We start from the raw sequence: 57,671 nt of genomic DNA on the forward strand, positions 1-57,671 counted from the left end.
ATTAAAGGTGATAACATCTTTAAACGACAAGCCTTCTTCTTTGTGTAAGCGTACCAGTTCGGCATAAACACGGATGGGGGTAACACCTGTTGCCAGGCCAAGCACTGCCTGCTCGCCTTTTGCCTGCTTATCGCGGATAAGTTTAGCTATCCTGCCTGCTACGGCAATGGATGCCTCCTGCTGGTTGCCATAAACGCTTACCGGCAGCTTCTCGTACCGGGTCTCTTCCAATAAATTTAATCGGGCCATGGGATTGGGTTGAATTTGGTTGAAAACAAATATATCAGATATTTATTGACCGCACCCATTATTTTAACTTTTGTAAACGACCAACAAATAGTAATTTAACCGCATGTTACCGTTAAACCAAAACTTGCAAAAGCTTTTTGATATCGCCCAAAAACCTGTTAAAACCGTTATCGGCTTAATGTCGGGCACGTCATTAGATGGGTTGGATATTGCCTTATGCAGCTTTAGCGGCCATGGCCTGCAAACCCAATACAAATTACTGCAATTTATCACCATCCCATATCCCGAAAGCTTTAAAAGCGAAGTACAGCAGGTGTTTGCCAAAAAAACGGTCGACCTGGAAAAACTCACTTTACTAAATGCTTACATTGGCAGTTACCATGGCGAATTGGTACTGCAAGCCCTTTCAAAGTGGGATATCGCCCCCGATACAGTTGATTTTATAGCCAGCCACGGTCAAACAATTTACCATGCGCCAAAAAGGTTACACCAACAGGCCAACTATCCTAACGCCACACTGCAAATTGGCGACGGAGATCACCTGGCGGTAAAAACCGGGATATTGACCATAAGCGATTTCAGGCAAAAACATATTGCCGCCGGTGGCGAAGGCGCACCTCTGGCCTTATATGGCGATGTGCTATTGGGCAGTAAACCGGGCGAAGAAAGGATTTTGCTGAACATCGGCGGCATTGCAAATCTTACCTACCTGCCTGCCAATAATGATACAGCCAACGTTTTATGTACAGATGTTGGGCCGGGTAATACCCTGATAGATGCTGCCTGCCGCCGGCATTTTAACAAGGCTTTTGATGAAGATTCGGCCATTGCCAACAGCGGCAAAGTAAACCACCATTTGCTTACCGCTTTGCTCAGCCACCCGTTTTTTGACGCGGCCGCGCCAAAAACTACCGGGCCCGAATTGTTTAACATGGCATTTGTTGAAAATGCGCAGCAACAATCACAAACAAAGGAGGTGCCGCCCGAGGATCTGGTAAGTACATTAAGCGCATTTACGGCCATATCCATCATCAATTCTATCAAAGCCAATATACAAGCCGATAACCCGAAAATATTTGTAAGCGGCGGCGGGGCCAGGAACCCCTTTGTGATAGCCCAACTGAAGCTGGCTTTTGAAGATATTAAAGATACAAGCAGCCTTGGTATTAATCCCGATGCCAAGGAAGCCATATTATTTGCCTTACTTGGCAATGAAGCTTTGTGCGGCGAACCTATTGCTATGGGCAATAACCCAGGCGTGTTAATGGGGAAGTTTAGTTTTGCGGTGTAATACCTTTACTTAAAGTTGGGCCATGTTTTCAACCACTTCCAAGCCCCTCTTTTCGGCGAAGGAGAGAATGCATCGGGTGAGTATTAACCAGCGTTCTCGCCGGCTAATTCCATCTCAAATCTCACGTCTCACATCTCAAATCTAACCCTAAAACGTCCCTCTTTTCCTGATCCTCAGCAAGCCATTGGCCGTGGTGGCATAAATAACCCCTTTGGAATCCTGCACCACCTGGTAAATTTTAAAGCCGGGGGAGGGCGAGTTGGCGTTGTTGTAGTTTTCCCAGCTGTTTTTTAAATCGTACCGCACCAGGCCCGATTGATCGGTGCCCAGCCATAGTACGTGTTCAAACTTATCGTACATAATGCTGGTTACATGGTTTGATGGCATGCCCGAGTTTTTGTCGGTTAAATGCAGCCAGGTACCATCGGGGCGTAGTACCGCAATGCCTTCGTTATCATCATCGGCAGCGGCTTTGCCGGTGCTTACTAACGAGAAATAGAGATTGCCCTGCTCATCTTCGGCCGCGCCGGAAATGCTGGCGTTTTTCAGCGGCGTATCAGATGTGGTAAAGGTGGTTGGCAGCAGGTCTTTCTCAATGAGGATGGTGCCCTTTGATGTACCAATCCAGAGGCGTTTACGGTTATCCACATAAGCAAAAGTTACGTTGCTTGATGGCAGCAGCGGGATGGTTTTCTTGTTAAGCACCACCACTTTATCTTTACGTACCACCACCATGCCATCTTTGGTTGTAAACAGCAATTCGCCGTTGCGGCTTTTGATGATGTGGGTAACCGGGCTTTTTATAAACTTTTTAAAATCGTACACCTGCCAGCCGGCGTCGGTGCATTTGTATATGCCATTATCAATGTAGGCCCATTTGGCGTTTTCCTTGTCAACGGTAATTTCCTGCACAGCGGTTTCGGCAGTAAAGGGCGAGTTGTATTCATTAACCGGGTTAAAGGTAGTGCCATCAAAACGGGTAAGACCGTGGGCGGTGGCGTACCAAAGCACATCGGTAGCGTCAACGGCGCTTGATTGGCTCACGTTATCGGGCAGGGGCGAATCGTAGTGCGTCCACTTGGTAAACTCGTAACTGTTGAGCGATGGGTTGGTATACTGGGTACTGGTGTTGTAAATAGTTGGCGGGCCTGCCGGTTTCATCTGCTCCAGGTCCATCCGCAGCATCTGGGCCGAAATACGGCCAAAGGCTATTTTAAACTGTACATTTACAGATGATGCCACCCGTTTGCCATGGTCAACAGCTGCCTTCCACAAGCTGCCGTTCAGCAGGCGGATGATATCGGCTGTAAGCGGGCTGTTGGTTACGTCGGTATGGCTTAGCACACAGCTAAAGCCCGAAGGCTCAACCAGTACCTGGAAAGTGAGCGAGCCATTGGCATCTTTAAACGAATACTTGCGGTTAATACGGTCGCACACCTGGTCGAGCGTAAACTGGCTGCAGGTAGCTTTGGGGCTGCCACAGTCGATGCAATAATTTTCGGCGCTGCACAGTTCAATCTTTTGCAAAAAAAGATTTTGCGCGCAAACTACCGCGGGAAATACGAAAACTAAAAAGCATGTAAGCACCAATAGCTTACCGGTTTTGGATGGATATAACAATGTCAGCATTAATTTCATAAAATAAAGAAAGCTAACGCAAACCACCAAACTTATAATAGTTAAATTAGGTTAAAGTTTTGTTACAAAGGGAAGGCGGGCGACGACTCACCCGGCCAGCGCTTCGCTGGGCCACCCTCTCTCCGGCTAAAGCCGCAAAGAGGGTTGAGGAAATGAAAAAAATATTTTCGCCCCTCTATGCGACGCAGTCGGAGAGAGGGGCAGACAAGCGCAGCGATGTCGGGGTGAGTCGTCGCCGCCATGCTTAGTTTTTGAAAATATTTGTATTTTCAACCATGTCATCAATTATAGAGCTTTGCCGGTTACTTCGACAACGGGAAACGCCCGCCGAAAAAGTTTTATGGCAGTATCTCAGGAACAGACAACTGAACAACAAAAAGTTCTTAAGGCAATTTCCAATTTGTGTTCAGTCGACCATCAAAGGCAATATTTATTATATTCCTGATTTTTATTGTGCCGAGCTGAAACTTGTAATAGAAGCCGACGGTCCCATTCACCTCTTAAAAAAAGAATATGACCAAAATCGAGATGAGGTTATGAAAGCCCTTGGACTGACTATTTTGAGGTTTAAAAATGACGAAATAATAGAGGATATAGAAGGGGTATTGAATAAAATTGTCATGTATCTGTAGCACCGGTTTGAACGCGGGCGACGACTCACCCGGCCAACGCTTCGCTGGGCCACCCTCTCTCCGGCTTAAGCCGCAAAGAGGGTCGAGAAAATAAAAAATAACTTCTTCGCCCCTCTATGCGACGCAGTCGGAGAGAGGGGCAGACGCCCCGATATTTATCGGGGTGGTCGGGGTGAGTCGCCGCCGCCATCCCCATTCCAATTTTTTAGAATATATAAGTACTTTTACAAAGCCAAACAATTGTGGCTTACAGTTGTAAGTACTTCGCCTGCAACAGGTAAAATTCTTTTGGCAAAACACAAATATCAAATTTAACCCAGGCAGGCTAACTGCTACCCCTATGGATAAAATTACCGATAAATACCATCAGCCGGTTAATGCGGACCCTAAGCGACAGGATCTTTTGTTTGATTTGAAGGAAGTATCCAAACGCACTTACCAGCTTGGGCTTTCGGCCTTGTCGCTGGGGGTGTTTTTATCGGTTTATGATGCCTTTATCGGCATGTATGTGTCGTCGTTTTTGCTGGCTTGCTTTTGCCTGGCTATTTCAATGTTCGTGGTGTTAAAATGGCAGGATGCTATTAAAGATCTTACCATATCTATATTTTCGGTCATCTGCGGGCTGTTGGTGTGCCTGGTATTGCTTGAAGGCTTGCAAACCGACCAGTACCTCTTCTTTTTCCCCGCCCTGATAGCCGTCCCGCTGGTTCTCGACCTGAAGCATAAGCAGGCCAAAAAGCCCGGCATTTTTGTAGGTATCATGATATTTGCCTTTGTTGCCTGTATTGTTATTGGTAACTACGTACCCCCGCTGGCCAATTTTACGCCCGTGCAGGCAGCACGGCTGGCGCTGGTTAACCGCTTTACGGCGCTGGGCTCAACCATTGTGCTGGCGGCGCTATACACGTTTTTCGAAAAAAAGTATATTGAAGAGATTGTTACCCAAAGCGACAGGGTTATCAAAACCAAAACCCAGTTCCTGGCCACCATGGGGCACGAGCTGCGCACCCCCTTAAACGGCATCATCGGTATTGTAAACCTGCTGAAGCAGGAAAACTCGGCCACCCGCCAGGCCGAGTACATCAGCATACTCCAAAACTCGGCCGACCATATGCTGCAGCAGGTAAATGATATCCTGGATTTTAATAAGATAGAAGCCGGCAAGCTGGAACTGCACCCCATCACCATTAATTTAAGCAACTTTTTGCTCAACGTATGCCTGCCTTTTAAAGTGCTGTCGGCAAACAGCAATGTAGAGGTATTGGCCGATATTGACCGCCAGCTGGATATCCTGGTACTGGCCGACGATATGCGCCTTACGCAGGTGCTCAACAATATTTTTGCCAACGCCCTTAAATTTACCGGCAATGGCTACGTAAAGCTAAAAGCTACCTGTCTTAAAAAAACCGATAAGCAAATAGCCGTCGATTTTGTGATTGAAGATACCGGCATCGGTATTGATAAGGCCGACCAGGAAAAGATTTTTGAAGGCTTTTGGCAAGTATACCACGAGGGCACCCGCGAGCTTACCGGCACCGGGCTGGGCCTTACCATTTGCAACCGCATATTGCAGATGATGGGGGCCAAACTATCGCTCGAGAGCGAAAAGGGCAGGGGCAGCAAGTTTTCGTTCAGCTTAACGTTTAACATTGCCCATGTGGCACCGCTTCCTATACCGCTAAAACCGGCGGCAGCCAACGGCGACCTTAAATTACTAAGGGTACTACTGGCCGAGGATAACAAAATAAACATGATGGTAGCCAAAAAAGCCCTCACCAGCTTTGGCGCCACGGTTGATGCCGCCTACGATGGCGTGGAAGCCCTGGCCCGGCTGGAAGATTTCCCCCATTATGACATTGTACTGCTCGACCTGGAAATGCCCGTAATGAACGGCTACCAAGCCGTTTTCGAAATCAAAAAGAAATACCCGCTGGTACCCGTCATCGCCTTCACCGCCTCGCTGGTAGACCAAAAAATGCTTGCCGACCTGCTGGCCAGCGGCTTTAACGATTGCATTCTGAAACCTTTCAACCCGCAGCAGCTATCAACCGTTATTAAAAAACATACCGGGGTTAAGGAAGGGGTGTAGTTTGATTTCGGATTTCGGATTTCGGATTTTTTATTTTAAAATTTAAAAGCGCCCCGGCCCGGTAAGGAAGCCAAAAAAGTCTTAATTCTTGATTCTAACCTCTTGATTCTTCTTCAGGTTCTCTCAACGAGGAACCTGAGGGACGATGCCCGTCGTGTTCCAATAATTCATCGCCTGGTACGCCGCCTCAGGGTCCTTTTTCAAAGAGACCCCGAGGGGACATAAAAAGTCTTACTTCTTGATTCTAACCTCTTGACTCTTCTCATTGCGGCAGCGCGAATACTTACGGTAGCGATGGGTTAATCTGTTTTTTGTAACGTAGCATATACCTCAAGTAATTTATCCAGCTCGGCCTTTGATTTGCAGTTGCCAAAGGCGTGAATGTATGCAGGCCAATCGGTGCCGCTGTTACTGTTGGTAATTAGTTGAACCTGGTATTTACCGTTACAATCATTAAGCGTCCAATTCTCATTGTTGCCAAACAAGTAAGCTTTGGTTTTCTGCTCCTTACAGCTGTCATTTGCGGCAGGAAACAATGCGGGGTTGTTACCCATATAAAAGCCACCCTCAAACCCTGTTGTGTTGGTAGTATCAGCAGGATAAAAGTAATAAACCGAAAAATCGGGACCCTTACTTTTTTTAATAATATAACCACCCGGCAACCCAATGCTGTATTTTAATCCGGGTATTTGTTTCGTGGTCAACGTTTTTTTAAAGGCGCTGTCGGGCAATTTATGAGCGCCGGGTTTGCAGGCAATTAATGTAAATAATAGGTAAATAATTGTGATTTGGTATGGCTTCATTTTGTTTAGGTATCCAAAGCCAAGTTAATGTAAATTATTAATAGCCTGGTAGCCTGAGAGGACAAATTACCTGTCGTTGGCCATTTGTTTTCTGTCCCCTCAGGTTCTCTCAACGAGGAACCTGAGGGACGATGCCCGTCGTGTCCAAATAGTTTATTGCCTGGTATGCCGCCTCAGGGTCCTTTTTCAAAGAGACCCCGAGGGGACATAAATCAGCACACCGTTTGTCGTTGGCCATTTGTTTTCTGTCCCCTCGGGTTCTCTCAACGAGGAACCTGAGGAACGATGCCCATTGTATGTTAACAATTCATCGCATGGTATACCGCCTCAGGGTTTTTTTTCAAATCGAACCTGAGGGACAAAAATCGAAACTTTTCTAAGATTCTATTTTTTCTATCAATTCTGCTCTTATTCCTTTGATAAAAAAATGCAACTTAATTTTAAATTGATCACCAGCTTTTGGATGAAATTTTAAATACGATTCTTTCATAAGTCTACATCTCAATTGTAACTCTGAAACCTTCAAGTTTGTAAACCCACGTTGCGTATTGAAAATTAAGCCCGTGAAAATGCTTTGAGAGCCATCTTCCTCAATCCACAATTCATGTAAATCAGGATTAAATGAAGTGTCCATTGAAAATATATTTTGTACATTTTCATCTGCATAATTAAAATTGCGACTGTAAGATTGGATGTTTCGGAGATATGTTACACCCTGTTCCGCGGCAAAATTTATTTACAAAAGCTCTCGTCATCCCCAAAATCGTCAGCAGAACAGTTTCGGCGAAAACGGGCAAAACAATGCGGGGTGGTGCGGCTGCGGGGCATAGGAAGTTTTTGCATGAGTGGGGGAAAGGAGCCTCGGGGCAAAATAATTCCAGCCCAGGTTTTGCCCGTTTTGCAGGGCAAAGGCCAGGAGCGCCGAGAAGCATTTCTGGTGACAGCGGTTTTGGTTCCTTTTGACAAGACAAAAGGAACTAGGCCCTCCCGCGGCCATAAGCGGGCCGGTGTTGTAGCTTCTACAAAATAATTTCGTAACCTGCAAAACATGGAGTAGAGAGATGTGGCTGCCGTAATGATATAGTGTTTGTTTTGCTAAATCGTTCCCCGAAAGCAAATAGTTCATTAACCCCTCCCTGCCTTTGCCCGCATTGCTATCGCGCCCCTCCCGATGGGAGGGAACTGGGAAAAGCGACTTAGGAATTCGAAATGGAGTATTGGTCCCCAAAGTGTCAGCAGAACAGCTTCGGGCGAAAACGGGCAAAACAATGCGGGGTAGTGCGGCTGCAGGGCATAGGAAGTTTTTGCATGCGCGAGAGGTTAAGCGTGCCGGGGCAAAATAATTCCAGCCCAGGTTTTGCCCGTTTTGTCCCGATTAAAATCGGGATGCGGCAAAGAAGCATTTCTGGTGACTTGAATTATTCGCTGTTGTTTGTTTTTTTATTGGTGCTCATTATCTCGCTATGTTCGGTCTTTTGGTCCTTTTTGTTTCAAGACAAAAAGGACTAGGCCCTCCGCGGCCATGAGCGGGCCTGTGTTGTAGCTTCTGCAAAGTAATTTGGTAACCCACAAAACATGGAGTAGAGTTGCCGTAATGATATAGTGTTTGTTTTGCTAAATCGTTCCCCGAAAGCAAATAGTTCATTAACCCCTCCCTGCCTTTGCCCGCATTGCTATCGCGCCCCTCCCTGTGGGAGGGAACTGGGAAAAAGCGACTTGGGAATTCGAAAGGGAATCGTGGTCCCAAAATGGTCAGCAACACCCCTCCGGCGCTCTCGAGAGGGGAATCGCGCATTTCCACCGCTTTTTTAAAGGGATCGACAGAATATTATGGCGTCCACAAGAGTTCCATTTGTAACCATGTCATAACTGTTTTTTCCAGCCTAAACTGGTGGTCACCCGCAATTATGTATATTTTATATTTACACAACGATGTGGGTAACAAAAACGATTATTCAGCAATATTCATTTAATAAACCTTAACCTTACACTATGGCAGCACCTTACATGACCCCCGGCGTATACATTGAAGAACAAAGCGCGTTTCCCAATTCGGCAGTAGCCGTAGCAACCGCGGTACCGGTATTTATAGGGTACACCGAAATTGCAACGTACAATGGCAACTCACTGCTTCATAAAGCAACCCGGATCACATCACTCGCCGAATACCAGGAGCGTTTTGGCGGCGGGTTTAGATCCAGGTTCGCCATTGCCGATGCTAAACCGAAGTCAGCGGCATTCGTGGTGGCCGGCAACGCAAGGGAGTTAAAAATTAATGATAACAACACCGCTTATCTTTACAACAGCATACGCTTGTTTTTTGCCAACGGCGGCGGTCTATGCTACATCCTTGCTGTAGGGACTTACGGCGATAAGCCTGGTGGTTTTAAAATAGCGGCCGCCGATTTTATCGGCTCCGGAGAGAAGCCGGATAGTCCGCTACAGCTTTTGTAGCGTGAATCCGAGCCTACGCTGATTATAGCCCCTGACGCCATTGCATTGGGCGAGGACTGCTACACCCAGGTATACACTGCAATACTACAGCATTGCAAAATGATGCAAAGCCGCTTTGCCATCTTCGACCTGGTTAAACAACAAGCAGGCGATAACACGGCAGATATTGTAGAATCCTTCCGTAACAAAATAGGCAATGATGCGCTGAATTATGGGGCGGCATATTACCCATGGCTAAAAGCTGCTATCGTACAGTCGGAAGAGGTTGATTTTGAAAATTTGGATGATTCCGTCGATTTGGAAACTACCTTGCCCGAACCAGTGGCACAGGAGGTAATTAAAAAATATAAATTAACCATTGGCGACTTTGACAAAGCACTTGCCGGGTTAACCGATGCTGCCGAAATAGCCAAAAAGAGGGCGGATATCGATAACATCAAGAGAAACTATCACCTGGCGCTTAAAGCTGTCAGTCCTACTTATGTTAACATTCTGGAAACAATAAGGGAAAGCATGAATGAATTACCACCGGCCGGGGCAATGGCTGGTATTTATACCATGGTTGATACCAGCAGGGGTGTATGGAAGGCGCCTGCCAACGTTTCGGTAAGTATGGTGAACGCGCCCTCGGTAGATGTGTCGGACGAAGAGCAGCAAAGCCTGAACGTAGATGTGAACGCCGGAAAATCAATCAACGTGATACGTGCGTTTCCAGGTATCGGCACCCTTGTATGGGGCGGCCGGACGCTGGACGGCAACAGCACCGATTGGAAGTATATCAACGTAAGACGAACGCTGATTATGATCGAACAATCGCTTAAACTGGCAATCAGGGCCTTCGTTTTCGAACCCAACGATGCCAATACCTGGATTACCGTAAAAAGCATGATGGATAACTTCCTGGTTAATTTGTGGAAACAGGGAGCCCTCGCAGGAGCAGTACCCGAACAGGCGTTTTCTGTACAGGTTGGCCTGGGCAGTACCATGACTGGTGATGATATCCTGGAAGGCAGGATGTTAATCAACGTAAAGTTGGCCATCGTTCGCCCTGCGGAGTTCATCATAATCACATTCCAGCAACAAATGCAGCAATCGTAGTAAATGCCCATGCTAAACCATTTTAGCATAATGGACTTTGATATGGTGCTTTATTAACCGGTACAAAAAACCTTTGCTAAACCATTTTAGCAATATAGCTTATGGTGGATTTACACAGTTCGCGATTGCCACGCTACGCTTATAATGACATATTAGTTGTGAAGCTCTGAAGTAGACATATCATCAACATTTTTTCAGGATAGTGTCTATGGCAATCACATGAAATTAGGTACCCTGCCGCCCGCGTTAGGGATGGCAGCGGATACCGGCCCGAGCTTAAGGCCGGTGCAGTATGAGCGCACAGCCCGGCCCAGTTTCTACCAACGGGGAAACGCCCATGTGATTTTTTCCATGCTGAAAAATTAGTGCCGAACCGATGCAAATTTGGTGTAACCCGGGTGTGCCGACGGTGGGATAAAAAGTAGCGTTATTTTGCGCTTTTTTGTTCTTTAAGTGTGAAAATAACAATTAAAAACGCGCCAAAAAATAACCTTTTTTTAAGAAAATTACCTGTGTGAATTTGTATGCTATTTGTATAACATTTGTATGAATTTTTGATGTTTTTGTGTGCTTTTTTGCACCATTAGTATATGATTTGTATCCTCTTTTTGGATATATATTGTTTAAGGTTAAATTCATGACAATTTTTGCGTTTTTGAGGGCAACGCCGGTATTGCCCGGCGATTTTGTTATATTAGCACAACAACCATTTTAACTATTGCCATTGAAAAACAAACTTATTTTGGCGCTGATGCTCCTGCTGGCGTCGGCTGCTGCCCGGGCGGCACAACCCGGTGCCGATACGGTGAAAACGGGGGTGTATATTACCAGCATCCACGATATTAATTTTAAGGATAAGGAATACACCATTGACCTTTGGCTATGGCTGAAGTACAAAAACCGCAAGTTTGATTTTGTGCAAAACCTGGAGGTGCCCCAGGCCAAAACGGTTACTAAATCGTTTTCTACCATCGATTCTTCAGGTAGCAAGGTGTACCTGCTTATGAAGCTGCAATGCGTAATGAAGGATTCCTGGGCCATTAATAATTTCCCTTTTGATAAGCAGAAATTGCGCTTTTCGATAGAGAATTCGCAGTTTGATTCGCACTCATTGGTGTTTGTACCCGATACCCTGGGCAAGCACTTCGACCCCCGCTTTACCCTGCGCGGCTGGCGTGTTGACAGCCTGGGCATAGCCGCCGGCATCAAAAAGTACGAAACCGGCTTTGGCGATTCCACACTGGCTAAACCCCATACCGAATACAGCAACTTTAAGGTTACCCTGAAGATAGCCCGCGACGCGATGGGCTTGTTTTGGAAGATGTTCCTGGGCATGTATGTGGCCTTCCTGATAGCGTACATGTGCTTTTACATCCATACCGACAGTATAGATTCGCGATTTGGGCTGAGTGTGGGCGCTTTGTTCGCGGTGATTGGCAACAAGTATATCATCGATTCGGCCCTGCCCGAGTCGACCACTTTTACGCTGGTGGATACGCTGCATGGCACAACGCTGTTTTTTATACTCTGCATTATTATATGCACTGCCTACTCGTTACGGCTGATTAAAAAAGAACAGGAGGCCAAAGCCAAACGCTTTGATTTTATATGCGCACAGGTACTGCTGGCGGTTTACCTGCTACTGAATGGCTGGTTTATATACGGCGCGGTTAATTGATTATCAGTTAGTTTTAAGTTTTGAGTGCTGAGTTTTGAGTTAAGAAGGCTTTTTAGACTTAGAACTTAATACTTAAAATTCAGTGCTTCAGACTCAAGACTCAGAACTCAAAACGCAGCACTCAAAACTTACTACCAGGTTAACTTCAACAATGCTACGCCTTGCCGGGGCAGGGTAATGGTGGTATTTAAAAGCCCGGCTTTAACCTGCACTTTTAGGGGTTTGCCAACGGTTTGCAGTTGCCCGGCCTGCTCCAGTTGTTTCACCTGGTTGGGCGTAGGGTTTTGCGGCGATCCCATTTTTTTCCATACCTCGTAGGAGTTACTGTGCTGGTTATCAATTTGATATTGTACAAGGGTTGCAACGCCTGCGGGCAGGTTGCTGAGCGTTACTGTCACCGGCTGACCTGGGGCCTGGATATCATCGTCGTGATAATTCCATACCATTACGGTTGCCTGTTTTTTGCCTTTGGCTGCCAGCGCGCCAATATCGGTGTGGATGCCTCGCATGCCCGAGTCGGTAACGGCGGTAAGCGGGTACATCTGGCTGGCGTTAACCTTAAGCCGTTTGCCCTGCATCATCCCAAACATCCGGAATACGTTAAGCACCGGCTTATCAACCCCGTTGGTAGCCAAATCCCTGAACCCATAAAACCAGGGCTGATTTTCAAACTCAAACGACCAGGATACCGCCCCCATAAAGTTTACCCCCAACGAATCGGCCAGTAAGTACTTCCGTGCAAAGGAAGCCGCCGTATAGCTGGAATACATGGTGCCATTGCGGTAAGCGTTGGATGGATTTGTGGCCATACCACAGGCCGCACAGCCTTCCGGGTCAGATTCGCCGATAACGATGGGGATGTTTTTGGTTTGCGGGTACGATGCCACTATTTTAAACCCTTCGCGGATATCGCGCATTTGGGGGGCCATATTCATGCGTACATGGCCATTAACCAATGTAGGCTGCCCCTTGGCATGAAAGGAAATAACATCCAACGGTGAGCCTGTTTTACCTGTGGCATAGTTGGTCCCGGTAAGGCAATGTTCAATAAATGCCCTCAAAAACCTCATCCCGCCCTGGCTCGATCCGCCTGCTATTTCGGGACCACCAATTTTGGCGGTAGGTAAGGCCCTGCGCAGGCCCTGGGCCGCGTAATCATACATCTTAAAAAACTCGGGCATGGTGCCTTTCCAATAGCTTATGTTGGGCTCGTTCCATACTTCCCAGTACCAGCTTTCTACCTCTTTTTTGCCATAACGGGCAACCGAGTGTTTTACCCACTGGTATATCAGTTCTTCCCATTTGTTGTAATCTTTAGGCGGATAGGCCCAACCGGTGTAAATGTCATTATAGTCGTCGCCCGGTTTCCAGTGATGGCGGTAAGGCTCGGGATGGGTAGATAGGGCCTGGGGCATAAAGCCTATCTGGGCGTAGGGTTTCATGCCCAGTTTAATATAAGTATCAAATATGCTATCAACCAGGTGCCAGTTGTAAACGGGCTTCCCGTTGGTATCTTCGGTATATGCATTGGTCGATCCCCACTTGAGGGCTGCTTCGCCATCGCCGGTGGTAAGCAGGTTATGTACCCGCATGTGTACGGGTGTGGGGCTTAACGCGGCCAGGTGGGCAAGCAGTTTACGGCCATCTTTCATGTAGGTGTAGTTGGGCTCATCGTGCCCAAACCACGCCCAAATGGGGCTCATGTCGCCGCTTTCGGCATTTAAATCTATATTAATAGTGGCGGTTTGCTGCTGTGCGTAAATGCACTGGCTTTTTAGCAGCAATGTAAGTAAGCTTAAAAGCGCAAATCCTGTTTTGATACTCATGGCCTGGATGTTTGGTTTATTAGCGGGAATAACAACAAACATAGTACATTACTTGTAATTTGCACACTTAATTAGCAAAAGTTTTACGTTGATTAAATTTTAGCTATCGCACAGATATTCATGGCTTTACGGCTTGTAAAACCCAATTTTTGATATACTTTAATTGCATTGATATTGCTTTGCAACACATGTAAAAACGGAATTCCGCCTGCTTCTATAATCAGACGTAACTGGTGCATAATAAGGCGGCTGGCGTAACCCTTCCCCAGGTGATCGGGGTGATTGCAAACAGCGCTTACCTCCATATAGGGCAAAGGCTGCAACCTGCGCCCCGCCATAGCCACCAATTCATCGCCAATAAAAATGCCAAAGTAGCTGCCAAAATCGATAGTCCGGTTAAAAAAGGGGCCGGGATTTGTTAGTTTGGTGAGTGCCAGCATAGCTGGGATATGCTCATCAGTTAACGGTGTAAAGGCAATATCGGTAATAGCTGGTGGCGCAGGGTTTTCATAAACCATTTGCAGGCATTTCATAGGGTTTACTACTTTCCACGGTTCGGGTATTTCGATGTCTCCGGGGCTAAAAACCGCTATAGTGCGTTTGGGTTGAACAATATTATAAAGGGCGGCGAAATTTTCGGGTGTGTTTTGTATCATTCCGGCAAAAGGAGATACGTCGGGCAAAAAGCATTTAACTGTAGCCGTACCTTCTGCAAGGTTTTGATTACCTGTTACAGATGCATTCCAGGCGGGATTATCAAGAGGGTGTTCCATGATTACAAATGTAATGATTGGCTTTTTTATCGATGTGATAAATAGCTACAATGTCACTTGCGGTATGATTATGGGAGCGTGAAAGTTAGGGCATTTGTTATTGCAACGGAAAATCCGGCGTATTCACTAAATAGCGGCCGCACGTATGCCGACGTCTTTACCGGCAGATGTGAGCCACAGCGGATGATTTTTTTGTTTTCATGAACGGAGGCGTTGATTACCGGAATCATAACGCATTTTTTCAACGAAATATACAACATTAGCAACATTATGATTTATCAATAAATAATGATAAGTTGGTATTCATTTCCATATAAACCGGGGATCAGCATAATGGAAGATAAAAAAGGTCGCAGAAGCTTTTTAAAAAAGGTGGGTGTTGGCGGAGCTATGGCCATGATGCCGGCTGCTGTTATCAGTATTGCAGATGCCAAAGCGTTGGGCGAACCCGCTGAGGATATCAACGATATTTCGGGCAAACCACTAAAGCGGGCGTACAATACAGCCTACACCGGCGATCATTTAAACCGGGTTGCTTTCCCCATAGGCGGTATGGGCGCAGGTATGTTTTGTTTGGAGGGTACAGGTGCTGTTTCGCATGTATCCATACGCAATAAGCCTGATATTTTTAATGAGTCGGGTATATTTGCCGCCATTCACGTAAAGGGTGTTGCCCGCGGAGCAAAACTTTTGGAGGGCCCCGTACCCGATTGGAAAAAGTTTGGCCTCCGTGATGCGGGGAATGGCCTTACCGGTTCAACTACTGGCTTGCCGCGTTTTCGTGCCGCCGAGTTTAAAACCGAATTTCCGTTTTGCCATATTAAACTTATCGACCAGGATATCCCTTTATCTGTTGGTATTAGCGGGTGGAGCCCATTTATCCCTACTGATGACGACAACTCGAGCCTCCCTGTTGGGGCCATTGAATATCAATTTACCAATACCGGCACATCTAAAGTTAGCGCGGTGTTTAGCTTTAACGCCCGCAATTTTTGGGGCGACGCAAAAGGAAAGGACGCGGTACTGCCTGCAAAAAACGGATTTACCGCTACAGCTACCGGCAACGGCGAAACCAGTTTTCCTTTAGATTTTACGGCATTTACCGATGATGACCATACGGTTGTTGATCATTGCTGGTTCAGGGGTGGCTGGTGGGATCCGTTTACCATGGCCTGGAACGCTATAAAAGATGGCCGCGTGGTTGATAATCCTGCTGTGCCTGCCAATGCCCCCGGCGCCAGCCTTTACGTGCCTTTTGATGTAGCACCCGGCAAACAAAAAACAATAAGGGTAATGCTGGCCTGGTATTCGCCCGAAACCCGGCTAACGTTTGGTCCCCCGGGTAAAAAGAAAGAGGGCTGCGACCCGGCTTCGGGCTGCTGCAATTCGCCGGCGGATATTGGTTTGGATAAGTACGACAAGGATTTTGACGGTAAATTTTATAAGCCCTGGTATAGCAGCCGTTTTGAAAATATTGATAGCGTAAGCAATTACTGGCGGCAAAATTATAACGACTTAAAAGCAAAGTCGCGGTTGTTTACAAAGGCGTTTTATGCCAGCACGCTACCGCCCGAAGTTATTGAAGCCGTAGCCTGTAACCTTTCCATTTTAAAATCGCCAACCGTAATGCGGCAGTACGATGGCCGCCTGTGGAATTTTGAAGGCTGCGGCGACGACTCGGGTTGTTGCCATGGTTCATGTACCCATGTTTGGAATTATGCCCAGGCCATTCCGCATTTGTTCCCAGCGCTGGAACGCAGCCTGCGGGCAACCGAGTTTTGTGAAGACCAGGCCGAAGACGGCCACCAAACCTTTAGGGCCAACCTGCCGATAAACCCGGTAACACATGATTTTCATTCGGCTGCCGACGGGCAGCTTGGCGGCATCATGAAGGTTTACCGCGACTGGCGCATCAGCGGCGATAACGAGTGGCTTAAAAAAATATTTCCCATGGTAAAAGTGAGTATGGATTACTGCATCAAAACCTGGGACCCACGCTACAAAGGCGTGATAGAAGAACCGCATCACAATACCTACGATATTGAGTTTTGGGGCGCCGATGGTATGCATACCAGCTTTTACCTGGGTGCGCTGCAAAGCTTTATAACCATGGGCAGGTTTTTAAAACAGGATGTTGGGATTTACCGCGATTTGCAGGCCAAAGGCAAGGCGATGATAGAAAACGCGCTTTACAACGGCGAGTTTTTTATACAGGAAATTAACTATACCAGCCTTAACGCCAAAGATCCATCCAAAGAAAAATCATACGGTGGCGAATACTCAAAAGAGGCCGAAGCATTGCTGCATACCGAAGGCCCTAAGTACCAATATGGCAAGGGCTGCCTGAGTGACGGCGTACTTGGCGCCTGGATAGGCCGCATGTGCGGATTGGAGGATGTTATCGACAGCAAAAAAATAAACAGCCACCTGCAATCGGTATACAAATACAATTTTAAAACTGACCTGAGCGAACATGCCAACCCGCAACGCCCATCATTTGCATTGGGTAATGAGGCCGGCCTGCTGCTTTGCACCTGGCCCAAAGGTGGCAAGCTATCGTTGCCGTTTGTATACAGCGACGAAGTTTGGACGGGTATTGAACACCAGGTGGCATCGCACTTAATGCTCACCGGCAATGTGGCGGAGGGTTTAAACGTGCTGCGTGCGTCACGCAACCGCTATGATGGCAAAGTGCGCAATCCCTTTAACGAGTACGAATGCGGCCACTGGTATGCCCGCGCCTTATCAAGCTATGGCTACCTACAGGCACTCACCGGCGTAAGGTTCGACGCGGTTACCGGCGTATTACATATCGATTCAAAAATTGGCGATTTTACAAGTTTTCTATCAACAGCAACAGGTTTTGGTACGGTAACGCTAAAGGCAGGCAGGCCATCGTTAAATGTTGTTTACGGCAGCATTGATGTGAAAAAGGCGATGGTGAGTGGGAGGGAAGTGGTGATGGGGTAACGGCATTTGTGAAGTAAAAATGCTCCCTTAAAAGACTTGCGAAGTTTCTAAAACTTCGCAAGTCTGGCATTATCATGATCTTTACGCCGTCAATTCCACCTCCGCCAGTTTCGTGCCCTCAATCCTGGCTTTTATTTTCGCAAAGGCGGTTTCGCGGGTTGTGGATACATCGTCGCAAAATGGCGAGAAGCCGCAATCGTCGGTGGTGCCCAACTGGTTGGTGTTAATAAACACTGCCGCTTCAAGTACCCTGTCGCGCACTTCTTCTGCGGTTTCTATTACGGGGTTAAGTACATCTATTACGCCAATAAATACTTTCTGATTGGGCTTAAGATATTGTTTAATGATCTTCAAAACTTTTACCCTGTCGGGTTCGCTGGCCAGTTGCAAATAAAAACTACCTACGTGCAGTTCAAATAAATCGGGTAAAAAATCGGCATAATCAATATCCGCGCTATGGGTCGAGTCGTGGTCGCCGCCGGGGCAAACGTGTACGCCCAATTTTTGCTGTTCTTCAGCGGTAAAACGGTCAAAAACCTGGTTGTTAAGGCCAATGAAGTGTTTCAATACGCCGCCGGATGGATCGAGCTTTAACGATAGCCGTCCTTCGGTAAAATCCATTTGTACCTTATATGCGCCCTGCTCCAGGCAAAGCCTGATGTCTTTTTCGCATTCATTTAACAGGTCGGCAATAAATTCAGCTTGCGGATAGCCTTCGATGCCATCTGGTGGGTAAATTAAGCTAAGCGCGGATGCCGATATGATGGCCTGCTTAACGGGCAGGCTGGTTAATTTTTGAGCGGCTGCAAGATATTTTGATGCATAATTACCGTACCTGAAAGGCCCCTTGGTAAGCAATGGCAACCGGCGCGAGTGACCATCCTCAAAATTGATGGTCATGCCTTCAGATGTCAGGTTGGTTAAGCCTTCCAGTGGGTAGGTAACAAAGCTCGATTTGGTTTGCTCTCCATCGGTAATAACGGGTGAGCCGGTTTCTTCAAACTCTTTTACCGTGTCGGCAATTGCAGCTGCATAGAGTTTATTAAGTTGATCGGCATTGGCTTGCGTGGTAATAGCCGTTACAAGCTCAGGTGACCTCGGAATGCTCCCGATAGGTTCAGTTTGGATTTTCATAGACTTTAAATTGGGTTTATAGATTACATAAATCTACCGCAATTTTATATGGAATAAAAAATATTGCCTGGTAATTATTATAATAACTTGCCAGATGCTTTTAATAACCTAATTAAATATAGTTACTGAGCCGCTAAGCACCTGTTTTGCGCCTTTTGTGCTGATGACATAATAGTACACTGCCGCTGGTAGCTTACTGCCGTTATAGGCACCATTCCAGGACGTGACATAACCTTGCGATTGAAATACCATACTGCCCAGGCGATTATAAACCCTTACGGTGGTGGTTGGGTCGCCCTCCAGGCCGGCTATTACCCAGGTATCATTATGGCCATCGCCGTTGGGGCTAAATGCATTTGGTATATGGATATCGTCGCAATGGCTGCTTATGGCAATGGTTTGTGATGCCTGGCATCCGTTATTATCGGTTACCGTTAAATCAACTGTACCTAATTTATTGGTTGTAAAGGTATTGGTGCCGGGCTGCCCGCTCCACTCGTATTTAGCAAAACCTGCGGGGGCTGTAAGTATAATACTTTCATTGGTATACTGGCAAAGCGTAGCCGACGGCATGTTTAATGTTGGGTTTGGAAAATACTGCACAATTGCAGATTCATCAACCGTACAGCCTGCCGTTGTTGTAACCGTAGCTTTGAATGTGCCGGAGTGCTGGACGCTTATTTTGTCGGATGTAGCGCCGGTATTCCAACTGATGGTGCCACTCGTATAGCTTGCTTTAAGATCAACCGTTTGGCCATCGCATAAGGTAGTATTCACAATTTGTTGAATACTGACGGTAGGCGGCGGGGTAAAACCTAAATTATATGCAGACGATGCGATATTGCAGGAACCGGCATTTGCAACGGTTACCGTGTAGTTGCCGCCTATATTGGTTGTGATGCTTGCTTTGTCCTGTTCGTCGGGCAATATATTTCCGTCCCTGAGCCAGTTTACCGTGGTAAATGGGTCTATATTAACATTTGCGGTTAGTTGGGCCATATCGCCAATGCAATATGCGGGCTTACTTGCGGCGATAACAGGTTTTGCCAGTTTAATGAAATCGACCTGCAACTCGGCCGACGAAACTGAACCCGAACAACCGGTCACCACCACTTTATATTTGCCCGGCTGGTTCACGTTTATAGATGCGGCGCTGCCGGTTATGGAGCTGCCATCTTTATACCAGGCGTACTGGTAACTTGTCCAATTCAAAATAGCCGAGGCATCAATAGATACTTTGGCCGATAGTGTAGCCTGGTCGCCATCGCAGTAACCTGCTTTATCGGTGGTCAAAACCGGCGTTGGGATAGCAATAAAGTTCACCTGTACCTCTTTTGATGCTACCCAATTACCTGCACAGGCGCTTACTTCTACTTTGTATTTTCCGGTTTCGGTAATATTATCAAGCCGGGCTGTTGTATTGCCGTTTAGTATACCATCCTTATACCAGCGGTATTGGTAATTAGGTTTGTCGTCGGTTTTTAATAACGCCGATGAGCCGTCGCAGTAGTTTAATACATCGGGATAATTAAAACTGAATACGGGGGCGGCTGCCTGGGTCACCGTTAAATGATTTGATTCGAAATGCAGGGCGGAGCAGGGGTCATAAATAACCATATAGTAATCGCCCGGATCTTTGATGGTTAGCGTGGTGTGGCTTTCGTTCGGTATCTCTTTGCCATTTTTAAACCACTGCAACGGTACCGCGCCGTTTGTGTAATTATTTGCCAGCGCGCTGATGGAGCTGTTAGCACAAATTTCTATTTTATTTACGCTGGGATCTTGTCCGTCAAACTGAACGGCTTGTAGTTGTTTATTTGAATTAATATATGGCCCGTAATCGGGTTTTAATAAATACAGGCCATCATCGGCTGCTACCCAGACCCCATCTTCGCAGTTGGTTGTAGGTATAGGGTATGAAATTGCATTAACACAAATATCGTTGATGTTTTTAGTGCCAAGTCCATCAAAATGGGTAAAGGAAGTTGGTATAGGTGTGCCTTCGTAGGTGGTATTTGAAAAATATAAGCCCTGTGTAGAGCCTACCAATATGTTTTCCCTGGTATAGTCGGGGAAGTTATTTAAACCGTATATCGATGTTATTTTATTAATATTTACGCCATCCAGGAAATGCTGGTAAATAAAGTCGGCATGGAATGAGTAATTCTCGATGTTCCTGAATAAACCTTTATCGGTTGCCCAAAAAAGGCACGAAAATGCAACAAATTCATTTGCATGGTAATAGTTGCCATTATTGTAGTATACCGATTTTACGTTGTTGCCATACCTGCCACCCTCATACACATAGCCTGCATAAAAACCAACAAACGATTCACATAACGTTGGATAATAAGTATACTGATCGGGCCAGGGCTCCCTGGTTACGGTATATGTATATACTGCCGAACGTACAGTGGCTTCAAATATCTGGCTGTTGCCGGTTTCTACCGGAAGCTTAACTATTGCCCCATCTTTTAAAAAATAACGGTATATGCCTTTTGTTGTAGCAATAAGTAACTGGTCATTATCCAGATCGGCTCCCTGGTTGGCTTGTAAACCTATTTGGTAAAAATCAAACCCGATAGAATTAACAGAACCGGTTAAGCCCTGGGCGCTTCCGATTGTACTGGTAATACCATTTTTATATTTTATAACGTTAGATGCATTAGTTGATATAAATACAGTTTCTTTTTCATCGCCGGCAATATCTGTAAACTGATAGGCACTGTAAGCTCCAAACTTTGTTGTGTAATCATCAACGGCCTTGGTAATACTGTTGATGCGATAAACCTGGTTGTTTTGGGCGAGCACCCACAAATAAGGATCGCCGAAATTTCTTTTAACTTTCAGAATCTTTTTGCCCGCCAAAAAGGTGTCACTCAAATGCAGGTCCATATCCTGCTGGGCATGAGCTTTATAAAAAGTGACAATAAGGATAAATAGCAGCAAATAGCGCAAACGGGACATGACAAGGCTTTACAGTTAGAAAGATAAGATAAATATTAAATATTTAAAACACTATTCTTCCCACCTGGCTGCTATCTCCCATAAATATTATGCTCCAGAAACGCATTTCTGAATTTACCATGCGGGTCATATTCGGCAACCACCTTTTTAAAATCGGCTATTTTTTCATAACGTGAGGCCAGCACTTTCGGATCGAGCGTAAATACTTTACCCCAATGTGGCCGGGCATTGAAAGGGGCCAGGGCCTTTTCAATAACGGGGAGTAGTTTGGTAACAGCTTCAGTCTCGGGTTTCCAGGTAAAGTGAATGGTTACCGAGGTTTGATTATGGCAGGGGCTCATCCAAAGACTATCGGCCGCAATGGTGCGTATTTCGGTTATAAACAGATGCGGGCCAACCTGCTTGCCTAATTTGGCAATAGCTTCAATGGCCGCTACTGCATGTTTTATCGGCACAAAGTATTCTGCCTGTAGCTCTTTACCGCTGCTTGGGGTAAAGCCCATTTTAAAATGCGGCAAACGCTCGTGCCATGGTCCGGGTACACCTAACTGGTCGGTGCAACTTTCGGCGGGGTGGTCATAAATAGGGTGCAGGTTTTTGGTGGCCGCTTTGGCACCATAAAATTCGGGACCGTCATGGTCTTTTTCGGTCATGCGGCTTTTTATCCAAACCTCGTTTACGTAGTCGTTTTGCCAATCGGTAAACAGGCTTACACTGTAACCGGCAGATACTATCGCTTCAAAATGTTGCTTTACCTGTGCCATGGGCAGTTTCAAAAATACGCGCTGGCGCATCATATAAGTGGGCTCGATGGCGAGTGTAACTTTGGTAATAACACCGATGGCGCCCAGTCCAACAACTACCGCGTTAAACTTTTCCGGGTCGGCCGCTTTTGAAAAATGGACTATACTGCCATCGGCAACAACCACTTCAAGCGCTGTTACGGCACTGGCCAAGTTGCCGTTTTTTACACCGCTGCCATGCGTAGCCGTGGTGATAGAGCCCGCAACAGAAATATGCGGCAATGAAGCCAGGTTATGTAAAGCAAAACCTTGTTTATGCAGATAGGGGGCCAGTTCGCCATATTTTATGCCGCCTTCAACAGTAACGGTCATGGCTTTTTTATCAATAGAAATTACTTTATTGAGTTCTTTGGTTGATAGAAGGTCGTCCTTACTATCGGCAATGCGGTTGAAGCAGTGCCGGGTGCCCAGGGCCTTCAGCTTGCTGTTTTTTTTTACTAACTGTTGTACCTCGGCCACTGTAGCCGGATACTGCACATTAGCCGTGCTGTAGGTAAGGTTACCCGCCCAGTTTTGCAAAGGTGCCTGGCCGGCCAGGCTGATAACAGGAGATAAAAAAGGTGTAGCCATAAGTGTGCCGCCTAAACGGATAAAAGTTTTTCTTTTCATAACTAATTGGTTGATACAAGGTAGGATTTTAATTGCCATAAAAAATTAAAATTAATCACAAATATGGTTGACAAAGTCAACCATATTTGTGAACTTAGCTTTTGTAACTGCATTATTTATATGGAAACAAAGTCGTCACCGGTTCAGCAAATTCGGGCCTTTAGTCGTTTTTATACGGATATTATAGGTTTGCTGGATAAACACCTGCTGCAAAGTGATTACTCGCTGGCCGAGGCGCGTATCCTATACGAACTTCATGCGGCCAAAAGCATGCAAGCCTCACAAATCATCCAAGCCATGTACATCGACAAAAGCTATTTAAGCCGGTTATTAAAAAAGCTGGAAAAGGATAAACTGATTGCCCGTAAGCCTTCGGAACATGATGCAAGGGCGATGATGCTTTCGCTTACGGATAAAGGAATGGCTGAATTTGAAAGACTTAACCAGGCATCAGATAAACAAATTAACCAGCTGATAAAAGATTTGCCTGCAGCCAGGCAGTTGGAGCTGGTAGCACATATGCAACAGATCATGACTATTTTAAAGTAAACAATGAATAACGAAAAAAGCGCAACGTTAAATATCAGCGATATTAACATACGGACCGTATTACAACCCGGCGACCTAGGCTACATAGCGTACCTGCACGGAGATATTTATGCACGGGAATGTGGCTACGGACTTAACTTTGAGCGTTATGTATTACAAGGCCTGGCCGATTTTGCCAGCCAATACAACGCCGGTAAAGATAAGGTATGGATTTGCGAGCACGGGCAGCAAATGATAGGGGTGCTGGTTGGCGTTAACCGGGGCGATAGTATACAACTGCGTTATTTTATTTTCAGGCCCGAATACCGGGGGCTTGGCCTGGGAAAAAAACTGATGGACGGGTTTATAAACTATATGCAGGAATCGCAGATAAACAAATCATACTTATGGACAACCAACGAGCAGCATGCAGCCATCTCGTTGTATACCCGTTATGGCTTCCGGTTAACCGAAGAAAAGGTATCCAACGGGTTTGATAAGGAACTTACCGAAAGGCGGTATGACCTGGAACTTAACAACAAATATTGACTACCCAATGCCGAACCCATGGCATTGGGTAGTCAATATTATAGAAGCCAAAAGCAGAATGCACAAAGCTTAAGGCTTATACATTGTTTGATATCTGAAACTATATAATATCAGTTGGCCGTGAGTGCCACCGGCGCCAGTTGCCTTGGTGAACCATCGGGCCCAACCGCTATAATATTATCAAAAATTACCCTTGAGCCTGGCTTGATGCTGTTAAGGGATGCTGTCATGGAATCATTCAGCGTATTGCCCGATCCAACCTGTACCGATGCGGTTTCGCGCGGGTTGGCTATAATGAGGCTAAACCGGGTTATCTTGAACCTGGCATCAAAATCAAAATTATCCAGCATAGCAAAAATAGCGTTCTGAGCTTTTAGCGCCACGGTAGGTACGCTGCCGCCTGAACGGCCCGAGAATTTTGCAACGGGATCGGGAATGCGTTTGGCCCTGAACTGGGTATGGCTTAATACCTGCACTTTACCCGGCGCAATTTCTGCAGATACCGAGACGGTAACCGTACCCGGAGTAGTCACCCTGGCCACATACTTGCCTTCGGAACCACTAAGCGTGCCGCCGGAGATGCCTATCCTGATGCTTTTTGAGGGGATGCCCGGCACAGAAACCGATACCGGGTTATCCACCCCAATATAAAATACGTTCATCTTATCGGGCGATACCACAGCCGATGGCCTTGAAACAATATAACGCTGCTCGGGCGTGGTATAGGTTTTTATAGTACCATCGGTTTGTTTTACGCTGATGGTGCCTTTCCAGTTAAATACCCCTTCGCGGCTGGTATTTACGTTGTACACACCCCGGCCATCCTTAACTGATATCGGGCTGCCGCCAACCTGTACAGTTGGGGTTGACCGCGAATCATAAGCAGTTAAAAATACCTGCGCGGTGTAAGGCTGTCCCTGTATCAGGTATGATGTTGGCGCCACAGCCACCGCTTCAAATTTATCCAGGTTCACTACGGCCTGGTCCATTTTGCCCAGTATCTTTTTCACTACTTCGGATTCGGCATTTTTGTTATCGGCCTGGATGCGCGATAGTATCGTAAACGTAGCGGTTAAGGGTACGCCTTCGCCAAAGTTCAATTCTTCCCAATTGCGGTGGCTGGGGTTTCGTTTTACCGGGTCATCGGCATTAAGATTGAACGATACCGTTTTACTGTCCTGTGGCCCTAATAAGGTGAGCAGCCTTTCGCGGGTATCATTAATCTTTTGCTTTAGCGCCGTAGCCCGCTTTTTGTTAATCATTACATCAAAGCCGATATCAAGGTTGTCGCGCTGTTTTAAGTCGCCTGTTATAAGGTCGTATCCGTTGCTTTGATTACTAAGTTCTGTTTTGATGTCCCTGATATAAGTATCCAGATCTGTTGTTACTTCCCTTGCCTGTTTTGCTTTTTCGTATACAGGTTTGGCCCGTTCGGGCGATTCTTTAAGCCGGGTTTGCTCAAAAGTGCTGAATAATTGCTGTACCGAATTACCCACATTTGCCGCCGAGGCAGTCAAGCTGTCGTTTATGGTTTTAAACGCGTCCAGTATGGTTTCTGATACATTCAGGGCCAGCATTGCCAATAAAACCAGGTACATGATGTTGATCATTTTTTGCCTGGTGGTTTCTTTTCCTGCAGCCATTTTTTTTAAAGTTTTAATTTGATTTATTAATTTTTTGATACGGTTGCCGGGTGTACACATCTTGTGGGATGTTGTTACCCGTAGTGTATTGGGGTTATGAAAAACATCGGTTTTGAACGCTGGTTAAGACTCACCCGGCGAGGCTGCGCCCGCCACCCTCTCTTCGGCTTCGCCGGAAAGAGGGGCTTGAAAGCGTTTTTGTTTACTTCCAGTAAGGATATTCCCCGTTCAATTCCCTCTTTCCACCGTAGGTGAAGAGAGGGTGGCGGGCGCAGCCTCGCCGGGTGAGTCTTCGCCGCCACACCTATCCACCATCTTCCACCAGCGTTCCAACCCGAAAAGTCGTTCCCCCTTTTACTGCATCCGCTGCTGGTTCATAGCCGAAAGCATGTTCGCGTAGTAAACATTCAGCGATGATATGTTTTGCACCAGTTTGTTCACCTCATCCTTAAACACCCTGGTTTCGCCTGCCGATTCATGCAGACTATTCAGGGTGCCGGTGAGGCCCTGGTAAAACTGGTTAATGCGGCGCAGGTTATTATCGGCCCCGCTCAGTTCGTTCTCGTATAATGAGTTTAAATGCGCCAGGTTATGGGTCAGCTTTAACACCTGCTGCTGGTAGGCATGGGCATCATCGCGGCTATCGGCAATCGTGGCAAAGCCTGCCGATGCTTTTTCGAACATGGTACCCAACAGATCAAACTTGGACGAAGCATTTTTTAGCTTCGCCGCAAATTCGTCTGTCCCTAATGAAGCATCAGCTATAGCGTTTATCCGGCTCATTTTATCCGAAAATTGTTTTAATCCCTCGCCCAGGTTGTTAATCTTTTCGGGGCTTAGGTCGGCATGGGTAAGCAAACCGTCAAGGGCCGCGGTAACGCCATTGGTTTGGTGAACCGGCCTATGGCTATGCCTTGGGAAGTCGCCGGCATAATCAACGGCCAGTTCGGGATACACTTTTTCCCATTCCGGCTCTTCGGCCGGAGGGAAAAAGCCAAGGGTAAAAAACAGCAGGGCTTCTACAGATAAACCAAGCCCTATCATATAGGTGCCAAGCTGGCCACCCCAATGATTAATTTTAAACATAGCACCAAGGATAACTATACTGGCACCCCAGGAAATGGCTACATGCAGCCAGTTGATTTTTTTGCTCTTTAACATGATATTTGATTTTTAATGGTTTTACAGATCAGAATTTTACATAAATGGTTACGGCCGAATTAAGGCCAGGCAGCAGGCCCCGTAACCCGCTGCTTACTTTGCTGGCCTTATCGTCATAGGTTGATGTGGCCGAACTGGTTGGAATAAACCAACCCAGGTCCGTACGCATACCTATGTTTTTGAACAGGTGGATATTACCCAGCCCGGTGCCGATATAGGGTCTTACCTTCGACATGTAGATAGTGTAATTGGGCGTAGTGCCTACTCCTTCCCTATACACGTTATTTGAAAAATAGTAAGCTATCCCGGTAGAGATATACCACTTACGGGCCAGCCAGTCGCTTTGGCCGTACAGGGGCTGCCAATCGGCAATGGCAAATACCGATGTGCGGTTAAACTGGGCATCGCGGCCGTTGTATTGCACCGTCATCCCCGGGAAGGCGTTGAAACCTATCCTGGCGTTAAATGATTTCAAAAAACTGTATGATCCCTGGATGCCTAATCCCTGCGTACCAACCTGCACGCCAAATGATGATGTTGGGAATGCACTGTACTCGGGCAGTACCTGGGCGCTGGCCTTGCCGCAGCAAAACAACAGCCCCGATATTACCATCATCAATAAAAACTCTTTCAATAATTTTGCTTGCGTTGTCATAGCTTGTCCTCCTTTTTGCTATCTGTTTGTGCTAAATTTTTTGCGTTTACGCCCCTGGGGTTTTGCCAGATGTGTTTTTTCAGGTCGGCAATTTTTTGCTCAAGCAGTACAGCTTCGGTGCTGCCCGGCTCCAGTTGCCCGCTTTGTACCCCGCCCGGCGACGCTTGTTTTACCAGGTAGGCCGAAAACTTGTGCTGCATAAACACATCATCCAGCGTAAAATCAAAAATGTCCTTATCGGGGTTGCTCACATCCTCCTGTACCAGCGTATACCGCAACTGCGGAAAATATAGCCAGAAGGCCGGGGTAAATGCCAGGTTATCTGCCAGGTCGGCCGATGTGCTGATGTGCATCATGGGCGCCAGCGCTACAATGCGGGTATCAACCCGGCCTCGCTGCCTGTCAAAAAACACATCTTCCTTAATCCGGAACCGGCGTACTTTATCGGGGTTGAACTCGTTAAGCGCCATTCTTGAGCCGGTTTGGTTGCCATCTTTATCAAAAATTGGAATCAGCACCGAGTCGGCAAAACGCAGTTCCCCTTGTTTGGCGCTGAGTTTCTTTTTCAGATCCTCTTTTTCATAAGGTGTAAGCTTGCCCGCTTTTATCCCTTTCATGATATCTTCCATAAGGGATTTACCGGGGATGGTAAGGATGCTGTTGCCCGAATCGGAAAGGTCGATATCCCGCCAAACCTGTGCATATAGCCTGATGTTGGCAGCATTAGCCTTTGGATAGGGGAAAGGCTTTGCTTTCCCCAAATCGGCCGATTTGATTAAATTATCATATGCGGGCAGGGTATCTGTTAATGTACTATCGGCCGCTATTGCCTGCGCAAAGGCCATACCCCTGCCAAAACCGATCAGCAGAAGGGTTTCAATCACTATTATTATCTTTTTCATAAAATTATCGTTTAGCGTATTTTCTTGTTTTTACCTGCTCGCCGGGGAGTTCAAAGGCGGCCATCACGCAGCGGAAACCTATGTAGGAGTGGGCGTTGCCCTGGTCTTCGAAACTGCGGGTATCACTGTTCAGCATCTCGCCGTTATCTTTCCATGATCCGCCGCGTACTACCTTTCGTTTTAGCAGGGGCGAGTCTTTATCGGTAGCATCATACAGCAATGCCGGGTTTAAATCATTTACCAGTTGCGATGCCGAAGGGCTAAAAGCATCCATGGTCCACTCGGATACGTTGCCGGCCATGTTGTAAATGCCAAAGGCGTTGGGCGTATAGGAGGTAACCGGCAGCGTAAATGTCGATCCGTCGCTGGAGTAAGCGCCCTCGCCCTGTTTAAAGTTGAGCGAAAGTTTTTCTTTACCGGTAGCTTTATCAATAGTGGTTTTCACTGTTCGCTCAACGGTATCTGCTGGATCGAGCTTGGCTTCGGCGGCGTATTGCCACTGTGCTTCGGTAGGCAAACCAAAACTTAGTTTAAAATTTTTAAGATTGGGATTGTTCCTGATAAGCACCTTTAACTGCGTACTGCGCCAGTCGGCATAAGCACGGGCCTGTTTCCAGGTTACCCCGACTACGGGGTTATACTCGTAAATTTTATTGCTGAAGTAGTTGGCATCCATCACCGTCATTTGCGCGTTCGGAAAATCCGTCGACCATACCTGCTCGTTAGGATAAACGCCAACCGTATCCATTACATATTGGTTGTTTTTTTCGCCATCCATGCGCACGTAATAAAACCGGTAGTTCATTAATGCCGGGTCGGGCATGCGCTGGCCATTGAGCATGGTCATCATACCGGCCAGCTTTTCTTTTACGTCTGCCGGTGCGCGTTTCCATAGTGGCGAAATCTTGTGCACTTTATCCCAGTCTATCAGCCTGATCTCCTTGCGGTTTTTACCAACGGTTGCCCCTGTGGATGGCAGATAAAAGGAATCATCGTGCAGGTAATCGGTAATAGCTACCGAATCGGCAACCCAGTTTACAAAGGCCTGGTATTGCTTGTTGGTTACTTCGGTTTTATCAATAAAAAAAGCGCTTACGCTTACATTACGTTTTTCGGATTTATCATCATCCTGCAGTTTGTATTGGAAAGTGCCTGATGGTATATACACCATGCCTGCCGGAGGGATGAGGCGCTTTACAGAAACAGCGCGGGTGGCCGGGGTATTGTATAGTTTTGACTGGCAGGAGCTGAGCACTATTAGCAGCAAGCCTGTAATTTGAATTGACGATCTCATAATTGACTTATCGGGGTTTTAAATGAAAAAAAATAGTCGATGTGAGATCATAGTGTTTTTTTAAGTGGTGAAACAATGACTCAAATATGGGAGGTGTGCACCCAAGGGGGCATAATGTGCCGATGAACAGACTAAATAACTCGATAAAGAAATTGCCGGGTAAAAAGCGGAATTTTTAGTTGGCTGTTTGAACAATATATGTATACCAACCACCGTTTTTAGGCGCTCCAAAGCTTAGTATACAGTATTTTAGCTAATAAATCCGGCTATTTTTCTGAAACTAAGCTTAATTTAAGGCAGGTGTTAACTTCATAAAATGTTTTAAGCACCCGGACAAATGCATCCAAATAGTTAACGGCGATAAGCTTATGGCGTCGGGAAGATATAAGTATCAACCATACTCGTTTTATTACCCGATTCTGGTCAAATGATCGAGATACTGAGGGACTTGTATAGGCCAACACCATGCAAAAATATTTGGATGCGCCTAAAATTGCCCGACCAGTTTGATGTTAACCTTGTTAAAATATAAAACATTGATTATTAGATATTTATAAAATTATTATCTGAAATGTGTTAAGTTATGTTAACCCACTTTGCATGTTTTCACTGCTTTAAGGATGGATAAGGATGCCGCTCAGTTAGTCGTTTGTTATCTTCGTTATCCCGTGGCATACTAACCAAATAAACACCGTTTATGTATAAAATTTTCGTGAGCTGTTTTATAGCCTTTTTATTAGGTTTAAACGCGCCCTATGCACAGGTTAAAAACCTGAAAGCTGGTTTTGTTCATCCGCCTAACTCGGCCAAGCCCGGTGTTTACTGGTACTTTATGGATGGCAATATGTCGGCAAAATCCATAACCGAAGACCTGGAAGCGATGAAAAAGGCAGGCATTGGTAACCTTGTGTTTTTAGAGGTGAATGTGGGTATTCCCCGTGGTCCGGTTGATTTTTTGAGCGAAGAATGGCAAAATATGTTTGCCCATGCGGTAAGCGAATCCAAACGCCTGGGCATTGAAATTACTTTGGGTATTGGCCCTGGATGGACGGGTAGCGGCGGGCCCTGGGTGCCCATCGGGCAGTCGATGCAGCATTTGGTAAGCAGTACCATCAGCGTAAGCGGCGGCAGCAAACAACCAATTGTTTTGCCGGTGCCGCCACCTAAACCACCCTATTTTGGCGAAGGCGCATTTAGCCCCGAATTAAAAAAAACTTGGACTGATTTTTATGAAGATGTTGCCGTGCTGGCCTACCCAACACCGGCAATTGCATTACCTAAAATAAAAGATATAGATGAGAAAGCGTTGTATTACCGTGCGCCATACTCGTCGGCTCCCGGTGTTAAACAGTTTTTGCCGTCGGTAACCGAATATGCCACCCAACCCACTGGTGCTGCTATAGATAAAAGTAAGATTATTGATTTAACGGGCAAACTTAAGCCAGACGGTACGCTGAATTGGGTTGTCCCCGAGGGTAACTGGACAATTATGCGCCTTGGCCGCCGTAATAATGGTGCTATTACCCGCCCCGCGCCGGTTCCTGGTTTAGGTTTTGAGGCTGATAAAATGGATACAGTGGCTTTAAATGCCCACCTGGATAATTATGTAGGCAAGCTGCTGCGCAAAACCGGAATGCCGAAACCTACTGATGCAGGCGGCTTGAAAAGATTGCACATGGATAGCTGGGAAATGGGTTCGCAAAACTGGACGGGCCGTTTCCGCGAGGAATTTATAAAACGAAGAGGCTATGACCCCCTGCCGTATTACCCCGTTTATGCCGGCAACATGGTGCAAAGCCAGGAAATAAGCGAACGTTTTTTGTGGGACCTGCGTCAAACCGCTCAGGAACTGGTGTTGGAAAACCATGCCGGGCAGGTTAAAACCTATGCGCATCGTAATGGCATGCAACTATCTATCGAGCCATATGATATGAACCCAACTGCCGATTTGGAACTGGGTGCGTTGGCCGATGTGCCTATGGCCGAATTTTGGAGCAAGGGGCTGGGTTTTAATTCTTCATTCAGCGTGGTTGAAGCGACTTCTATCGGGCATGTGAATGGTAAATCATTGATCCCTGCCGAATCATTTACATCGCAGGATAACGAGGGATGGAAACAATATCCGGGCGCCATGAAAAACCAGGGCGACTGGGCTTTTGCCGCCGGTATCAATAGGTTTACTTATCATACCTTCCAAAACCAGTTCCTGCCCGATTCGTTGCGCCCCGGTGCAACCATGGGGCCATATGGTGTTCATTGGGACAGGAATCAAACCTGGTGGCCAATGGTAGACGGTTATCACGCTTACATATCACGCTGCTCCTATATTTTACAACAAGGGCGTACGGTGGCCGATGTACTGTATTTAACGCCCGAAGGATCGCCGCATGTTTTCCGCCCGCCGTCATCGGCCATGGACGGTGACGTGGTTTTGCCTGATAGAAAAGGTTATAATTTTGATGGATGCTCGCCGGGGCAGTTGTACACAGCAAGCGTTAAAAACGGGATGCTGGTATTCCCGGGTGGGGCGAGTTATAGGCTACTGGTATTGCCAGCCATTAAAACAATGACACATGTGCTGCTGCAAAAAATAAAATCGCTGGTAAACGATGGCGCGGTGGTAGTTGGCATGCCGCCGGTAAAATCACCAGGATTAACGGACTACCCGGCCTGCGATAACCAGGTGAGCGATATGGCCAAAGATGTTTGGGGAACTTTGCAGGAACCACTGGCACAAACAAGCCACAGCTACGGCAAGGGCAAAATAATTTGGGGAGGCGAGATTGATAAGCAGATCAATGACCTTTACCCCGAATATGAGCTAACCGCCAAACTGCTCCTGTCCATGGGTGTAGAGCAGGATTTTACAGCCGGCGGGCAGTTACGGTATACCCACCGTACAATGGGCGATACGGATATCTATTTTGTATCCAACCGCACAGACCAGGTGGTAAAGACAACCGCATCATTCAGGACGGTAACCAGCACTCCGCAAATGTGGGACGCCATCACCGGCAAAATTACAAGCCTGCCCGAATACAGCGTAAAAGGCCAGCTAACTTCTGTACCTTTAAAATTTGCACCGTACCAAAGCTATTTTGTGGTATTTGTTAAAGGCAATATTACGGCATCTGCGGCCCTTAAAAACTTTGGAGAAAACGCCATTGTTAAAACCTTAAGCGGTGCGTGGCAGGTGTCGTTTGATCCAAAATGGGGCGGGCCTAAAAATATTAAGTTTGACGAATTGACCGACTGGACATTAAGACCGGAGGAAGGCATCAAATACTATTCGGGAACTGCAGTTTATCATAAGGAATTTGATTTACCAGCCCAAGCCCCAAAAGCAAAAAAACTTTATATCGACCTGGGGGGCGTTAACAACATGGCCCGCATAAAGCTAAATGGCAAAGATTTAGGCGTGGTTTGGACTGCTCCCTGGCGTGTAGAGATCAATAAATCGGCACTGAAAAAGCACAACAAACTGGAAATACAGGTAATAAACTTATGGCCAAACAGGCTTATTGGCGACGAAAGAAAACCCGATGACGGCATTCAAAATGATGCCTGGCCGCAATGGCTGGTTAAAGGCCTGCCACGCACAAGCGGAAGGTTTACTTTTTCGAGCTATAAGTTTTACAGTAAAGATTCGCCTTTGTTAAAATCCGGACTACTTGGCCCGGTGACCATCCAAAGTGAATTTTGAAGAAATAAATAAGGCCCCGCATTACACGGAGCCTTTTTAATATAAATCGGATCGGCTAAAAATTATTTTAAAATACTGCCCACATAACCTTCAACTGCCCTTTGTGGAGCGCGGTTAACATAAAACGATCTGTCTTGCGGCGCCCATGTGCCCAGGCCATCTACATAGCGGTTAAACATGCAAAACGATGCGGCTATCAGCACCGTATCGTGAATCTCTTTATCTGTAGCGCCTTCGCTTCTGGCGGCATCTACCTGCTCGATGGTTACATTTTTGCCTCCTTTTTGAACACTGCCGGCAATAGTTAATAAAGCTTTCATTTTAGGCGATATATCGGCCGTTGTAAAATCGGCTTTAATAGCATCTATATCGTCTATACTACAGTTAAGATAGTGGCCGGCTACCGCGCCATGCACGTTCTGGCAAAAAAAGCAGTCGTTCAGGTACGATACGTAGGTGCCTATCAGCTCCCGCTCACCGCGGGTTAGCGAGTTGTCTTCGCGCAGCAAAAATTCAGCAAGGGCATTCAAGGGGGCCTCGGTTTCGGGCCGGTAAAACATCAGGCCTCTTATGCCTGGCAAGTCGTTATTTAATTCAATATGTGCCATGGTATATTTTTTATAGTGAATAATTATTGTTGCGGCTGCGGCGGCAGTGTATAACCCTTTGCCATACGTACGCCCATTTCTGCATAAGCTTCTGGATCTGTTGGCGTAAGGCTGGCCAGGCCATCTACGTAGCGGTTAAACATGCTGAACGACGCGGCTATCAGTACCGTATCGTGCAATTCGCGGTCGGTAGCGCCAAGATTTTTGGCGGCGTCAATATCGGCCTGTTTAACTTCGGTACCCAGGATTTGCACTTTACCGGCTATGTTTAACAGCGTTTTCAGCTTATCGCTTACCGGGGCCTCCTGCATATCTCTCAATACCTCGTCAACAATAAGGGCATCATCTTCATACAGGCACCTTGCCGCGGCGGCATGGCTGCTGTAGCAAAAGGTGCAGTTGTTGCGGTATGATACATATGCGGCTATCAGTTCGCGCTCAGCGGGTGATAGGGTAGATTCGCCCCGCAGTAATATCTGCGCCAGCTCATATAAAGGCTTACCTGTTTCGGGTCTGAACATTACCAGCGAGCGGATGCCCGGAACGCCTTCGGGTACATTGATGTGTGCCATATTTTAATTAGTGAATTAGTGAGTGACTGAATTAGTGATTTATTGAGTTGGTTCTTTTTTTTGCTTTAAGCCTTCGGCTTTCAGCTTTTGCGTTCTCTTTTATGGCCAAATAATACTACCAGCAGGCCTACTATAAATACTAACGAAAAAATGAATATGGCATTGCCATAGCCGCCCAGTGCCGATACCAGGATGCCTACAAACAGCACGGCGGTAGCGGTAAATATTCTGCCGATGTTAAAGCAAAATCCAGTTGCTGTGGCACGGATGCCGGTTGAAAATAGCTGTGGTATGTAGGCTGATAATACACCCTGGCTGGCGCCGAAAAATAAGGCCAGTACGCAGATCTCGGCATAAATAACAGGGCTGAAAGTGCTGTTGGTTTTAAACAACACAAATGATAAGCCGGCGCAAACTGCAAAGCAAATCAGCATCGACCGGCGTAAAGTAAGCAGGTTTACCAGCCACCCTGATAGGAAACCACCTGTTAGGCCGCCCATACCCAAAAACATCATGCTCAGGCCACGCTCTTTAGCGGCATCATGATTGGTAATAAGGCTTTGTACCCAGGTTGGCAGCCAGGAAAATATGGCCCATAGGCCTATTAACATAGTGCCAAAAGTCAGCGAGCCTACTATCAGCTCGCGGCGGTGGGCGGGCGATAGTAATTTATTAAGTGGGTTGTTGCGGTTGGCAATATCGTTGCGATAGCTGAGCCAGCCTGGCGATTCGGATAAAACCCAGGCGCCAATCAGCGCCAGGGCCAACGGGATAACGCCGATAAGAAAACCTGACCGCCATGACGACACCACGTAATTGATAAGCCCAGCCGAAAAGATGCCTACCGGGAACGCGATGGATAGGATGCCGATAACAACGGCTTTGCTTTTTGCCGGCCAAACTTCGCTTATCAGCGTAATGGTTGTTACCAACACACCTCCCACTCCAAAGCCGCTCATAAAGCGGCATAGTACAACGCCCCACCAAGTGGGCATTTGGCCTGTTAAAATGGTGAAAATGCCATAACAGCTAATGGCCATCAGCAAGGCGGTTTTACGGCCCATTTTGTCACTGATAACGCCCCAGGTAAAGCCGCCTAAGGCCCAGCCGAAAATGAATATGGCGTTAATATAGCCACTGATGGAGTTAATTTCGTTTGGAGGCAAATTGCCCTGCAAATCTTTAACCACCACCGGCAGATAAACCGACATCAAAGTAGATACCGTACCCCCAAGGGCGCTGCTCAAAAAACAAATAGCAAATAGTATTACCCGGTAGGGTACGCTGATATCTGTTTGCGGTTTTGAACCCTGCTTATCAATTACAAGTGTGCTCATGTTGTTTATTTTAAAAGGTCATCAAATACTATGGATACATAATAAATAGCGCCAATGGCCGGAGAACCGTACGACTGGTAGATGTGCTGGTTGAAAATATTGCTGCCGCCTAGTTTAACTGTCGATTTGAATTTTGGCAGCTTTTTGCTAATCTGCGCATCAACCATCGAGTAGGCGTCTACACGGCCCGGACGCGTACTGTTAAATGTACCGTACCAGTCAAACGCGCTTTGCCAGTGCCAGGCCAGGTTAAAGCCAAAATTGTTGGCAAAATTGCTGTTGCCAAAAGTGGTATTGGTAGCCCATTTAGGCGTGTTAAAAGCTGCAATATTGTTTGGATTTGCGTTGCGCAGATTAAATGTAGATAGCGTAGCATTGGCGCCCAGGGCATATCCTTTATCAAACAAATAAGTTAAACCCGCGCTTGCACCCTGTGCCGATACTTTATCGGGCGCGTTGGTGTATAGCTGAAAGGCATGCACCTTGCCACCAGGAATATCACTTGCCGATGCTGTGGTAACTTTGCCATCGGCACCTAATATTTGATCTTGTGGCTGAATTACTACTGTGTTAAGGATAAAGTTGGTATAGCTGCTGTAGTAATAATTTACATCAACCAGTAATTTATCCATAATTAAACCTTTGTACCCCAGCTCGAAGGCCTTTTGCTGCTCGGGCTTAATGTAGGCCACATTTGATTTTTGCAATAACCCTTTATTTTGCTCAACTGCCTGGGGAAACGGCGTTCCGCCGGCAACAGCCGCGCCAAATGCCGCACCAAATGCGCTTACTGATGATGCAGTGAACGAGTTTTCATAAACGTTTAACCCTGCACTGTTTTTGGGCGCGCCACCTAAAATGGTGATAGGGCCTACGTTAAGGTGGATAAACTGATCAACCGGGGTAGGGTTCCGGAAACCGGTTTGGTATGATGCCCTGAAATTATGGGTTTTATCAACGGTATAAACTGCCGAGAAGCGAGGCGTAAAGCTGCCTTTAAAGTTTTCGTTTTTATCATAACGGATAGAGGCTGTTAGCTTCAGGTTATCGTCAAATAGTTTTTTGGCGGCCTGCATAAACGCGCCGTATTCGGCAATGGTTACGCGGTTGGTTTTATCATCAAACAAACTGCCGTTGGTAAACATGCGGTAATCGCGGTAACTGCCGCCGGCCAGCAATTCAAACACTTTAATAGCGCTCGAGAAATCGTACTGGCCATCGGCATGGTAAAATTTACTTGCACTAAATACACCCGCGCCGCTTAAGCCGTAATTGTGGATAGATGCATCTTTGGCAGCGTTGAAGGCAGCTGTGCCCGGTAAAAAACGGCCCTGATCTGCAAAAGTCCGTGCTGCTGCATTATCGTGGGCGGTTACGCCACTGGCATTGCCGTTGTATGCTGCTGAATAGCGGGTAAACCAGGTATCGTCGGCTTTATCCGGCGTTACGGTGTTGCCGCTTAAATCCTGTACCCAATCGCGGTTGATGAACTGCGCCAGCGAGCGGGTATTATAGGAGTCGTGCGAGTTTTCGGCTACGGAATATCCGCGGATAAAAAAGTTGCTGCCTTTCAATTCCACCCGGTGGGTTTGCAGAACAAAGTTATTCAAATCAAATCGGCTGCTGCCGGTATAGCTGGCGGTTCCTTTACCAAAGTTGTACTGGTAAATGGCCTCCAGGTTATTGCTGATGCGGTAATGCAAAGCGCCGTTTAACTTAAGGCTGTATACGTTATAATTCATCAGGTCTTTTTCCTGGTAACCGGTTCTTGATACCAGGCCGATGCCGGGAAGGGTGCGCGATACTTCATCGCCATAAATATTCAGCGCGTCGCGCCCTGGGTTATTTGGTCCCCGTTGGGCAACCGGGGTTGATGCACTTACATCGGTATAGTTTTCGGCATACCAATCCCTGCCGGTTAAATACGAAGCGTTAATTTTCAAGGCAAATCTGTCGTTGAAGGCTTTTGCATATCGCGCGGCAAAATCATATAAACCCTGTGGCTTTACAGATGATTCGCCAAAGTGGTTCATTCCCGTTTTTACCTGTACGGTTAAGCCCTGGTATTTGAATGGATCTTTTGTTTTTAACGATAATAAACCATTAAAGGCCACCGGGCCATATAATGCCGATGCTGCACCTGGTATAACTTCTGCACTTTCGATATCAATATCCGATGCGCCGAAAAGGTTACCTACCGAGAAGTTGAGGCCGGGTGTTTGGTTATCAACACCATCAACCAACTGCAAAAAGCGGCCGTTACCGGTACTGTTAAAGCCACGGGTGTTCACCTGTTTGTAGGTTAAGCTGCTTGTAACTGCTTCTACTCCTTTTAAGCTTTGCAGGCCATCATAAAACGTGAAAGAAGGATTTTCCTTGATAGCTTTCAGGCTCATTTTTTCGATACTAACCGGCGATTGTAATATGCTTTGGTTAATACGGGTAGCAGATGATACAACCTCGTTTAGTACGATGGATTTTTGCTGTAATTTGAGGCTTACTTCGCCGGTGGATGTAACATTGCTTTCTATTTGTTCATACCCTACGGCAGATATAATGAGCGTGAAGGGCGGCTTAATTTTATTGAGGTTAAGGGAGTAATTACCTTTTGAGTCGGTAATGGTACCGGTTAATTTTCCTTTAACGGTAATGCTGGCGCCCACAACAGCCTGGCCGGTAGTTGCATCGGTTAGGTTACCAGTTATTTTGCTTTCCTGCGCAAACAGGTTGATTGACGAGAGCAGCAATATGATAAATAAAAGTTTTTTCATCGTGATTTGGTTTTAAATTAGTTAGGGTAACGGCTTATTTTTTTAAGTGATCATAGCCTTGTGGCAGGCGCGAATAACCATGGTTAACCAGGCGGTCGGCCAGGATGTTATAGTATCCGGCATCGGCAGGCAGCGCGGTAGCCAGTCCATCAACATAGCGGTTGTACAGGCAAAAAAGGGCAGCTATTAGTACAGTATCGTGAATTTCGATATCCGTCGCGCCCGCGGCCTTAGCCCGGTCAATTTCGGCGGAGGTTACATTTTTACCGCTTTGGCCGGTTAGTTTGGCAATGGTGAGCAGTGCCTTCATTTTTTCGCTCACTGGCGCTGTCTCGATATTTTCTTTGATCTTTTGGGCGGTATCATTTTCGCCTAAATACAAGTCGGCAGCAGCCGTGTGGGCGGTAGTACAAAATTTGCATTGGTTGCCGTGGGATACAATGGTAGCTATCAGCTCGCGGTCGCCCTCGGATAGGGTCGACGGGCCACGAAGCAAAATCTGGGTAAGTTCGCGAATAGGTGCAGCGCTTTCTTTGCTGTACTCCAATAAACCGGTAATGCCCGGTAAATGGGATTCAAGAGGAATATAAGGCATGAGTTTAATTTGAGGATTTGAAAATTAACTACGTTGAGGGCTTCCGCCGTTTGAAAATTGCCCGGAGAATGAGGTGCCACTATTGATATTTTTGCAACATCGCTGTCGCGTTTGTGCTCTGGCTAAATGCAAAAGCAGCAAACTGCGTTAAAGCGCGCAGGCAAATTCCAATAAAAGCAACTCAATGGTACTAACAGTACCGTCCGGAAAAATGAATTAAAAAGAGGGGATTAGCAGGTGGCTTTTGGCGGTTGCTCAGGAATGTCCTGGTGGTAATAAACCAAGGGCTGTACGGGTTGTACAACGTTTTTCTGCAAGTTTTTTATGGGACAATTAAACTCAATTTGCGCAAAAGAGAAACTTATGTTTTCCTGCACAATGGTTTTGCCATAGGGCACATGATCTTTTTGTGGTACCGGGATATCTTTAACGCCTTTGGCATTAACTACATTTTTATCAATATGTTGGGTGGTCTTGTAATTGGGGATGCACATCAGGTGTAAGCCGGTGCGTGTCATCTTCATTTTTACGTAATTGTAGTTGGTGCTCCCAAACTGGATTTGCCCTGCAATGTTCTCGAAGTTTTTCCAGTCGCGAATATTGGGCAGGTCAACGGGGATAATTATCTCTGTCAGATCTTTGATATTGTAAAGCCCTTTGCGGGTTTGCTCGGTATAAAACTTATCTGTTTTGTAAACCAAATATTGATGAAATGCCAGCTGCCCGCCAATATTTAGCAGGTGAATGTTGAGTAACATTAAGGCAATAAATTTTTTCAATCTGGTTTAAAGGCAAAAGAGTTGTTTAAAGTTGTGACTTTAAAACAAACTTTCAAAATTTTATTTAACAATAGCGCGAATATTTGCTTTGTTTCTGCCGCATTTGCCCCGGAGTTAATTTTTAACGTACTTTTATACTGCCAACTTTATAAACAGCCACCTATGTTTAAATATTTTATTTGCTGCCTTGCCTTCCCGATGTTTATTGTTAAAGTGTTTGCCCAGCAAACACCAACTCCGCAATGGCGGCCTGCATACCACTTTACGCCGCCCACCGGCTGGACTAACGACCCTAATGGCCTCATCTTCCTGGACGGAAAATATAACCTGTATTATCAGCACAATCCTTTCGAAAATAAATGGGGGCACATGAGCTGGGGCCACGCCACCAGTACCGACCTGCTGCACTGGACAAATCTGCCGGTTGCTATTCCCGAAATAGTGACCAATGATACTTTAACCTATATTTACTCCGGATCGGCAGTGTTGGATAAAAATAATACCAGCGGTTTTGGTAAAAATGGCAAAGCTCCTATAGTTGCCATTTTTACAGCCGATCAGCCTAAACAGAAAAAAGAATCGCAATATATAGCTTATAGCAACGATGGAGGCATAAGCTACACCCAATACACCGGCAACCCGGTCATCGATTTGAATAAAAAAGATTTTCGCGACCCCAATGTTTTCTGGCACGAACCAACCAAACAGTGGATTATGACGGTAGCCATGGTTGACGAGCATATGGTAAGGATTTACGGCTCTAAAAACCTGAAAGAGTGGACAAAACTCAGTGATTTTGGCCCGGCTGGTTATACCAAAAGCGGATGGGAATGCCCATCACTGCTGCCTTTAACTGTTGATGGCGATGCAGCCAACACAAAATGGGTACTGTTTGTATCGTGCTGGGGCGAGCATAGCCCAATGATGCAGTATTACGTTGGCGATTTTGATGGCACAACCTTTAAAAACAGCAATGATGCCAGTAGCCTGTCCAAAGTTGATTATGGCGACTCGTTTTATGCCGCTATTGCCTGGCGCGATGCACCTGGCAACAGGAAAGTGCTTTTAGGCTGGCTTGTAAACGGGCGCAAAGAAACCTATCCATGGAAAGGGCAAATGTCTATCCCCCATGATCTATCCTTAAAAACCACTAATGAGGGCATCAGGCTTGTTCAGGCACCATCAGCTGTTGTTAATGAGGCAATTTCAAAGGAAGTGAAGGCGCTTTCATTTGGTAGCCACGTACTTGACGGAACGATGTCGTTAAAAGGCAGCAGGGTATTTGGTAAATCAATGTGGATTGACGTTGATTTTCAGCTGAATGATGCCAAAAAAGTAGGCTTTATTTTAGCCCAGGAACGCAGCACAACAAAAAAAGTTGTAGTAGGATATGATGCTGTAAAACAGGAGCTTTTTATTGATTGTACAACCTCTGAAACGGCGAATAAGGATGCCGTAAACCTTATCCAGACCGCGCCTTTAAAGCCGGTAAATGGGGCTGTAAGGCTCCAGATTTTGCTGGACAGATCCTCACTGGAGGTTTTTGGCAACGGCGGCGAAAAGGTAATATCTACCATGATATACCCCGGCGAAAACGCCACCGATAATACCATATTTTCGGAAGGGAAATCGCAGGTGAAAAGTTTAAAGATATGGGATCTGAGCAGTAGGGTAATCCAGCCAAAACCAACACCCGAAAGAAATTAGCCTGGCGAATTGCCCCGGCCGGTTGTTTTTTGATAATTATTTTGGCGCTAAATTATACTTTTCTGATAATGAAGTGGTTGAATGTTTTTTATCTGTCCTTTCCTGTGCCGTTGATGCACCTTTGAATGCACTTTGATCACCTTCCCAACACCCTGCGGATATCCGTTAGCGTACTGTTTTTATTTAAAAGTCGGGAGTATATTTTAATTATTTAATTTTCAATATATTTTGAAAATTTGATATTTTATGTAGATTTGTACTATCGAAACCGATAAAAATAGATAGCCTGTAAAATGAAAACCATAGGTTTTAGTATTCAGCAGTTGATTTGGTTTGCAGGGCTGGCCCAGGTAGGGCTGGCGGTTGGCAGCCTGGCCATTCCCCGGGTTTTAAACTGGCGGTCCGAGCTGTTCAAAGTGCAGCCCCTGATTAAACAAATGTTTTGGACTTACGCCGCGTACATCCTCGTGATCAACCTTTGCTTCGGGCTGCTTTCGGCCCTGGCATTTAATGACCTTGTTAACGGATCGCAGCTGGCAACATTGCTTACCGGTTTTATCGCAGCTTACTGGATCTCCAGGGTATTGATCCAGTTCCTTTATTTCGACAGGACAAATTTCCCGGCAGGCAAATTGCATAAGCTGGCCGAGGCGGTATTGATTATTCTTTTTGTTTTCCTGAGTATTGTTTATAGCCGGGCCTGTTACTTTAATTATATGCAGTCATGATCACCACGGCGGTACTATTTTCAGTGTTTTATTTCGGCATCACAAACGCTGTTGTTGTACTGTTGGGTTATGCATTTATAAAATATAAAATGGTGTGGCAAAGCTGGGTTTTGCTGATTATAAGTATCCTAATTGTTCACTTTATATTTTTACAGGCCAACCCCACATTGCGGATGCTGGCCATTATTGCCACAACCTTTACCGCCATGAAGGTTATTGCCGTTGCCCAAAGTTATAAAACCAAAAAACTTACCCTTCAATTTAATCAATGGCTGGTTTTTGCAGGCGGCTGGGCCGGCATGCGTGCCGAACCTTTTGAAAACCTTGGGCAGGCACCCTTACCCAATGCCTGGACAATGATTTGGTTTGGCCTGAGCCGGGTAATAGTCGGTGGGGCGCTTATTTTACTGGGACGCCAAATTGTATTGCTGCCTTTGGGGCCGCAGCCGGTTTACCTGTTAACCACTGCTTTTCTGTTGGTTGGGCTAAGCCTTATTCTTCACTTCGGGCTGTTGAGTATTAGCGCAGGTACATGGCGACTAAAAGGCGTAAATACCTATTACCTGTTTAAGCAACCTGCACGGGCCATGAGCCTTACTGAATTTTGGGGCAAACGCTGGAACATGGCCTTTAGCGAAATGACCTCCATAACCATCTTTCGTCCCTTGCGTAATAAAATAGGGCCGGGTGCCGCGTTAATGGTCGCCTTTGCCTTCTCGGGGCTGTTGCATGAGCTGGCGCTTAGCGTACCCGTAAATAGCGGGTATGGTTTGCCCATGATATATTTTATTATCCAGGGAATTATGGTACTGCTGGAAAAGGTATTGACAAATGGCGGGGCTGCATTTTTAAAACACCCGTTCACCGCCCGTTTATGGACTTTGTTTTGGGTGATAGCGCCCATGCCTTTGCTGTTTCACCCACAGTTTATCAGGCAAATTGTATGGCCGATGGTGGGCTTACACTTGTAAAGCCGTAAAACACAAACACCCCGCTATGCCAGGCATAACAGGGTGTTGCTTAAGTTTATGACAGGTTACAGGATAAAAGCTTTTAAATAAATATTTGATTGGTTGCCCCAGTTTTTCATTACATCGGTTAGGGTGGCGGTTAGTCCCTTACGGTCTACAGCCTTTCCTTTTTTAGGGGCGGCAAGCGCTTTATCATCAACCGGTACCTCATTTACTTTGGTAGCAAACCAGGTTACGTTTTCGTGCGGAATGGCAAGGCCCAGTATCATGCCCGGCAGGCCGGCAAATGACTCGGGGCCGCCAGGTACCGTAATATCGTCGGTATAAAAAGCTACCACATAAACCGAATCAAGCACCAGCGCGTTTGCGCGGCGACAGGTAAAACCGGCAATTTCGCGGGTTTCAGTGGTAATCTTCCAGTTTATTTTGCGCACACTGTCTTTCACCAGGAATACCGATTCAAAAACCTTTTTCTGATCAATGCTGGTGTAGGTATTCAAATCGGTTTGTACGGTATTGTTTTGCCCAACCATCGGGTTATCTAAAAAAAAAGTATTGCCCTGGGCTTCGGGCTCAATGGGGGTAAACAGGGTTTTGTTGTTGCCAAACGCTAAAGTACTTTTCAGTTTCCTGAATTGAGGCTGCGTTTTTTTATAAGAGTCAAAAGCAGGTTGTAGCCAGGCCTCGTTGTCCTTATCAATTATCTTCTGAAAAACAGCGTACATGTTTACGCTCTTTTCGTACTCTATAATGCCATTGGTGGTAAAGTGCTTGTTTTGGGCAAACAGGCAGCTGCCGCCAAGTACTAATAAAGCTGTTGTAAATAAAATAAACTTTTTCATATAAATTATTTTTTAGCTGCTGGCGCGGCTCCGCCGCCAACATGGTTAAAATCCCAAATAAGTGATAGCATAAAGAACCTGCGGATAGTAGTATACCGCTCCTGCGAAATCTGGTTGGCATTACCTGTACGGCTGTACCCGGTATTCTGGTTCAGTAAATCGTTGCCGGCCAGGTATATTTTTATACTTTCATCCTTAAGAAAAGTTTTACCAATGGTTGCGTTCAGGATCGTTTTCCTGAAATCCTGGGGAAACGATTGTGTTGCCGCGTTGTATTGGTATGTAGCATCGGAGTTGATACTAAAGTGCAGTGGGAGGTAAATATTAAAGCCTCCGTTTGCCTGTAAGCCCCGGCCGTTGTTATTAATATTAGTTTGTAACGAAGAAGAGTTAACAGTATAGGTAGGCCCTACCGACCCCCACATATCATACTTCTTTTGTTTGTATTTGGATAACCTGAAATCAAGGCTATAAGTGTATGATTGTGTTTTATTTAAGGCGTTGGAGCCCTCGTTGTACTTAACAAAATTGTAATAAGTATTACCGCTTCCGTTAATACCTAAGCCAGCGTTTATATCTACTTTGGGGATTTTTCTATCAAAGTAGGCACTTGCATACATATTTACTGTTTGGTTGCCGTTAAGATTGGTGTACACATAGGTGTTTCTGCCATTCACCGTGGTAACGTTGCTTACAATAGGATTGTAGGTATTGGAGTATGAACCATATAACCAAACAGATTGCCCGCTGAGCACTTTATAAGAGTTATAGCTAAAATTTAAACGATTGGTGTATGATGGCCTTAAATTGGGGTTACCAATTGTTCTGTTTACCGGGTCGTTATTTACCAGTACGGGTTGAATTTGGTCAATAGTAGGTTGTGTTGTATTACCATTGTAACTCAATCGTACAGATTCCTGCTGTGAAAAGCGGTATTGGAATGTAGCCTGCGGAAACCAGTTCACAAAATTACGCGTCCTGTCAGGTACATTTCTGATCTCGTCTATTTGTTTAAAGTTTACCACCGACACCCTCGACCCAAAATTGAATGTGGCTTTTTTGCCCTTATAATTAAGATTAAGTCCAAACTGGTTTGCCACCTGGTTTAATTTATAAAAATTGCTCACCGTTGTGTCAAGTGTGGTATAGTTCCCGGAACCTCCCGGATCGTTATAGGAGCGCCTGTCAGAACTGCTGTTGCTTAGGTTGATGCCGTAGTTTACCACCGCCGAAAGCTTTTTGGTAAGCGGCTCTGTATAGGTAAGGTTGGTATTTAACACGTTGCTTTTTATGTTTGATACCTTGCGCTGATCGATAATTGTGTCCTGGGTTAATGTAGCAGTTGTATCATATGATTTTGTACGGGCGTACAAATAACCCTTTGACTCACTTTGGTTAAGCGATTCTGATACATTTAACGAAAACGTACGACCAACCTTTTTGAATTTTTTAGTATAAAAAGCGCTTGCGTTAAATATTTTCGATTTTACATCATTATCAACATTACGCTTACTGGTGTTTTGTAACCCGCCGTTTGCATAATTGCTTACATAATCATATTTGGTATTGGTGATAGCGTCTTTAGACGTACCATCTACCATAAGCTTCAGGTTTTGACTGGTATCTATCTTAACCTGGTAGGTTAAATCCAGTTTTTGGCGGAACATGTGGTTATGAAAAGTTTGATCCGAGCTGTTGGTGTTAAAGGTACCGTCGAAGTTATTTTGTGCTATAGTGTTTTTAGTACCATCCACGTTTAACGATCCTATTTTGTAATTGCCATTGATAGATTCTTTATCGCCGTTCCATTTGGTATCATAATGCGCTCCTGCCGATCGTGCCAGCGGGATACCTTCTCCATCAAACCGTCCGCTAAACGAGTCGAGGTCATCGCCTCCTCCGCCGTTAAAATATATCTCGCCACCATCGCCAAATTCAAGACCGCCGCTGCCACCGTACTTGCTGTTATCGTCCCAGCCTAAACCTACCTTACCTGTATTGCCCAACGTGCCATACACCGAAAACTTTTGTTTGCCCTTAAACCGGTTAAACAATATCTGCTCCTGGTAATATTTATCTGTACCACCTTCGGCATCTATTTTACCAAAGTAACCGTTCTTTTTATCCTCTTTAAGTTTAATGTTAATGGTTTTATTCTTCACACCATCATCAATACCGGTAAATGCAGCCTGGTCGCTTTTTTTATCGTAAAGCTGCACCTTATCTACCATATCGGCACGCAGGTTTTTGGTAACCAGGGTGGGATCATCGCCAAAAAATTCCTCGCCATCAACCAAAACCTTGCTTACGGTTTGGCCCTGGGCGGTGATTTTGCCATCCTTATCCACCTGGATGCCCGGAAGCTCTTTTAGCAGGTCCTCTACTTTGGCGTTGGGTTGTACGGTAAATGCTTTCGCGTTAAATTCGGTGGTATCGCCTTTAATTTTTACAGCCGCTACCTGGGCTTTTATAATAACCTCTTTAAGCAGCTGCGTTTTAAGTATCATGCCTATGCGGCCAAAATCGTGCGTGGTATGTGCCGAGTCGAGTGTAAAACGCTCTACAAAATCGGCGTAGCCAGAGTAGCTTACCAGCAAAATGAATTTACCTTTTTTTAAATTGTTAATGGCGAACTGGCCATCATTTACCCGGGTAAACTTTTGCAGGATAGAATCTTTGGCATTTAAAACAGCAACAGTGGCGTTGGTTAATTTAGAATTTGAAGCCGTATCGGCAACTCCGCCTTTGATAGAGTAAGTATTTTGTGCAAAAACGGAAACGGTACCCAGCAGGAGTATTATTAGTGCAGTAATTGTGATTTTCATAAGGTTATTTATGGAAACCAAGGTATAACTAAGTTTTTAGTAATCAAAACGATTTAACAATTGAACCTGTATATTTAACATTTAAAGCCCAAAATTTAACATTTATGACTTTTTTAAAGCCTACAAGCAATTGATTTTCATCTTAATAAACAGATACGCCTTTGCTGTGTAATAATATTATTACATTTTATTTAAAATACGGGTAATAAACAGGAGGTAGTAGACCGTCAGGTTACAACGAAGGTCGCACTGCAAACCAATAATGTAAAATGCTATATGATAAGCTGAATTTTGCCTTTTTACCACTAACTTAATATTGAATGAGTTTAGGGGAATCTACTGCTCCTTGTTTTTTTGGTAGGCTACCCAAACGTAAAAAGGCACGCTCATCATCAGTAAGACAAAACCGTAATATACGGCATCTTTGCCGGTGCCTACAATATTCCACAGCGCATAACCAAATGCTACTATAGCCAAAACCACGGCGCCAAGCCAGCCATCTGCCTGTTTGTTTTTTACCTTGATGATAAGATAGGATGCAGCCGATAACAAGTAAGGAATAAGCATCGACAGCAGCGAAAGCATCAGTAAAAACCGGAATTGTTCAACAAATCCTTTGGAGTAATTCATACTCATAAAAACAGAAACAAGCGTACTGCTAAGCAGGATGCCCATGTAAGGCACGCCTTTTTTATTTTGCTTGCTAAATATGGCGGGGAACAATTTATCCCTGGCCACAGCAAAGGGCATTTGCCCCTGCATCAGTGTCCACCCGTTAAGCGCGCCAAAAGCGGCAATGGCAACGCCGGCGCTTACCCAGTAACGAATGTTGTTGCCGTAAATTATGGCGGCGGCATCTGCGTAAGGCGTTTGCGACTTTGCCAACTCGGCAGCGGGAATAAGCCCCATTACGCTTACACTACCTAAAATATAAACCAATGTAGCAATTAACAGGCCCAGCAATGTTGCACGCGGCACCGTTTTTTGTGGGTTTTCCACACTCCCGGCAGGTATAGTGGCGCATTCAATTCCGATAAAAGAAAATAGGGTCATGGCTGCGGTAGTGCTTATTGCACTATAGGTACTTGTACCACTGCTGTTAAACGGGCTAAAGTTTTTGGCCTTTAAAAAAAACAGGCCCCCAAATGCCACAAGCACTAGTGGTAAAATTTTAAGTATGGTTGTAACCAGCTGCCATTTGCCGCTGGTTACAACACCCCGTGTGTTAATATAAGTAAGCAACCATATAGCGCAAAGGCCGGTGGCTACCGCCGGCAGGCCGCTTGCCAGCGGTGGGAAAAACGTACTTAAGGCACTCACCAGCGATTTGGTAATGGCTGCGCAGGCGCATGAGGTAGATAAGAAATAACCCCAGGCCACCAGGAAGCCTGCAAAGTCGCCCAGTCCGTAACGTGTAAAGGCGTAGGGGCCACCCGTAGCATGTGGCAGTAGCTTACTCATGTTACTGAAAACTTTTGCCAGGAAAAACGAGCCCACTGCCGAAAATACCCAACCCAGCAAACCAATACTCCCGAAACTGGCCATAGCGGCGGGCAGTAAAAAAACACCTGCGCCTATCATATTGCCCGCCACCAGGGAGGTGCTTGTCCATAAGCCTAATTTTTTTTCTGAGTTGGGCATTGCTGTAAATAAATTGAGGATGATAAGATAGGATTTTTATTAAATACTGCCGTAGTAATTTAACAGGAGGAGGGGGGGGATTTTAGACGGTTATCGATTTTATAAGCGGCCCAAAGTGTGTTTTTAACTACTGTTTTGGCCGCCTATAGCAGCAAACTAAACTGCAACGTAAATTTTGTTTAAACATTTCCCCTTCAAATTCCTTTTACTACCGGCAAATACCTGCTGCCGAATCATAGTCGGCGTATGATTTCCGGATGAAGAAAAACAATTTTTTAGGAGTAAGAAAAACAGTTACGATGCTTTTGGCGACGGCAATTGCGGCAATAACGGTCGCTTTTGTTTTAGTTAAACATCCAGATAAAGCGCTAACTGCCGATAAAAACAACGGCGGGTTATACCTGCCAGGTAATTTCAAAGCCGTAATTGCCATTGATAGCCTGGCTGGCAGGGCACGCCACCTGGCCGTAAATAGCAATGGCKATATTTATGTAAAACTCCGCTTTCCCGATTCTATCGGCGGCAACATTGCAGCACGGGATACGGATCGCGACGGCAAGGTAGATACGATTAAAAAATTTGGCAACTATGATGATAAAGGGCCTTATGGTACCAGTATGCGGGTGCATAAAGGCTACCTGTATTTCAGTTCGGAGGTAAACGTTTACCGTACCAAATTAAATCCGAATACGTTGGTGCCCGATGGTCCGCTGGAATTGATATTACATGATGCCCACGGCGAGCATGAGCATGACGCCAAGCCCCTGGCTTTTGATGATGCCGGGCATATGTACGTTGCCTTCGGTGCGCCATCCAATGCCTGCCAGGAGCAAAACCGGGTTCCCGGTTCGCCGGGGATAAAAGGCTGCCCCTTGTTGCAGGAGTACGGCGGTATATGGCAGTTTGATGAAGCCAAGCCCAACCAGCAACAACAGGACGGTGTTCGTTATGCCACTGGTTTGCGCAGCGTGGTAGCTATGGATTGGAACACCGCAGATAATTGCCTGTATGTTGTAGCCCATGGCCGCGACGATCTGCGCCTGCTGTTCCCTAAAAAATTCAGCGCCTGGCAAAGTGCCGTTATGCCCGCCGAGGAGTTTTTGAAGATAAAACAAGGTACAGATGTAGGCTGGCCATATTATTATTACGACCCTATAAAACATAAAAAACTGTTAAACCCGGAATATGGCGGCGACGGCATAAAGGCGGGCGATGGCGCAAAATATGCCCAGCCCTTGATTGCCTTCCAAGCGCATTGGGCACCCAATGATTTATTGTTTTACACCGGCAATCAGTTTCCGGCCAGGTATAAGAATGGCGCTTTTGTGGCTTTTCATGGTTCAACCAACCGCTCGCCGTATCCGCAGGCTGGTTTTTTTGTGGCTTTTGTGCCGTTTAAAAATGGCGTGCCTACCGGTAAGTGGGAGATATTTGCCGATGGTTTCGCGGGCCGCAACACCGTGGTAAGTGTAAGCGATGCGCTTTGCCGGCCCATGGGCTTATCTACAGGGCCCGATGGATCATTATATGTGAGCGATACCGAATTAGGGAGGGTGTGGCGCATTTTTTACCAGGGCGACAAAACTAAATTTACCAGCGCCATGCTGACCAAAATGGAACTGCGTAAAAAGCTACCCAATTTTAAAATACCCGATCAGGCCCGCAATAATTTTGCTACCGGGATGCTTAAAGGCGGTGCAAAAATTTACACCACGCACTGTGCCAGCTGTCATCAAAAAAATGGCAAAGGCGATGGCAACCTTTTCCCGCCCCTGGGCGGATCGGAGTGGGTAACCGGCGGCAAATACATGGAAAAGGAGCCTGCCATAAGGGTGTTATTAAGCGGCCTTGAAGGGCCCGTTACCGTGAAGGGCAAGCCATACAACAGTGTAATGCCAAAGCACAATTTTTTGAGCGATGCAGAAATAGCCGGTGTACTTACCTATATCAGGAGCAATTTTGGTAACAATAGCAGCTTGGTCACGGCATCTGAAGTAAAAAAAATAAGGGCTACTTTGCCGGGTAAATAACCTGGCCTTACCGCTGTTTTCGCGCTGTGGTTGCTAAGGCTACTTCTGCTTTTTCATGCTGGCTGTCCGTATCGGGCCGTAAAAAAGTTAACAAATGAGGAAGGCATTTTAAATGTTATCTTGCGTTGTCCCTAAGCTCATTTAAATAAAGCTGCCGGGAAGCTAATTGCCTATATGCTACCAATGAAAAAACTTATCACCCTCGCCTTATTAGTTATCCCTTACTTTGCTTCGGCACAAACCACGCATAAATACCTTATTAAAACCGGGAAGCTATTTGACAGCGAAACCGGTCAGTTTAAAACAGGACTGGATGTATTGGTTGACGGCAATAAAATAGAAGCGGTAAAAGCCGACAGAGATTTATCCGATGAAGAAAAGAAAGACCGCGAACTGATAGATCTTTCTGAATACACAATTCTTCCCGGCCTTATCGATTCACACACGCATTTGTTATTCAGGGAAGAGTTGCAGGCCGGCATGGATTTTTCAACCCTGTCTTTAGAGAAAGTATTAACCCAGCAGGGCGATGCATACCGGGCCATATATGGTGCCGTAAGGGCAAAGGCTTATTTAGAAGCAGGTATAACATCTGTACAGGATTTGGGTAACTCGGGCAAGTTTGCAGATATCGCTTTGCGCAAAGCTATTGAAGATGGCTTGGTTGTTGGCCCGCGGATGAGTTGCGCGGGGCAGGGATTATCCAGCGAGGGCGGACAGTTACCAGGCTTAATTTACCAGCACCGGAATATAGCTAATGACGAATACCGGATAATAACCAGCGCCGACGATGCCATACAGGCCGTTCGCGAAAACGTTACCCAGGGAGCCAACGTAATTAAAATTTACTCCAACAATACCCCAAACCGTACTGCCCTTTCTGTTGATGAAATGCGTGCGATTGTAAAGGAGGCGCATCGTTATAATTTGCGGGTTACCGCCCACGCAACGGATAACCAGGCAGTATACAACGCGGTAATTGCCGGAGTTGATGGCATTGAACACGGATACAAGGTAAATGATAGCACCCTGATGCTGATGGCCAAAAAGAAAGTGATCCTGGTACCTACGGATGGCGACAGCACCATATATGCCAACTACGCTGCGATAGCCTATCCCGGCGATAAAAATGTAGCACCGCAATTAAAAAAGATGACGGATGCCCAGGCCAACCGACTGCAGCGCGCGTTAAAGTTTGGGGTAACAGTGGCCGCTGGGTCTGATGATTATATTGATGTGCATATGCCCTATTCGGCATTTTCCAAGCATACGCTTATCGGTTATCATGAAGAGGGGGTAAGCATCCCGCAACTACTGCAGTTTGCTACTATCAATGCCGCCAAACAACTTAATATGCCTAACAAGATAGGTAATCTGAAGCCCGGTTTCCTGGCCGATATTATAGCGGTAGATAGTAACGTAGATACAGATATCCACGCCATCATGAACGTACATTTTGTGATGAAGGACGGCGTGGTGTATGTGAATAAATAAACCGGGTTGGTATTTATTTTTATTAAATATTATCACAAATTAGTTGCTTGTTCGTTATAGGTATCGCCATGCAGTATGGTAAAAATTATAGTTGATAAACTTGAATTTTATCAAAAACTATACTGTAATTTTCGGCATTACCAATACCTATGATATCCCAGAGCCAACTAACGGGTGCCTTTCGCCCAGACCTTATTAAAGATGAGACTATTGCCGATATTTTCAGAAGTTCGGCTGCAATATATCCGGATAAAACCGCGCTTATTTTTGGCAGCAGGCAGCTAACTTACCGCCAGCTTGACCAATGGAGCAACCATATCGCATATTTTATCGCTTCCCAGGGAATTGGCAACGGCCACTCCGTTGGTGTATGGCAATCCCGCGGGCTGGAGTTGCACGCGCTGATATTAGGCATAGTAAAATCGGGCTCGGCTTATGTACCGCTGGATAGGGATATGCCCGAAGAGCGGCTACAGATAGTTTTGCAGGAAGTTGGCGCCTCGGCCTGTTTTAGTGATGGATTGCCGCAATTGTCCTGTCCTGTATTTAAAGTTCCTCTTTTTCAGGAGGAGTATGACGATTTTACAATCCCTGCAGGTCCCACGGCTGATGACCGGGCTTACGTTTTATATACATCGGGCAGTACCGGTAAGCCAAAGGGCATCCCGATACTGCACCGCAATATTTGCCACCTCATCCGGTCGGAACAAAGCGTTATCAATATAACTCCCGAAGATAAGGTGTACCAGGGCTTCTCTGTATCCTTTGATATGTGGTGCGAAGAAACCTGGATCAGCCTTTTTGCCGGGGCTACTATCTGGGTGGCCGACGCTACAACTGCCAAATCAATCGACGAGCTAAGCGAAACCTTAAGGCAGCAACAGATTACCATTTTACATGCTGTGCCAAGCTTACTGGCTGTTATTGATGATGATATACCGCTGCTACGATTGGTTAACGCAGGCGGCGAAGCTTGTACAACCGCGGTATTGAACCGCTGGAGCAAGCCAGGCAAAAATGTTTTTTACAACAGTTACGGGCCAACCGAAACCACGGTAACATCAACCATGGTAGCTTTAAAGCCCGGCGATGCTATAACTATAGGCGGCCCGCTGCCCAATTATAACCTGGCCGTTGTTGATGACCAATTTAATATTTTACCTGTAGGCCAGCAGGGCGAGCTAATTATATCGGGCCCCGGCGTTTGCGAGGGATATGTCAACCGCCCCGAATTAACTAAAGAAAAATTCATGGATAAGCCAGCCACGCTTGTAAGCTTACCCGGCGACAGAATTTACCTGAGCGGCGATGCCGTAGTGATGCAGGTCGATGGCAGTATTGATTTTCATGGGCGGCTTGACGACCAGGTGAAGCTGCGCGGATACCGTATAGAACTGGGCGAAATTGAAGTTCGCCTTAACCAGCTGGAAGAAGTAGCCACAGCCGCCGTCGCCCTAAAAAAGGATGCCTTAGGGCAGGATCAGATGGTAGGCTATATCACCCTGAAAAATGGCCATACCCTGGAAGAGCACCATGCCCGGTTAAAACTGGCCGAAACGTTACCGCCTTATATGGTGCCGCTGGTAATTGTTGCGCTTGATAAGCTGCCCCGCCTATCCAGCGGTAAAATAGACCGCAAAGGCTTGCCCGTGCCGGATGCCTTGTTACAAGTAAAGGTGCAGGAAGAAATAAGAATAAACTCCACCGATCCCATTGCCCTGAAGGTAATGGCAGGTCTGAACCATATTTTCCCCGGCAGGGATATCACCCCCGAATCGGATTTTTTCACCGACCTGGGCGGGCACTCCCTGCTGGCAGCAAGCTTTTCATCCTGGCTGCGCAAGGAGGCTGGTGTACAGCATGCCTCGCTCAAAGATATTTATACAAACAGGCCGGTTAAAAACCTCATCAACGCCTGGGAACACGCCGAAAAGGAGAAAGAACAAAAGGTTCACGTTAAAAAAGAACTTTTTCAAAACATCCCGCCGCTAAGGTACTTTTTGTGTGGTGTATCGCAGGGCCTGGCGCTGCTGGTTATTTATAGCTTGTTTGCCATACAAATTTTTATCCCTTACCTGGGCTACTATTACGTGGTAGCCGATACCGAAACAGGGCGCGATGATCGTACCATCGCTATTATTACCGCGCTGTTTTTGTACTGTTTGGTGCCACCTTTTTTGTCTTTTATGGCGATAGCTGCCAAATGGCTTTTACTGGGTAAGGTAAAGGAAGGCGACCACCCTTTGTGGGGATTTTATTATTTCAAATACTGGCTGGTTGATAACCTGATCAGGCTGTCGCCCGCGCAATTCATGAACGGAACACCAATTTATCCGCTTTACCTGCGGATGCTGGGTACCCGTATTGCCAAAGATGTGCAGCTGAGCTCAATCACAGTGGGCGCTTATGACCTGCTGGAAATTGGCGGCGATGCCAGCCTGAGCTCGGGCGTGGTGCTGGATAATGTGACGGTGGAGAATGGGATGATCAAATTCCGCAAGATAAAAATTGGCGCTCATGCCTATATCGGCAGCAACGCGGTAATATCCGGAGGGGCCGAGGTAGAAGACTGGGGCGAACTCCAGGACCTGAGCCACCTGCAGGGCGGCAAAACCATTAAAGCTTTTGAAGTTTGGAAAGGCAGCCCTGCCGAAAAAGCACACACAGCAAACCCCGAAGACCTGCCGCAGCCATTAAAAACGCCTTTTTTAAAAATCAAAACTTATGGCTTTTTGTATAGCCTGCTGTTGATTGTTTTTCCGATAGTGGTATTGCTGCCGTTGCTGCCAGTGATAGAGTTGCTGAACTACATGGACCTTAACTCGCCCGATTATAACTTTAGTTATTTTATACACGTGCCGCTGTTAACGCTGCTGTACATCGTCATTTACGCTTTTGAAACCGTGTTGCTTTCGCGGGTGCTCTTGTGGGGTATTAAGCCAGGTACTTACCCGGTTTTTAGCAGCACCTATGTGCGCAAATGGTTGTCAGATCAGCTGATATCTGTAGCCCTTATTGTACTGCATCCCGTTTATGCCACGGTATTTGTTTCGTTTTTCTTTAGGATGCTGGGGGCCAAAATCGGTAAAAATACCGAGATCTCGACAGCAAGCAACGTAACCCATACCATGCTCAGCATCGGTAACGAATCATTTATTGCTGATGCAGTAACCCTGGGCGAAGAGGACATCCGCGCGCAACGGCTTATTTTGAACAATACCACAATTGGCAACAGTAGTTTTGTGGGTAACAGCGCTCTCATCCCGCAAGGATATACCCTTGGCGATAATATGCTGATCGGGGTTTTATCTGTACCGCCAACGTTAGAACAGCAGGCTGATAACCCGCTGGGCGATTGGTTTGGTTCGCCGGCCATTGCCCTGCCACACAGGCAAAGCAGTGGCGAGTATCCGCCGTCGCTTACTACAACACCTTCATGGGGGCGCAAAATAGCAAGGGGAACCATCGAAGCCATCCGGATCATATTGCCCGAAACGGTTATCATTTGTTGCAGTGTATTGTTCATAGCCTACTTTCACGACCTGGTGAAAGACCGTAACGCATGGCAAATATTGGGGCAATTGCCAAAGCTTCCTTTTTATTACCTCTACTACATGGGGCTCCCAGCCCTGCTGGTTACACTGGCGTTAAAGTGGGTATTTGTAGGCAAATACAAAACAGAACAAAAACCCATGTGGACACATAAGGTTTGGCGCAGCGAGGCTATTACCAGTACTTACGAAGCCCTGGCCGTTCCCTTTATGCTTGATTTTTTAAGGGGAACTCCCTTTTTGCCTATGGTATTGCGCCTTTTTGGTGTTAAAATAGGCAAACGCGTGTGGCTTAATACCACCGATATCACCGAATATGATATGGTAAGCATCGGCGATGATACTGCCCTGAATGAGGATTGCGGCCCGCAAACCCATTTATTTGAAGATAGGGTAATGAAGGTAGGAACCATACAGATAGGTGCCCGTTGCAGCATTGGCACCCGCAGCATTATTTTGTATGATAGCCAGATTGGCGAAGATGTAAAACTGGAGCCGCTATCGCTCATCATGAAAGGTGAACAATTGGCCCCGCAAACCGAATGGACAGGCAGCCCTATTAAAGCGCTGAATTAGATTTTGAGGGATTGTTTTGGCAAATGAAGAGTTGCAACAAAGCAATCCCTATATATAAACCCCGTAGCTCATTTTTAACCTATCCATTACTACATGGGTATAAAAGCGCTGCACATCGGAACTATCCATAAAATATTTTTTGCTGAATTGCTCGTAGTGTTTCATATCCCTGGTGTTAACAATAAGCACCAGGTCATAGGTGCCGGTTACGTAGTAGCACTGGGATACTTCGGGGCAATTTTCAATTTCGGCCCTGAACCTTTCGATAGTGCGGGAGCCATCTTCCTGCATACAGATATCTACTATGCAGGTTAGCCCAACGCCTGCCGCCGCGGGCGAAATGATAGCTACATCGGCCTCAATAATTTTTTCATCACGCAGTTTGGCTATCCGCCTTTGCACAGCCGATGCGCTAAGGTTTACCATTTGGGCCAAGGCCTGGGCGGTAAGGCGGTTGTCTTTTTGTAATAAACGCAGCAGCTTTTTATCGTAGTCGTCAAGCGTGTACATAATTTACCCGTTTTAAGGGCTAAATTAATTAAAACATGCACAATACAGGCCAATAAGCGATTTTTATGCAAGGGCTTGTTGGTAGTTTTGAATTATCATCCACAGTAAACAAACAGGTACATTTATGAAACTATTAGCCAACAGCATATTCACTTCCGCCGAAATTGAGCAGTTCAGAAACGATACCATCGGCTGTACTTATGTTAATCATTTAAACAACGCGGGCGCAGCCTTGATGCCCAATGTAGTTACCAATGCCATTACTACCCATATTAAACTGGAAGCAGAGATAGGCGGATATGAGGCCGCCGCCGCAAAGGCCGATGCCATTGCCGAATTTTATGAGCTGGCCGCGCAGCTTATCAATTGCAAACCCGGTAACATTGCCTTTACGGCAAGCGCTACCGACTCGTACATCAGGGCTTTATCTGCAATTCCATTTGTAGCGGGAGATATTATTTTAACCGATTGCGACGACTACATCTCAAACCAACTCCATTTTTTATCGCTCAAAAAACGGTTTGGAGTTGATATTGTCCACATAAAAAATGCCGCCGTTGGTGGTGTCGACCTTGCCGACCTGGAAGCTAAATTATACGCGCTTAAGCCCAGGTTACTGGCTATAACCCATATCCCTACCAATTCGGGCATGGTACAGCCGGTTAACCAGATTGCAGCTATTTAT

39 protein-coding genes and 2 pseudogenes (1 of these 41 running past the window's edge) are annotated in these 57,671 nt (G+C 46.1%); 17 read left to right on the forward strand and 24 right to left on the reverse strand.

Annotated elements, in window-relative coordinates:
* Positions 1 to 249 (reverse strand): annotated as a pseudogene (locus AC1DU2_RS19570) (glucosamine-6-phosphate deaminase); the annotation flags it as partial.
* Positions 250 to 352: 103 nt separating this feature from the next.
* On the opposite strand from AC1DU2_RS19570, the gene AC1DU2_RS19575 reads away from it, so the two are divergent.
* Positions 353 to 1,540, forward strand: coding sequence for an anhydro-N-acetylmuramic acid kinase (locus AC1DU2_RS19575; RefSeq protein ID WP_477386215.1), 1,188 nt, complete (start codon positions 353 to 355; stop codon positions 1,538 to 1,540).
* A 147-nt stretch (positions 1,541 to 1,687) separates the two neighbouring features.
* Here the strand turns inward: AC1DU2_RS19575 and AC1DU2_RS19580 are convergent, their stop codons facing one another.
* Positions 1,688 to 3,178 carry a ligand-binding sensor domain-containing protein gene (locus AC1DU2_RS19580; protein ID WP_477386217.1) on the reverse strand — a complete coding sequence of 497 codons (1,491 nt, stop codon included), beginning with the start codon at positions 3,176 to 3,178 and terminating at the stop codon, positions 1,688 to 1,690.
* Positions 3,179 to 3,453: 275 nt separating this feature from the next.
* Between AC1DU2_RS19580 and AC1DU2_RS19585 the strand changes: the two genes are divergently transcribed.
* A complete protein-coding gene (locus AC1DU2_RS19585; protein ID WP_477386219.1) occupies positions 3,454 to 3,810 on the forward strand; it encodes an endonuclease domain-containing protein in 357 nt (118 codons plus the stop codon).
* Positions 3,811 to 4,150: 340 nt separating this feature from the next.
* Positions 4,151 to 5,899, forward strand: coding sequence for an ATP-binding protein (locus AC1DU2_RS19590; protein ID WP_477386221.1), 1,749 nt, complete (start codon positions 4,151 to 4,153; stop codon positions 5,897 to 5,899).
* Positions 5,900 to 6,198: 299 nt separating this feature from the next.
* On the opposite strand, the gene AC1DU2_RS19595 is transcribed toward AC1DU2_RS19590, so the two are convergent.
* Positions 6,199 to 6,702 (reverse strand): hypothetical protein, encoded by a 504-nt coding sequence (locus AC1DU2_RS19595; RefSeq protein ID WP_477360214.1) that lies wholly within the window; start codon positions 6,700 to 6,702, stop codon positions 6,199 to 6,201.
* Between the two features lie 376 nt (positions 6,703 to 7,078).
* On the reverse strand, positions 7,079 to 7,336 hold the full coding sequence (locus AC1DU2_RS19600; RefSeq protein WP_477386223.1) for a hypothetical protein: 258 nt from the start codon (positions 7,334 to 7,336) through the stop codon (positions 7,079 to 7,081).
* A gap of 1,358 nt (positions 7,337 to 8,694) precedes the next feature.
* Here AC1DU2_RS19600 and AC1DU2_RS19605 point away from each other — a divergent pair.
* The 3 genes from AC1DU2_RS19605 to AC1DU2_RS19615 all read left to right on the forward strand — a co-directional run bounded on the left by AC1DU2_RS19605 (position 8,695) and on the right by AC1DU2_RS19615 (position 11,932).
* Positions 8,695 to 9,156 (forward strand): hypothetical protein, encoded by a 462-nt coding sequence (locus tag AC1DU2_RS19605; protein WP_477386225.1) that lies wholly within the window; start codon positions 8,695 to 8,697, stop codon positions 9,154 to 9,156.
* A 99-nt stretch (positions 9,157 to 9,255) separates the two neighbouring features.
* A complete protein-coding gene (locus AC1DU2_RS19610; protein ID WP_477386227.1) occupies positions 9,256 to 10,254 on the forward strand; it encodes a phage tail sheath family protein in 999 nt (332 codons plus the stop codon).
* A gap of 724 nt (positions 10,255 to 10,978) precedes the next feature.
* Positions 10,979 to 11,932: a ligand-gated ion channel gene (locus AC1DU2_RS19615; protein WP_477360198.1), complete on the forward strand. Its 954-nt coding sequence runs from the start codon at positions 10,979 to 10,981 to the stop codon at positions 11,930 to 11,932.
* Between the two features lie 131 nt (positions 11,933 to 12,063).
* On the opposite strand, the gene AC1DU2_RS19620 is transcribed toward AC1DU2_RS19615, so the two are convergent.
* Positions 12,064 to 13,758, reverse strand: coding sequence for a GH39 family glycosyl hydrolase (locus AC1DU2_RS19620; protein WP_477386229.1), 1,695 nt, complete (start codon positions 13,756 to 13,758; stop codon positions 12,064 to 12,066).
* 92 nt (positions 13,759 to 13,850) lie between these two features.
* Positions 13,851 to 14,531, reverse strand: coding sequence for a GNAT family N-acetyltransferase (locus AC1DU2_RS19625; protein WP_477386231.1), 681 nt, complete (start codon positions 14,529 to 14,531; stop codon positions 13,851 to 13,853).
* 333 nt (positions 14,532 to 14,864) lie between these two features.
* Here AC1DU2_RS19625 and AC1DU2_RS19630 point away from each other — a divergent pair, with 333 nt between their 5' ends.
* Complete coding sequence (locus tag AC1DU2_RS19630) at positions 14,865 to 17,501, forward strand: GH116 family glycosyl hydrolase (protein WP_477386233.1); 2,637 nt, start codon at positions 14,865 to 14,867, stop codon at positions 17,499 to 17,501.
* An 81-nt stretch (positions 17,502 to 17,582) separates the two neighbouring features.
* On the opposite strand, the gene AC1DU2_RS19635 is transcribed toward AC1DU2_RS19630, so the two are convergent.
* The 3 genes from AC1DU2_RS19635 to AC1DU2_RS19645 all read right to left on the reverse strand — a co-directional run bounded on the left by AC1DU2_RS19635 (position 17,583) and on the right by AC1DU2_RS19645 (position 23,014).
* Entirely contained in the window at positions 17,583 to 18,635 is a 1,053-nt protein-coding gene (locus AC1DU2_RS19635) for a cobalamin-independent methionine synthase II family protein (protein WP_477386235.1), read from the reverse strand.
* 108 nt (positions 18,636 to 18,743) lie between these two features.
* A complete protein-coding gene (locus tag AC1DU2_RS19640; RefSeq protein ID WP_477386237.1) occupies positions 18,744 to 21,602 on the reverse strand; it encodes a T9SS type B sorting domain-containing protein in 2,859 nt (952 codons plus the stop codon).
* Positions 21,603 to 21,673: 71 nt separating this feature from the next.
* Positions 21,674 to 23,014 carry an FAD-binding protein gene (locus AC1DU2_RS19645; protein ID WP_477386239.1) on the reverse strand — a complete coding sequence of 447 codons (1,341 nt, stop codon included), beginning with the start codon at positions 23,012 to 23,014 and terminating at the stop codon, positions 21,674 to 21,676.
* A gap of 120 nt (positions 23,015 to 23,134) precedes the next feature.
* Between AC1DU2_RS19645 and AC1DU2_RS19650 the strand changes: the two genes are divergently transcribed.
* Positions 23,135 to 23,563, forward strand: coding sequence for a MarR family winged helix-turn-helix transcriptional regulator (locus AC1DU2_RS19650; protein WP_477386241.1), 429 nt, complete (start codon positions 23,135 to 23,137; stop codon positions 23,561 to 23,563).
* 3 nt (positions 23,564 to 23,566) lie between these two features.
* Positions 23,567 to 24,091 carry a GNAT family N-acetyltransferase gene (locus AC1DU2_RS19655; protein ID WP_477386243.1) on the forward strand — a complete coding sequence of 175 codons (525 nt, stop codon included), beginning with the start codon at positions 23,567 to 23,569 and terminating at the stop codon, positions 24,089 to 24,091.
* Positions 24,092 to 24,201: 110 nt separating this feature from the next.
* On the opposite strand, the gene porM is transcribed toward AC1DU2_RS19655, so the two are convergent.
* From porM to porK, 5 genes are all read right to left on the reverse strand, one after another.
* Positions 24,202 to 25,734, reverse strand: a complete 1,533-nt coding sequence (gene porM, locus AC1DU2_RS19660; protein WP_477386245.1) for a type IX secretion system motor protein PorM/GldM — start codon at positions 25,732 to 25,734, stop codon at positions 24,202 to 24,204.
* A gap of 354 nt (positions 25,735 to 26,088) precedes the next feature.
* Positions 26,089 to 26,895 carry a type IX secretion system motor protein PorL/GldL gene (gene porL, locus AC1DU2_RS19665; protein ID WP_477386246.1) on the reverse strand — a complete coding sequence of 269 codons (807 nt, stop codon included), beginning with the start codon at positions 26,893 to 26,895 and terminating at the stop codon, positions 26,089 to 26,091.
* Positions 26,896 to 26,923: 28 nt separating this feature from the next.
* Entirely contained in the window at positions 26,924 to 27,550 is a 627-nt protein-coding gene (locus tag AC1DU2_RS19670) for a hypothetical protein (RefSeq protein WP_477386248.1), read from the reverse strand.
* Positions 27,547 to 28,452 carry a type IX secretion system ring subunit PorN/GldN gene (gene porN / locus AC1DU2_RS19675; RefSeq protein WP_477360174.1) on the reverse strand — a complete coding sequence of 302 codons (906 nt, stop codon included), beginning with the start codon at positions 28,450 to 28,452 and terminating at the stop codon, positions 27,547 to 27,549. Before porN ends, AC1DU2_RS19670 begins: the two co-directional genes overlap by 4 nt.
* A 4-nt stretch (positions 28,453 to 28,456) precedes the next feature.
* The gene (gene porK / locus AC1DU2_RS19680) at positions 28,457 to 29,746 is read right to left on the reverse strand and encodes a T9SS ring complex lipoprotein PorK/GldK (RefSeq protein WP_477386250.1); all 1,290 of its coding nucleotides are present in this window, start codon (positions 29,744 to 29,746) and stop codon (positions 28,457 to 28,459) included.
* Positions 29,747 to 30,443: 697 nt separating this feature from the next.
* On the opposite strand from porK, the gene AC1DU2_RS19685 reads away from it, so the two are divergent.
* Positions 30,444 to 33,449, forward strand: coding sequence for a glycosyl hydrolase (locus tag AC1DU2_RS19685; protein ID WP_477386252.1), 3,006 nt, complete (start codon positions 30,444 to 30,446; stop codon positions 33,447 to 33,449).
* A gap of 62 nt (positions 33,450 to 33,511) precedes the next feature.
* Here the strand turns inward: AC1DU2_RS19685 and AC1DU2_RS19690 are convergent, their stop codons facing one another.
* From AC1DU2_RS19690 to AC1DU2_RS19715, 6 genes are all read right to left on the reverse strand, one after another.
* Entirely contained in the window at positions 33,512 to 34,057 is a 546-nt protein-coding gene (locus AC1DU2_RS19690; protein WP_477360168.1) for a carboxymuconolactone decarboxylase family protein, read from the reverse strand.
* A gap of 23 nt (positions 34,058 to 34,080) precedes the next feature.
* Positions 34,081 to 34,629: a carboxymuconolactone decarboxylase family protein gene (locus AC1DU2_RS19695; RefSeq protein WP_477360166.1), complete on the reverse strand. Its 549-nt coding sequence runs from the start codon at positions 34,627 to 34,629 to the stop codon at positions 34,081 to 34,083.
* 80 nt (positions 34,630 to 34,709) lie between these two features.
* Positions 34,710 to 35,966, reverse strand: a complete 1,257-nt coding sequence (locus AC1DU2_RS19700) for an MFS transporter (RefSeq protein ID WP_477386254.1) — start codon at positions 35,964 to 35,966, stop codon at positions 34,710 to 34,712.
* 5 nt (positions 35,967 to 35,971) lie between these two features.
* Positions 35,972 to 38,737, reverse strand: a complete 2,766-nt coding sequence (locus AC1DU2_RS19705) for a TonB-dependent receptor (RefSeq protein WP_477386256.1) — start codon at positions 38,735 to 38,737, stop codon at positions 35,972 to 35,974.
* A 34-nt stretch (positions 38,738 to 38,771) separates the two neighbouring features.
* Entirely contained in the window at positions 38,772 to 39,332 is a 561-nt protein-coding gene (locus tag AC1DU2_RS19710) for a carboxymuconolactone decarboxylase family protein (RefSeq protein ID WP_477386258.1), read from the reverse strand.
* Positions 39,333 to 39,562: 230 nt separating this feature from the next.
* Complete coding sequence (locus AC1DU2_RS19715) at positions 39,563 to 40,090, reverse strand: hypothetical protein (RefSeq protein WP_477386260.1); 528 nt, start codon at positions 40,088 to 40,090, stop codon at positions 39,563 to 39,565.
* Between the two features lie 183 nt (positions 40,091 to 40,273).
* Here AC1DU2_RS19715 and AC1DU2_RS19720 point away from each other — a divergent pair, with 183 nt between their 5' ends.
* The 3 genes from AC1DU2_RS19720 to AC1DU2_RS19730 all read left to right on the forward strand — a co-directional run bounded on the left by AC1DU2_RS19720 (position 40,274) and on the right by AC1DU2_RS19730 (position 43,517).
* Complete coding sequence (locus tag AC1DU2_RS19720; protein WP_477386262.1) at positions 40,274 to 41,818, forward strand: glycoside hydrolase family 32 protein; 1,545 nt, start codon at positions 40,274 to 40,276, stop codon at positions 41,816 to 41,818.
* A 293-nt stretch (positions 41,819 to 42,111) separates the two neighbouring features.
* Positions 42,112 to 42,546, forward strand: a complete 435-nt coding sequence (locus tag AC1DU2_RS19725; RefSeq protein WP_477386264.1) for a hypothetical protein — start codon at positions 42,112 to 42,114, stop codon at positions 42,544 to 42,546.
* A complete protein-coding gene (locus tag AC1DU2_RS19730) occupies positions 42,543 to 43,517 on the forward strand; it encodes a wax synthase family protein (protein WP_477386266.1) in 975 nt (324 codons plus the stop codon). Before AC1DU2_RS19725 ends, AC1DU2_RS19730 begins: the two co-directional genes overlap by 4 nt.
* A 65-nt stretch (positions 43,518 to 43,582) precedes the next feature.
* Here AC1DU2_RS19730 and AC1DU2_RS19735 read toward each other — a convergent pair whose 3' ends face one another.
* The 3 genes and pseudogenes from AC1DU2_RS19735 to AC1DU2_RS19745 all read right to left on the reverse strand — a co-directional run bounded on the left by AC1DU2_RS19735 (position 43,583) and on the right by AC1DU2_RS19745 (position 48,825).
* A complete protein-coding gene (locus tag AC1DU2_RS19735) occupies positions 43,583 to 44,359 on the reverse strand; it encodes a GLPGLI family protein (RefSeq protein ID WP_477360150.1) in 777 nt (258 codons plus the stop codon).
* A 458-nt stretch (positions 44,360 to 44,817) separates the two neighbouring features.
* Positions 44,818 to 47,184, reverse strand: a pseudogene (locus AC1DU2_RS19740) (outer membrane beta-barrel protein); the annotation flags it as partial.
* 336 nt (positions 47,185 to 47,520) lie between these two features.
* Positions 47,521 to 48,825 carry an amino acid permease gene (locus tag AC1DU2_RS19745; protein WP_477386268.1) on the reverse strand — a complete coding sequence of 435 codons (1,305 nt, stop codon included), beginning with the start codon at positions 48,823 to 48,825 and terminating at the stop codon, positions 47,521 to 47,523.
* A gap of 257 nt (positions 48,826 to 49,082) precedes the next feature.
* On the opposite strand from AC1DU2_RS19745, the gene AC1DU2_RS19750 reads away from it, so the two are divergent.
* The 3 genes from AC1DU2_RS19750 to AC1DU2_RS19760 all read left to right on the forward strand — a co-directional run bounded on the left by AC1DU2_RS19750 (position 49,083) and on the right by AC1DU2_RS19760 (position 56,476).
* Positions 49,083 to 50,855, forward strand: coding sequence for a PQQ-dependent sugar dehydrogenase (locus tag AC1DU2_RS19750; RefSeq protein WP_477386270.1), 1,773 nt, complete (start codon positions 49,083 to 49,085; stop codon positions 50,853 to 50,855).
* 183 nt (positions 50,856 to 51,038) lie between these two features.
* A complete protein-coding gene (locus AC1DU2_RS19755) occupies positions 51,039 to 52,349 on the forward strand; it encodes an amidohydrolase family protein (RefSeq protein ID WP_477386272.1) in 1,311 nt (436 codons plus the stop codon).
* Positions 52,350 to 52,498: 149 nt separating this feature from the next.
* Positions 52,499 to 56,476 carry a Pls/PosA family non-ribosomal peptide synthetase gene (locus tag AC1DU2_RS19760; RefSeq protein WP_477386274.1) on the forward strand — a complete coding sequence of 1,326 codons (3,978 nt, stop codon included), beginning with the start codon at positions 52,499 to 52,501 and terminating at the stop codon, positions 56,474 to 56,476.
* A 48-nt stretch (positions 56,477 to 56,524) separates the two neighbouring features.
* Here the strand turns inward: AC1DU2_RS19760 and AC1DU2_RS19765 are convergent, their stop codons facing one another.
* Positions 56,525 to 56,986, reverse strand: coding sequence for an Lrp/AsnC family transcriptional regulator (locus tag AC1DU2_RS19765; protein ID WP_477386276.1), 462 nt, complete (start codon positions 56,984 to 56,986; stop codon positions 56,525 to 56,527).
* A gap of 124 nt (positions 56,987 to 57,110) precedes the next feature.
* Between AC1DU2_RS19765 and AC1DU2_RS19770 the strand changes: the two genes are divergently transcribed.
* Positions 57,111 to 57,671: the start of an aminotransferase class V-fold PLP-dependent enzyme gene (locus AC1DU2_RS19770; protein ID WP_477386278.1), read on the forward strand. It continues 663 nt past the right edge of the window; 561 of the gene's 1,224 nt are visible here — the first part of the coding sequence; it begins with the start codon at positions 57,111 to 57,113; the stop codon falls past the right edge of the window.

The organism is Mucilaginibacter sp. P4_C11 (genome assembly GCF_056402115.1).

Coding starts and splice junctions, on each gene's coding strand:
- AC1DU2_RS19620 (WP_477386229.1), bottom strand. CDS start 13,758: ATGAGTATCAAAACAGGATTTGCGCTTTTAAGCTTACTTACATTGCTG.
- porM (WP_477386245.1), bottom strand. CDS start 25,734: ATGGCTGCAGGAAAAGAAACCACCAGGCAAAAAATGATCAACATCATG.
- AC1DU2_RS19585 (WP_477386219.1), top strand. CDS start 3,454: ATGTCATCAATTATAGAGCTTTGCCGGTTACTTCGACAACGGGAAACG.
- AC1DU2_RS19625 (WP_477386231.1), bottom strand. CDS start 14,531: ATGGAACACCCTCTTGATAATCCCGCCTGGAATGCATCTGTAACAGGT.
- porN (WP_477360174.1), bottom strand. CDS start 28,452: ATGAAAAAGATAATAATAGTGATTGAAACCCTTCTGCTGATCGGTTTT.
- AC1DU2_RS19690 (WP_477360168.1), bottom strand. CDS start 34,057: ATGGCACATATTGAATTAAATAACGACTTGCCAGGCATAAGAGGCCTG.
- AC1DU2_RS19685 (WP_477386252.1), top strand. CDS start 30,444: ATGTATAAAATTTTCGTGAGCTGTTTTATAGCCTTTTTATTAGGTTTA.
- AC1DU2_RS19720 (WP_477386262.1), top strand. CDS start 40,274: ATGTTTAAATATTTTATTTGCTGCCTTGCCTTCCCGATGTTTATTGTT.
- AC1DU2_RS19580 (WP_477386217.1), bottom strand. CDS start 3,178: ATGAAATTAATGCTGACATTGTTATATCCATCCAAAACCGGTAAGCTA.
- AC1DU2_RS19760 (WP_477386274.1), top strand. CDS start 52,499: ATGATATCCCAGAGCCAACTAACGGGTGCCTTTCGCCCAGACCTTATT.
- AC1DU2_RS19705 (WP_477386256.1), bottom strand. CDS start 38,737: ATGAAAAAACTTTTATTTATCATATTGCTGCTCTCGTCAATCAACCTG.
- AC1DU2_RS19645 (WP_477386239.1), bottom strand. CDS start 23,014: ATGAAAAGAAAAACTTTTATCCGTTTAGGCGGCACACTTATGGCTACA.
- AC1DU2_RS19695 (WP_477360166.1), bottom strand. CDS start 34,629: ATGGCACACATCAATGTACCCGAAGGCGTTCCGGGCATCCGCTCGCTG.
- AC1DU2_RS19715 (WP_477386260.1), bottom strand. CDS start 40,090: ATGTTACTCAACATTCACCTGCTAAATATTGGCGGGCAGCTGGCATTT.
- AC1DU2_RS19595 (WP_477360214.1), bottom strand. CDS start 6,702: ATGAAGCCATACCAAATCACAATTATTTACCTATTATTTACATTAATT.
- AC1DU2_RS19655 (WP_477386243.1), top strand. CDS start 23,567: ATGAATAACGAAAAAAGCGCAACGTTAAATATCAGCGATATTAACATA.
- porK (WP_477386250.1), bottom strand. CDS start 29,746: ATGAGATCGTCAATTCAAATTACAGGCTTGCTGCTAATAGTGCTCAGC.
- AC1DU2_RS19670 (WP_477386248.1), bottom strand. CDS start 27,550: ATGACAACGCAAGCAAAATTATTGAAAGAGTTTTTATTGATGATGGTA.
- AC1DU2_RS19650 (WP_477386241.1), top strand. CDS start 23,135: ATGGAAACAAAGTCGTCACCGGTTCAGCAAATTCGGGCCTTTAGTCGT.
- AC1DU2_RS19630 (WP_477386233.1), top strand. CDS start 14,865: ATGGAAGATAAAAAAGGTCGCAGAAGCTTTTTAAAAAAGGTGGGTGTT.
- AC1DU2_RS19575 (WP_477386215.1), top strand. CDS start 353: ATGTTACCGTTAAACCAAAACTTGCAAAAGCTTTTTGATATCGCCCAA.
- AC1DU2_RS19755 (WP_477386272.1), top strand. CDS start 51,039: ATGAAAAAACTTATCACCCTCGCCTTATTAGTTATCCCTTACTTTGCT.
- AC1DU2_RS19730 (WP_477386266.1), top strand. CDS start 42,543: ATGATCACCACGGCGGTACTATTTTCAGTGTTTTATTTCGGCATCACA.
- AC1DU2_RS19590 (WP_477386221.1), top strand. CDS start 4,151: ATGGATAAAATTACCGATAAATACCATCAGCCGGTTAATGCGGACCCT.
- porL (WP_477386246.1), bottom strand. CDS start 26,895: ATGTTAAAGAGCAAAAAAATCAACTGGCTGCATGTAGCCATTTCCTGG.
- AC1DU2_RS19735 (WP_477360150.1), bottom strand. CDS start 44,359: ATGAAAAAGTTTATTTTATTTACAACAGCTTTATTAGTACTTGGCGGC.
- AC1DU2_RS19610 (WP_477386227.1), top strand. CDS start 9,256: ATGATGCAAAGCCGCTTTGCCATCTTCGACCTGGTTAAACAACAAGCA.
- AC1DU2_RS19700 (WP_477386254.1), bottom strand. CDS start 35,966: ATGAGCACACTTGTAATTGATAAGCAGGGTTCAAAACCGCAAACAGAT.
- AC1DU2_RS19600 (WP_477386223.1), bottom strand. CDS start 7,336: ATGGACACTTCATTTAATCCTGATTTACATGAATTGTGGATTGAGGAA.
- AC1DU2_RS19640 (WP_477386237.1), bottom strand. CDS start 21,602: ATGTCCCGTTTGCGCTATTTGCTGCTATTTATCCTTATTGTCACTTTT.
- AC1DU2_RS19725 (WP_477386264.1), top strand. CDS start 42,112: ATGAAAACCATAGGTTTTAGTATTCAGCAGTTGATTTGGTTTGCAGGG.
- AC1DU2_RS19765 (WP_477386276.1), bottom strand. CDS start 56,986: ATGTACACGCTTGACGACTACGATAAAAAGCTGCTGCGTTTATTACAA.
- AC1DU2_RS19605 (WP_477386225.1), top strand. CDS start 8,695: ATGGCAGCACCTTACATGACCCCCGGCGTATACATTGAAGAACAAAGC.
- AC1DU2_RS19635 (WP_477386235.1), bottom strand. CDS start 18,635: ATGAAAATCCAAACTGAACCTATCGGGAGCATTCCGAGGTCACCTGAG.
- AC1DU2_RS19745 (WP_477386268.1), bottom strand. CDS start 48,825: ATGCCCAACTCAGAAAAAAAATTAGGCTTATGGACAAGCACCTCCCTG.
- AC1DU2_RS19710 (WP_477386258.1), bottom strand. CDS start 39,332: ATGCCTTATATTCCTCTTGAATCCCATTTACCGGGCATTACCGGTTTA.